Source organism: Chryseobacterium luquanense (assembly GCF_026460945.1).
In the GTDB taxonomy this organism is placed as follows: Bacteria; Bacteroidota; Bacteroidia; order Flavobacteriales; family Weeksellaceae; genus Chryseobacterium; species Chryseobacterium luquanense.
In genome coordinates this window covers 229,439-287,109 of sequence record NZ_JAOVZV010000010.1, presented here as the reverse complement: position 1 = coordinate 287,109, position 57,671 = coordinate 229,439, and the positions used below count along the sequence as shown (strand labels likewise).

Genomic DNA, 57,671 nt, shown 5'->3' with positions numbered 1-57,671 from the left:
TGTAGAATCTACTTATAAATATCATACGGTTCCGAAACTTAACAATCAGGTTTTCTTAATGGCTTTCGTGAAAAACTGGCAGAATTTAAATCTTATTTCTGGCGAAGCGAATATTTATTTTGAAGATAATTACATCGGAAAAACGAATATCACAAGCAATTATGTAAAAGATGAGTTCCCGATTTCTCTTGGTGTTGATGAAAGAATTGTGGTGAAAAGAATCAAGCTTGAAGATAAAACTTCACAGAAAGCACTCAACTCAAATAAATGGGAAACCGAATCTTATCAAATAACCGTGAGAAACAATACGAAAGAAAATATCGAATTGGAAATTCTTGACCAGCTTCCTCTAAGTGAAAACTCAAAAATCACGGTAAAATCTTTAGAAATCGGTAACGGAATTTATGATGAAAAAACCGGAAGCATTCTTTGGAACAGAAATATTTCCAGCGGAAGTTCAGATAAAATCAATTTCTCTTATGAAGTAAAGTATCCTAAAGAGATGCAGATTCAATATTACAGCAGATAGTTTTAGAATCAATCAAAATCTTAATTAATCATTAAAAACATATAATATGTACACATTGAAAATTTTAACAGTAACAGCAAGTGTAATTGCTTTTTTGAGTACAGGTAAAATTTCAGATAATCGTTGCAGCAGCAAGGCCAACGATAGAGAAGTGATGGAAAGTAATATTTCTGCAGAACCGCAAATTTCGGTTTCAAAGGATAATAAAATTCAGGTGGCTTTGCTTTTGGACACGTCTAACAGTATGGATGGCTTAATAGATCAGGCAAAATCCAGACTTTGGAATATTGTCAATACTTTAACCACTTTAAAATACAACGGAAAAGCGCCACAAGTAGAAATTGCTTTGTATGAATACGGAAACGATGGTTTGAGCGATGAAAATTTCATCAGACAAGTTACTCCGCTTACGCAGGATTTGGATTTGGTTTCAGAAAAACTTTTCGCTTTAAAAACCAATGGCGGAAATGAATATTGCGGAGCAGTCATTCGTGACGCCTCAATCAATTTAAAATGGGACGGAAACGAAAAAAGTATGAAGTTAATTTACATTGCAGGAAATGAACCTTTTGACCAGGGAAGAATCAACTACAAAGAAACGGTTCCTCAGGCGAAGAAAAAGAACATTTACACGAATACAATTTTCTGTGGTGGAAGAGATGAAGGTATTCAGTCAAATTGGCAAAACGGAGCCGTTTTAGGAGACGGAAAATTCTTCAATATCGACAGTGACCAAAAAGTAATTTATATTGAAACCCCTTATGATGTTAAAATTTCACAGTACAATTCTCAATTAAACGACACCTACATTTCCTATGGAAGCCGTGGCTCGGAAATGAAAAATAAACAGGCAATTCAAGATGTTAATGCAGAATCGGTCTCTTCTTCCAATGCCGTGGAAAGAGCAGTGAGCAAATCTAAAAAGAATGCTTATAAAAATGATCACTGGGATTTGGTGGATAGAGTTGAGAAAGACAAAAGCTATATTTCATCGGTAAAAGAAGAGGAATTACCGTCAGAATTAAGAGGAAAAAGCAAAGCTGAAATCACAAAAATTGTTGCTCAAAAATCTTCAGACCGGGAAAAAATTCAAAAAGAAATTGAAGTTTTAGCGAAAAAAAGACAAGAATTCATTGATGTTGAAACGAAAAAGCGTGGAAATTCAGAAAGTGATGATTTTGGAAAAGCCATTGAAAAATCGATTGCGGAAATTGCCAAGAGAAACGGGTATAGTTTTTAGTTATAAGTATAAATTTTGAGTTTCAATATTCGAAATTCAAAGTCCTGAAAGGACGATTTAATAAAGGATAAGATGAAATCCTAAGTATGATTATTCCAAGAGTAGAAATACTGTGAATGTTAGTATTGTTTATTTTTGTTTCGGGCTCGGCTTCGCCGAGCCCGAAATTTTTTCAGTCAATTTTTCAAACGGTAAATTTTAAAATATACTCATCTTCCAAATTTAAAATATTCCGAAAGTTGGTGTGTTTCATTTCTCATAAACGCAGAAACCATTTCCATTCCCGTTACTGAAAATGTAATTCCATTTCCGCCAAAACCTAGAACAAAATAGGAATTTTTAAAATTGTCGTGAGTTCCAATGTAAGGAAGTCCATCCTTTGTTTCTCCAAAAGTTCCTGCCCAAGCAAAATCAGTATAAAAATGATAATCAGGTTTTATTCTTTTTAAATGTCGGCGAATATCTTTTTCTTTTTTCGTTAAAAGTAAATCGCGTTTTTCAGGATCAGAAAAATCTTCGTCTCCACCTCCTATCAAAAGTCTTTCATCATCGGTGGAACGCATATAGATGTAAGGTTTATCGGTATTCCAGACTAAAGTTTGTTCGATATTTTTAAACTTATCCGTATCAACTTCAGAAACAATCGCAAATGTGCTCTTCACATTAACAAAATGTTCTTTAATCATCGATGAACTCTCATAACCAACGCAATAAATAATCCTTTTAGCTTTAATACTAAAATTATCTTTGGTTAGAGCCAAATTATGATCTCTGAGATATTTCACAGACTTCATTTCCGTTTTATCGAAAACTTTTAAACCTTTATTCACATTAAATCTCAATAACTCATGGGCAAATTTAAATGCATCAATACTTGCGCCTTGTTTAGATAAAATTCCACCATATGTATTTTGGAAGCCAAATCTTTCTTCAACATCTTCAATTCCCAGCCAGGTTACATTGAATCCTGCTTTTTTTCTGGCTTCATACTCTTTTTCAAGCCAAACTGCATCTTTCTTTTTTGAAGCAAAATATAATGACTGTTTTCTTTTAAAACCCGAACGAGCTTTTATTTCTTTAGTGATTTTTTCCAGATCATCTATGGATTTCGAGCAAGCTTTATAGCTTTCTACCGCACCTTTTTCGCCAATCAATTCAATTAATTTATACAAAGGAGTATCAATCTCATATTGCAACATAGAAGTTGTTGCTGAAGTACTTCCGTTGCAGATTTCTCTTTTATCAATTAGAATAGTTTGGTATCCGTCTTTTATCATTTGATGAGCAATAAGACTTCCGGTAATTCCGCCGCCGATAATAAGAACATCGCATTCTTCATCAGATTTCAGGGAGGGATAGGAAGAGATCAAGCCATTTTTCAAAAGCCAGAAAGGTTCGTTAGATTTCAAGTCCATAGAAAATTATTTTCAAAAGCTCATCAAGAATTGCGCCTTAAACATTGTATTTTCCTATTTATGGTTTAATTATTGATAAATTAATTACACCTAAACCATTTAAAATATAAATTATGATAACGATTATTAATGATGCTCCAGAAAATGTAGCGGCATTCAATGCTACAGGCGACGTAACAAAAGAGGATTTTGAAAATCTAGTTGTTCCTTATGTCAAAAATAAAGTTGAACAATTTGATGAACTGAACTATCTTCTTTATTTGGATACAGATTTGAGTAATTTCACAATGGGAGCCTGGCTTCAAGATGCGCTTTTAGGAATTAAAAATCTATCAAAATGGAATCGTGCCGCGATTGTAACCGATAAAGAAGGTGTACAAAATTTCACAGATATTTTCAGCGTTTTAATGCCCGGAGAATTTAAATCTTTCCCGAAAGAAAACCTTTATAACGCTTTGTACTGGTGTCAAAACGGTAACGAAGTTGAAAGTTAGTTAACAAAAAAGAGAAGCATTACACTTCTCTTTTTTAATTTTATTTATCGCAATTCACAGTTTTTAATTCTAAATCTTTCGCCGAAACTTCATTTGAACGGTAGAGATACATATATCGAATACTGATAATCAAACCAATCAAAGTCATAAATACTCCAACTAACGATGGATAATTATATGACATCCCGCTTTCTAAAGGAATTCCTCCCAAAAATGCTCCCATTGCATTGGCAATATTAAAAGCAGCCTGCATAAATGCTGCAGCCATCATTTCGCTTTTTGGGGCAGCTTTCATCATCATAATATTGATTGGAGCCGCAACAGACATTGACAAAGCACCACAAATGAAAGTTAATCCTAAAGAAACATACTGATATTCTGAAAGGAAAAATACGCCCGATAAAGAAAACATCATTAAAGCCAACAATAAAATACACGTTTTTTCAGGGCTTAATCGATCAGATAAATAACCTCCGACAAGATTTCCAAGAACCATTCCTGCTCCGGCAAGAACCATCACATAAGCCATACTGCTTTCTGCAATCCCCGAAACGACCGTCATTAACGGAGTAATATAACTAAACCATGTGAACAGTCCACCAAAACCAATTGCTGTAATCGCCAAAACCAACCAAGCTTGTTTTCTTTTAAGAAATTTAATTTCTTCTTTAAAATGGGTATCCTGATTCGCCTCCATTGCAGGAAGCCAAAGTTTTAAAAATAACAAAGCAACTAAACCGATAACACCAACAATTGCAAAATACCATCGCCAATGAAATTCATGGCCGATATAAGTTACTAAAGGAACCATCGCTAAATTGGCTACGGTAAGTCCCGTAAACATTAAGGAAATATAAAATGCCTCCTTCCCTTTTGCTGCCATTCTTGTAGCAACCACCGTTCCGACTCCGAAAAATGCTCCATGAGGAAGTCCTGATAAGAAACGGATAATCATCATCGAATTATAATCTGGTGCAATAGCAGATAATGCATTAAACAATGTGAAAATCATCATCAATACAATCAAAACTTTTTTTGGCGGAAACTTTACCGAATATCCAATCAAGATTGGCGCTCCCACAACAACTCCGAAGGCATAAGCCGAAATCAAATGCCCCGCTTCGGGAATACTGATTTGTAAGCTTCTTGCCAAGTCGGGAAGCAATCCCATAATGGTAAATTCCGTTGTTCCAATTCCTAAACCGCCAATGGCAAGCGGAATAATTCTTTTATCAATCTGCATTTTAAATTCTTTAAAATAAACCTTAATTGAAGCAATTATCTATGCTTCTTTTGAAAGCACAAAATTCGATAGAATAAATCATTTAAACTTTAACAGAAATGATATAAATTTGCTCTCTATTAACTTTTTTAGTTTAATTTAAACCAAATATTAATCAAAAGAGAACCTAATGAAAATACAGAAAGAACTTATTCAGTTTGAAGAGGGAAAATCTTTTAAATTATTTTCACCCTCGTTGAAAGATTGCTTCTTTTGGCATTATCATCCCGAAATAGAGCTCGTTTATGTAGAAGCCTGCAAAGGAATCCGTCATGTCGGTAAAAATATTTCAGATTTTAAAGACAGTGAATTGTTATTGATTGGTTCAAATGTTCCGCATCTCAATTTTGATTATAAAATTCAAACAGAGTGCAAGCAACTCGTTTTGCAGATGAGAGAAAATTTCCTTCAGGAACTTATTTTCCCAATTCCTGAATTTGATAATATTAAAAAATTGCTGGAACGTTCTTATCTTGGGTTATCATTTTCAGGAGAAACCAAAGCAATTGTTGTCGAAAAACTTCATCATATTAAAAATGAAAATTCTTTTGTTTCTTTTATGGGTTTAATTGAAATTCTGCAAACCTTAGCCAACTCAAGTGAAGTGAAAGAACTGAACAGTGAAGACACGAGAATAAAGTGGTTTTTGAATGACAAAATCAGGATGGGAACAATTTATGACTATATCCATGAAAATTATGATAAAAACCCGAATGTCAACGTTATTGCTGAAATTGTAAATTTAAGTACTCCAGCTTTTTGCAGATATTTCAAAAAGCAAACCAATATGACGTTCACCGATTTTGTGAATAATTACAGGCTCAATCAAGCAAAATTACTGCTTCTTCAAAATGAATGTGTGACGGAAGTCTGTTTTCAGGTTGGTTTTGAAAGCCTTTCCTATTTCAATAAATTATTTAAAAAATACATTGGCGAAACTCCGTCTGCATTTAAGAAAAAGCATTTGAGTAAAGTTGAATAAGTTTAATTTTTTGTTTGCAGATCTAGCAGCTTACATAGATTGTCTTGATTTTAAAAATATAGCGCAAGTATCTGCGTTATTTGTAAAATCTGCGAGAGTTTTGTAACTCCAATTCACCACAACTACAATAAAAAATCGCTCCAAATTTGAAGCGATTTTTATTTTTAATGAATATGTTTTTCGGCGTGATAAGAACTTCTTACCAAAGGCGAACTTTCTACATGTCTGAAACCTAAGCTTCTCGCAAAATCCCCAAATTCATCAAATTCTTCCGGAGTGATAAATTTCTTTACGGGAAGATGTTTTTTCGTTGGCTGAAGATATTGTCCCATCGTAATAACATCGACATTGGCATTTCTAATGTCTTCAATCGTTTGGAAAACTTCATGCTTTTCTTCACCCAAACCAAGCATTAATCCAGTTTTCGTTCTATTTTGTCCTGCCTCTTTTAAATATCTTAAAACTTCAAGACTTCTTTCATACTTCGCCTGAATTCTCACTTCTCTCGTCAAACGTTTCACGGTTTCCATATTGTGAGAAATCACTTCAGGAGCTACATCCACCATTCTGTCCAAATGTTTTGTTAAACCTTGAAAGTCGGGAATTAAAGTTTCCATCGTTGTTCCCGGAGAAATTCTTCTTACAGCATTTACAGTTTCCCCCCAAAGAATCGATCCCATATCTTTCAAATCATCACGGTCAACTGAAGTTAAAACGGCGTGTTTAATCTTCATTAATTTGATAGAACGCGCTACTTTTTCAGGTTCGTCCCAGTTTACATCCATTGGTTTTCCGGTTTTTACACCGCAAAATCCGCAGCTTCTGGTACAGATATTTCCTAAAATCATGAAAGTTGCCGTTCCTTCACCCCAACATTCTCCCATGTTTGGGCAGCTTCCGCTTTGGCAAATTGTATTTAATTTATATTTATCTACCAAAGTTCTTAATTCTCTGTAATTCTTTCCGGTAGGAAGTTTTACACGAATCCATTTTGGCTTTTGAACGGTAGTATCTTGAACTAAATTCTCCATTTATTTCTCAAATTGAGGTTCAAAGTTAGTGATTTTTTTATCGAAACAATCAAAGACAGACATTGATGAAACATATAATTTCGTAATTTTAAAAACCAAAATATTTTTATGAAGACGACATTTTGCTTTCTCACTCTTATTTTAAGCACATTTTGTTTTGCTCAAAAAGAATTTCAGCCGAAAGGTTCTACAATTAATGAAACCGTTGATGGAGATTTAGATGGCGATAAAATCCCTGAAAAGGTAATTGTTTATAATATTCCTTCCGGATCGGAATTGGGAGATATTCGTGAAATTCAGATTTTAAAGAAAGTTAATAATAAGTGGACGGTTTTAGAAAAATCCAGAAAGGCAATTTTGGGAAGTAAAGATGGCGGAATGATGGGTGATCCTTACATGAGTACCACCATTGAGAAAGGTATTTTAAACATCAGTCATTATGGAGGAAGCAGCTGGAAATGGGGCGGTACAGATAAATACAGATTTCAGAACGGGCATTTTGAATTAATCGGATATTCTTCTGAAAGCGGAAAACCTGAGGAATATTGGACAACCGTAGATTTCAATCTTTCAACAGGAAAACTGGTTTTCGACAAAGAAGTTGTAAATACTAAGGAATATGGAAAATCTAAAAAGGAAACTTTTATTAAAAAAGGAGTAAAAATTAATCTTCAAAATAGAAATCAGGAAAAACAGAGAAAAATTATTCTTCCACAAACCAAAGAAGAGGTGTATTTATAATCAATCCTCTCCAAACTCATTATTTTTCAACAATTCCGCTAAAACTTTTTTGGCGCGCATCACCCGAACTTTTGTGTTGGCGACGGAAATGCCCAATTCTTCAGCAATTTCTTTAATACTTTTTTCTTCAAAAAATCTTAATTTAATAATATCCTGATAATTGGCATCTAAAGATTCAATGGTTTTAATGATTTTCTTTTGTTCTTCATCCGAAATCATCAATTCTTCAGGTGATTTTGCATAATGATTTTTTACTTCATCTAAATTCTCCGTAGGATCTTGATTTTCCCGGCTTTTTCTACGCCAAAAATCAATAATCGTATTTTGAGCAATCGTCAGAATCCAGGTTTTAAACTGAAAATGCGGATCATACATTTCCAATTTGGATAACACTTTCGAAAAGACATTGACGGTAATTTCATCTGCATCATTTTCATCATGAACCTTTTTCATCACAAAAGAAAAAACATCAACCCAAAAAATATTGATGAGTTTGGTTTGTGCTTTCTGGTCTTTTTCCTTTGCCTTCTGGATGAGAGGAAATAATTGCTCGTCTTTCATTATTAACAAATTTATTAAAATTAAAAGATATAGAATTAAAACATTTAAAAATTTAGAGGTTGGGAGATTTCTGCGTAAAAGAAGGACATTTTTTCGCATTCTATATTTACTTATCTTTGCAGCTTAAATTTTAAACTGAAAAAATAATGAATTCCTTTATAGAAGAATTAAAATGGCGTGGTCTTTTTTCTGACATGATGCCCGGAACAGACGAACAACTGAATAAGGAAATGACAACTGCTTATATTGGTTTTGATCCTACCGCAGATTCTTTGCATATCGGAAGTCTTATTCAGATTAAAATTTTGGCTCACTTTCAGCACCACGGTCACAAACCAATTGCTTTGGTGGGTGGTGCAACCGGAATGATTGGCGATCCTTCAGGAAAGTCTGCAGAGAGAAATCTTTTGGATGAAGAAACGCTTCTTCATTATGTAGAATGCCTAAAAAATCAACTTTCAAGATTTTTAAATTTTGAAGGAAATGAAACCAACAATGCAGAACTGGTGAACAATTATGATTGGATGAAGAAAATTTCATTCCTTGATTTTGCTAAAAATGTTGGTAAAAACATCACGGTTAACTATATGATGGCGAAAGATTCTGTAAAGAAAAGACTTTCCGGAGAAGCTGGTGTTGACGGAATGAGTTTTACAGAATTTACGTACCAATTAATTCAGGGATATGATTTCCTTCATCTATACCAAAATAATGGGGTCAAACTTCAGATGGGAGGTTCGGATCAATGGGGAAATATTACTACAGGAACAGAATTAATCCGTAGAAAAGCGCAAGGAGAAGCATTTGCTTTAACAGTTCCTTTGATTACAAAAGCAGACGGTTCAAAATTCGGAAAGTCTGAAAGCGGAGAAAACTATTGGTTAGACAAAAAGAAAACTTCACCTTACAAATTTTACCAATTCTGGCTAAATGCAACTGATTCTGATGCTGAAAGATTTATTAAATTCTATACTTTCTTAGCAAAAGAAGAAATCGAAGCCTTAATTGAAGAGCATAAAACCGCTCCGCACGAAAGAAAATTACAGAAGAAACTGGCTGAAGAAGTCACCGTTTGGGTTCACGGAAGAGAAGAATATGAAAGAGCTTTAAAAGCTTCAGAAATCCTATTCGGAAAGTCGACTGCAGAAGATTTAGTAAGTCTTGATGAAGAAATTTTCCTAGAAATTTTTGATGGAGTTCCGCAAAAAGAAGTGGCTAAAGATGATGTTTTAGGAATTAATATCGTTGATTTACTTTCTGAAAAATCAGGCTTTTTAAAATCCAAAAGTGAGGCTACAAGAGAATTGAAAGGAAATTCAATTTCTGTCAATAAAGAAAAAGCAAATGAATTTTATACAGCCAATGAAAGCGATTTAATTGACGGTAAATTTTTATTACTTCAAAAAGGAAAGAAAAGTTACTTTATAGTAAAAGTAATTTAAACATAAAGAATCCGGCTCAAAAACATGAGCCGGATTTTTTCAATATGATTATTTTTAAAAAGAGTAGCTTGTAGAGGCTGATAAAGCCTGACCGGTTACAGTACTTTCTTTTTTAAGTTCACCATCAACCCAAATTTGAACTTTTAAAGTAGAAGAACTATTTGCTCCGGTTGCATTTACAACGACATTAGAATTATAAACTTGTGTTTCAGTTGTTATTTCAGGGCTCGTCCAAGTTGTTCCGCTTAAACCATTTTCGGTGATAGGATTTCCATCAATTCCATAAACGGCTGTATTAATAGTACTTCCGGATGAGGCTTCAGCTTTGAAAATTACTTTATGAGTATTTTCGGTTTCAGAAACATCATCATCATTCTTACAAGATATTACAAAACCAAAAATAAATGCTGTTATTAGCATTAAAAACGACCCTTTTAATATGTTTTTCAATTTCATTCTTTTCATAATTTCTTTTGTTAAAATATTAACAGCTCAAAACAACAGTTAATTCTCAAAAATAAGAAAAATATTCTACTGAATTTTAGGTGTTTTCGGATATTCTTTTAAATAAAGTAAAATCATTATTGTGATTTGGCTAAAAACTATGAAAAAGTATAATAATGAAGTAGATTCAAAAATGGAATAAATAATATTTATTGTAAATATTTCCATTCCGATGAGCTTGAATTTTATTACGTAAAGATTTGGGAACAAAAAAACCTCTGAGAATTTCAGAGGTTTATATGTAGAATTTTAATATTCGATTATAATTCAAGGAAACTGTAATCAATTGAAGCGCTTTTAGTTCCCGCTCCTGGAGTTGTTTTAACAGTTTTGGCAACTTCTCCGTCAATATATAACGTTAATTCCAATTGAGAATTTGCATTTGGAAGCTCTGCATTTGCATCAAGATTCAGCTGAGATTGGCTAGAATTCACAAAAAATTCGTCGCTTGACCAAACTAAACCTACATGATCAAAAATTGTATTTTGTACAGTCCCAACCTGAGTCACGATAGTTTTAAAAATATGAATCGGTGGTGTTGGAGCAGGTGTTCCAGGAATTATTTTTGCTTCAAATTTCACCAAATGATCTTGAAACTGTTCTTCATCATCATCGTCTTTACAAGAATTAAAAACAGAAGCTACTGAAAATAATATCACTGCTAAAAACGAAAGTCTAAGTAAATTTTTTGATTTGTAAAATTGCTTCATTTCTCCAAATAGATTTTTAATGTTTCAAATATAGGTTTTTTATCAATATAAAAATAACTTTTATGAAAATTTTCCAACAAAGATTTCTAAATAATATCAAATCAATAAAACAGTCACAATACTTATCTGCATTATTATTCAACAAATTATTCTTCTGAATTTTAAATCATTTCAGTTGAAAATTATCAATTTAAAATCGCTCATTATTAATTATATTTGCTTTATGAATTTAGATTACATCGTAAGGGAACCCGAAAATATTACACCCGACACCTCCATCCTTTTTATGCTTCATGGTTATGGCAGCAATGAGCAGGATCTTTTCAGCTTCAGAGAAAGCCTTCCAGCGGATTGGATTATTGTAAGTTTCAGAGCACCAAAAGACACTCAGTTTGAAGGATATTCTTGGTACGATATCGATTTTAATAATCCTGAACAATTTATTGATATTGACCAAGCCAAAGAATCGCTAACTGCAGTTACAGAAAATATTATGGCAATTGTAAACAAATATGGACTTACTAACGGAAAAACACATTTGTGCGGTTTCAGTCAGGGAGGAATTTTGTGTTATGCTTTGGCTTTAAAATATCCGCAATTATTCAATCTGGTTGCTTGTTTGAGCTGTTATCCTGAAGAAAAATTATTGACCGATATCGTAAAAGAAAAAAAGAAATTAGAAAATCTCAGATTTTTTGTTTCTCACGGAACAGATGATGCTATTATTCCTTTTGAATGGGGAAAAAAAGCAGCCGATTTACTTTATGATCTGAGCTGTTATTTTACTTTCAGAGAATATATGAGCGGTCATGGCGTTAACCAAAAAAATTATATTGATTTGATGGAATTCTTTTCTAAATAAGAAATCTTACTCTTTTCAATTCTCAAAATACTAACATTCTTCAGTAAGAATGTTTTTTTTGTTATGTATGATATAATTCACTAATTTCAGTTTATGAAAATTTGGATTTTTATATCGATTTTATTTTTTAGCATTTTAATGAATGCGCAGGATAATTTTGAAATTAAAGATGCCAAAAAAGTCGTTATCCCATTTAAGTTTATCAATAATCTGATTTTCATTCCGTTGAATGTAAATGGTGTTGAACTTACATTTCTTCTCGACACTGGAGTTGCAGAAAACACAATTTTCAGTCTTGAAAACAAAGAAATGGCTATTAATTCAATGGAAAAAATGAAATTTTCAGGATTGGGAGGCAATGCAAGTATCGAGGGTTTTAAATCTGATAAAAATATTGGAAAAATTGGCAATCATTTTGTGAATAATTCCTTATCACTTTATATTATTCTTGATGAAAGCTTCAATATTTCGTCACACGTAGGAATTCCTGTTAACGGTATTATCGGCTATCATTTTTTTAAAGATCATCCGATTATTATTGACTATAACTTAAAGAATATTACTGTTTTTAAAGATTTAGAATTATTCAGAAAAAAGATTAAAAAATTTGATCAGCTTCCTATTTCTGTCGAGAAAAATAAACCTTACATCAATACTGATGTTGAAATGACGAATATAAAGAAAGATTCAAAACTTTTGATTGACCTCGGAAACAGTGATGCAATCTGGCTTTTCCCGGTTTTAATTAAAGACTTTGTTTACAACCGACCGAATATTGAAGATTTTTTAGGAAGGGGTTTTAATGGAGATATTTTCGGAAAACGCAGTCGTATTCACAATTTTTATTTTGGAAAATTTAAATTTAATAAACCTCTAACTGCAATGCCGGATGAATATTCTATTCAGCATTTAAGCTTGGTAAAAGACAGGAAAGGTTCGCTTGGTTCTGAAATTATGAGGAGGTTTACCGTTGCTTTTGATTATCCTAATGAAAAATTATATCTGAAAAAAAACAAATATTACGAAGACCCTTTTCATTTTAACATGAGCGGACTTGATTTTAAACAAGATGGATTGCAATGGGAAAAAGATTATCTGACTTTCAGAACTTTAAACGAAAAATCAGCTTCAGGAAACAACGAGACTTACAACAGTAATCTTCAATACAAATTTGTTTTAAAACCTTTGTTTTCGATTGCCGGAGTAAGAAAAGATTCTCCTGCTGATAAAGCCGGTTTGAAAAAAAATGATGATTTAATCATTATCAACGGAAAAAAAACTTTTGATATGACTTTAAACCAAATCATGGAAATGATGAAATCTGATGAAGGTAAAACAATTAACATGACAGTAAAAAGAAAAGGTGTAGAATTGAAATTTTCCTTTATCTTAGAAGATCCAATCCCTTATCAAGAATAATATGGAAACCAAAGAAACAACTTTAGATAAGATAAGAAACCGCCCGAGATTTAAAATGTACACCCATCTCACGAAAGAATCTTATGCTGAAAATTTAAAAAAATATTTAATCGAACATAAAGACGAGTTCAACGGAAATGTAAACACTGAAGTCGCAACAATTTCGGTAAAAACTTCAGATGATAATTACTGGAAACCATGTTTAGCTTTACGAACTGAGCTTGATGAAGAAATTACGGTTGTAAGAGGAGTTTTCGGTCCGAGTTCAGCAGTTTGGACGTTTTTCATGTTTCTCTATTTCCTTTTCTCAATTTGTTGGATGACTTTTTTCACGATGTATTATGTTGAAAATCAAATCAACAGTCATGAATTTCCTTGGGCTTTGAATGCTTCTTTTCTAATGTTAATTTTTATTGCAGCAACGTATGCAGCAGCAAGATTCGGGCAAAGTAAAGCAAAGGATGAAATGCAAAAACTCCGCAAATTTGCGGAGGAATCTACTTTAAAATTTGAAAAAACTCTTTAATTATCTGAAACTTCAGTTTCCTGAAGAGCGGCATGCGAAGCTTTTGCTGATTTAATAGAATCGGCAACTTTTTCACGATTGGTTTGTTCGAAAATCATTTTCTCAACGTTTGGTTGAATTAGTTTCGTCATTTCTTCTACCGAAATATTGTTTGCATTGGGATCGTTCAGAAGATTTCTCCAAGGCTTTCTTTTCCCCCAACCATAATCTCCGAAAACCATTACCGGTGTTCCTTTTGCTTTGGTTGTTGCTCCACCTGGATTTAAAACCCAAGTATCGGCATAATTATATAACCAGATTGCATCTTTCATCAATAATCTTAAACAAGAATGCGATGCAGGATAACCGGGAAGATCATACTGATGCCATCCAATTCCGTGTGTATTGTGAATATTGAAGTTATAAGGAAGCTTCCATTCACTTTTTACGGTTGAAATTGCTAATTTCTTTTTCCAGTTGGCAAACATTAAACCTCGGTCTGTCTGAGCTGCTTTTTTACCCATACTTGTAGGTCCCCATTTTACCAAAGCTCCGTTTGAATACACTCCATAAGCCTGAATTGGGTATGAAAATACCACAAATTTTTTCACATCGCTCAACACATCAAGCTGTAAAGGAAAAGGCGAATAAGACATCAAAGTTGTGTCAATTTTTGCGGGAACAACCAATGTGTCAGAATTCCATTTGCTTTTGGAATCTAACCGGTTTAATGCTAAAATCGCATAACGTTCTCTCTCGTTGTATTTTTTACTGAAAATCGCATACAGCGAATCTCTCATTTTTTTATCTTTCGGAATTGCAAAAGCATTGTAGAAACCATTTTCCTGCATCATTGGAGGTGCAGATTCTTCCACTGGTTTAACTTTTATAGAATCCGGATCTGCAGCATTTTTTGCAATTTCACCGGCTGTTTGACTTTGTTGAGGTTGCTCGTTTTGTGTGACCTCATCTTTTTTACATGAAGTCAGAATTAAAGCGAAAAATAAAGTGTAAAGAATTGATTTTTTCAAAGTTCGGTTTTTCATAAATAAATGGCTCATCTGAGTTTGATATATAGTTACAAATATCAGACCTAAATTAAAAAAATTCAGGAATATTAATTCTACAAGTCTTGATTAAATCTACAAAAAAATCTTTTATTTTAAAAATTTAAATTAAATCTACTCATTAACTTGCTTGGAACTCATCCAAACCAGATTTCCGTTTTTATATTGATAAAAATCTCTCCACCATCTTGCTCCGCCTCTGCATTCGCTGGAAATTATTTTTTTAGTTTTATCTAATTTTAAATCGCAAAAACATTCACACTTTGATTTTCCGAAATCAGGTTCTTTCAATTCTTTAAATTTTCTATTTTTAGGATCAAAAAGAAAAACTGTAAACGTTCTGTAAACTCCCATTCCTGCATCAGGAATTGAAAACGAAATATCATCAAAACCATCAAAATTATAATCATCAATAATTGCATGTCTCGAGAAATCTGGGCTGTCAACATCGGCTAATTCTACATTGGCAATTTGTTTGTCAGGATAAATAAATTTCAGACGATTATCATAGAAAATGTTGTAATCAATCATCACATCATGAAGTAAAAACTTAGATATTCCATCAAATTTTTCAGATCTATCTTCTTCAAATTTAAAGGTGCGATTGTCCTTTTTACGAATATATTTTATCTCAAACAAATCTCTCAGACCTTCTGTAAGATAATACGTTCCATTGATTTTTCCGTCAATAATTTCATCCCAAACATAAGAAGTAAAATCTGGTTGCCCCTCTTCTCTCCCACTTTTATCGACATGGTATTTTTTTATTATTAAAGGAATAATTCCTTTCTGGTTTTTATACTGTACAAAAGCTCCTTTTCCTTTGGTTCCATAATAAATTTTTAGGCTAAATGGCTTTGCTTTACCCATAGATTTTAAGGTAAATGGTTGAGCATTAATTTTTAAATTAAAAAATAATGTGAGGAGAAATAATATTTTAAACGTTTTCATTTCTGAATAATTTTTTATTGAATTGATAGTAATAGAATCCCCAAATTGAAAACCAAGGTACAACAGAAATCATTGAAATCAATATAATTTCCTTATCAAAAGTCTCTTCTGAAACTGCAAGAAAAAAGGTAACGGAAAAGAGAAAAGGAAATAAAAACCAACACAGTAATCTTAAAATTGAATTTTGAAAAATTTTGTTTAAACTCAACAAAGCGAAAAACGAAATCAAGCTTAAAAAAAGGATCCACATAATAATTAATCCGTAAGCCAAACCGCCCATATCACAATTTCCATATTCATCAGTAGGATTTTTTGCTGACTGCATATATAAATACAGAAATATAATAGAGGTGAAAGTTGAAAACAACCAGGTTTTAAAAATAGACAAGAAAATAAATCTTTTCATATTGTGTAATTTGAATTATTTAAAAATAATGAATTTCTGCAATACAAGCTTTTGATATTTGTTGGTTTTAATTTTAAACGCAAATTTCGCTAAGATTTTTAACGACTATAATTTTTTAAGTTACACAAGGTCGTTTCACTTATAAAAGTTCACAATTTTTTTAATCTGTAAATAATTAATTACAGAAAATTTAAGAATATGATTACATAAAAACAAAAAACCTTCCGTTTCGGGAAGATTTCTTGAGATTTAAAATATAAGTTTAAAATAAGTTTAAATTCTAAGGATTTTGGTCATAACCAGCAATCTGAATCTGAGATAAAGGAACTTGGTATAAATAATCGTTGGCTGTAATTGTAAAGTTGTAATTTAAAGCCGCTGCAGCCTGATTGATAACTGCAACTCCTGTATTCCAACGTACTAAATCATGCCAATAAATACCTTCTCCTGCAAACTCGATTCTTCTTTCTTTACGAAGTGCCGTTGTGAAATCTGCAGCAGAAATTGATGTAGAAACCGCTGGAAGACCTGCTCTCTGACGAATTCTATTCAAATAAGGAACAGCTGTACTTGTACTTCCCTGAGTATTTAAAACTTCTGCATACATCAAAAGAACATCTTCATAACGGATAATCGGGAAATTAATTGGCCAATCATAACGGTTGGTAATTACTTTTCCAGGCTCACGGAATTTGATAAAATAATTTCCATTGTCTACTAATCCGTTTTGAGCAATAAATTGAGTTTTAACGGTCACAGCTTTTCTTAAATCTCCTGGTTCGTAAGCATCAATCAACGATTGAGAAACTCCCAATTCACTTGAAGTAAACAAACTTCCCTGTGCATTATACAAAGGATCTGCAGTTCCAAAATTCGGTGAAACATAACTCGGCAAATAAGAACCTTGTGACAAACCTCCGCTTATATGCTGGATTTCGAAGATGTGGTATTTATTATCATTGACACTTTTAAACAAATCTGCATAATTCGGCGACCAGGTAACAAACTGACCCTCTGCCTGAATTACTGCAAACAAATGATCTTTTGCTTTCGCAACATACGAGCTGTTGTTTAAAGGATAACCTGATCCTGTAAGATAAATCCTCCCTAACATGGCATGAGCTGCAGATTTTGTCACTCTTCCTTTGTTAGCTGCATCATATGTATTTTTCAATCCTTCTACAGAGGCTTCAAGTTCTGAGGTAACGAAGTTATAAAGTGTTGCTAAATCTGTTCTTGGTATTGCAGCAGCTTCTGTAGGACTCACCGGTTTTTCGATTAAAGGAACTTTCCCAAAAGCACGCATCAATTCAAAATAAGCATAAGCTCTTAAGAAACGGGTTTCAGAACGATATTGCTCTTTAGTCGATTCACTTGTAAAAGGAACGTTATCGATTCTTGATAAAATATTATTGGCATATGTTACCATTTGATAGGCATCTTCCCAAAGAATTTCCATTTCTTCAGTTGAAGAATTATCCTGAAAACGGTTGATTGCGTAATAATCTCTGTTTCCGTTTTGTGAAAGTGCGGTATAATTATTAGAACGAACTTCCGATGCCAGTAAATAGAAATTAACATCAAAACCACCTCTTGAAGAAGCATTAATCATCGCTGAATATACTCCCGAAACCGCCTGCTGAATCTGTAATTCTGTGGTATAAAAAGAAGTTTGCGTGATATTGTTTTCAGGTTCAAGCATCAAATCTTCTCGGCTACAACTTATTGTTCCCAATGTTAATGCTCCAAAAATTAATGCTTTGCCTAAATTTCTCATATTAAATTGTAATCTGTTTCTATTTATAATAGTTGTCTTCATTGTAAAAATTTTAGAAATTAAAGTTTAAGCCCATCATATACACTTTTGCATTAGGATATGCTCCGTAATCGGTACCGTCTGACTGTACAGATTCAGGGTTGTAACCACCGTAATAATTATCTTTTCTCCAAACATTTTCTAAACTCACATAGAGTCTAAGGTTGGAAATTTTTAATTTGCTTACCAATTCCTGAGGGAAATTATATCCTAAAGTCACATTTTTAAGCTGAATATAAGTAGCATCATATAACCATCTTGTATCTAAAAGACCTCCTGTAGTACCATCTAATCTTGGAGTTTTTCCGTCTCCCGGATCTGCGTCAGAACGCCAACGGTTTGCCCAATTTCCCATTACGTTAGTAGTAGTTCCCATTCCCGGTCGATCGATTGCACGACCTAACAATGCATAGCTATAACCTCCTTTCTGACCTTGAAAAAACACAGAAAGATCAAATCCTTTATATGAAAAAGTGTTGGTGAATCCCCAATAATAATCCGGAGTCGGACTTCCGATGATATGACGGTCATTGTCGTCAATTTTACCATCTCCGTTAGAATCTCTATACTTCACGTCTCCTGCAATTGCACCTGTTGTTTTTGCAACACCTGCATTGTTGATATCTGCTGTTGAAAGTACACCTATCGCTTCATACAGATAAAAAGAGTTCAGCTCCTCACCTACCTGTATAATATTCGTTAAATTGCTGAAACCTGTATAAATAGGCTTGTTGTTATTCCCTAACTTCAATACCTTATTGTTATTGAATGCAATGTTGGCTGAGGTATTCCATTTGAATTGCCCTGTTAAGTTTTTTGTGCTTAATTCCAATTCTAAACCTTTATTCTCAACAGAACCAACATTCCTCCATGCTGTTGTATAACCCGTTGCTGAAGCGATAGGTTCCTGAAGAAGAAGATCGTTTGTTTTTTTGATATAATAATCTGCTGAGAAATCGATTCTGTTGAATAATCCCAATTCAAGACCGAAATCTGATGATTGTGTTTTCTCCCATGTCAATTCAGTACTTTCAATACTGTTCGGTACCAAACCATTCGATAAAGCACCTCCGAAAGAATAGTTCCCTCCTGCCAAAGTTCCAAAATGTCTGTATTCACCAATCGCATTATTTCCATTTTCCCCCCAGCTGTATCTCAGCTTTAGATTACTCAGCCACGATCTATCCTTTAAGAAGTTTTCTTTATCTACTTTCCAAGCTGCACCAAATGCGGCGAAATCTCCATAAAGATGATTCCAACTAAATCTGGAAGAACCGTCTCTACGAATACTCGCAAATACCATATATTTTTTTTGGTAATCATAGTTTACACGCCCAAATAGCGAAGTCAACATCCATTCTGAAGCGGTATATTCTGAATTTAACACAGAAGCCGATTGCGTAAAGTTGAAAGTTTTCAAGTCATCATTCGCAAAACCTTTGTTACGGTTATACTGCGCTGTTGTTCTGTAATTTTCCGCACTGTATCCTGCAAGAGCAGTAATAGTATGAGAGCCGAAAGTCTTTTTATAGTTTAATAAAGCTTCTCCTAAATATCTGTTGTAATTTACCGTTCTTCGGCTTGCAATACTTACTTGCCCCGGAATATTAGTAACTAAGTTGAAAGTCGGCGTATATCCGTTATTTATGTTAAAATTATTGGTTGCCGCTCCCGAAATTTTAAAATTTAAATCCGGTAAAATGTCATAAGACATATACATACTGGATAACATTCTAAACTCGTTGGTGTTATTGGTAGTATTCTCTAAAGTACCAATCGGACTCACTGTAGAACCAGCCCATCTGTATCTTATATTGTTCCAGAAATTGGTATAAAGCCCTGCTCCTAATTCTGCAACAGGAACCATAGAAAGCATTTTGTGTGCTTCATTGTCTTTTCCGTCAACTGCAGCACCGTAGCTTTGTGAGTAACTTGGTCTTAATGCAATTCCTGCTTTCCATTTACTGGAAATATTAACATCAACTACTGCACTTAAATTAAATCTATTAAAACCGGTATTCAATGCCATACCTTCCTGATCAAAATATGCCGCAGAAATCGCATATTTCACATTACTGCTTCCTCCTCTTACTGATAATTGGTAGTTTTGAATCGCAGCCGGACGATAAAATGCGTCCTGCCAATCAATGTATGCTACCTGATTGGTTCCCCATCTTGGGTCAAGCATCGTATTGATGTTTGCCAGATTATAATCGGTCGTATTTGGTAAATTATAATAATTTGCTCTTACTGCGTAACTATCAGAAGCAGAATTACCGGGAGCTAAAGCCACCCATCTTTTATTAATGGCTTCAGTAGCATAATCAATCCATTCTGAGCTGCTCATAATATCCAGCTTTTTCTCAATGGTTTGTACACCATAATATTGAGAAAATGTGAATGAAGGTTTTCCTGTATTCCCTTTTTTTGTGGTAACAATCACAATACCGTTCGAACCTCTGGATCCATACATCGCTGTAGATGCAGCATCTTTTAGCACTTCAATCGATTGCACATCATCAGGAGAAATATTTGCCATGTCATCGGCAACTATTCCATCGATGACATAAAGAGGAGAATTACTAGCAGAAATAGAAGCAGTACCACGAACTCTGATTTCTAAAGGTTCTCCCGGTTTTCCTGTTGTAGAACGTGTTTTAACCCCGGCAATCTGTCCCGTTAAAGCTTGATCTACTCTCGCAATAGGACGATCTTTGAAGCTTTCCGCACTTACTCTACCTACAGAACCAGTAACTTCACCTTTTTTTTGAGTACCATAGGCAATAATGACTACTTCCTCAATCTCTTTGGTTTTATTTTTAGATTGTACCGTATCTTTTACTGTACCCGTGTTTTGTTTTTCCTGTGCAAAGATAAAACTTGTGGTACTTAGCAAAATACCCAGAGTCACTATTGATTTCTTCATTCTCTGATTGGTGATTATTAATTATTTGACATTTACTTTATATATACTTTCTCTTAAAATCAAAACATAAGAAAAGTTAAATCTGAAAGACATGATATTTCTCATATTTCTATTTCATAAAAGTATACTTATCGGAAATTTCTGCTATCCTGTGGTTACCTGCCAATGTTTCGTTATGAATAATTATTTATTAATTTAATCATAACATCTATGAATTTGAAGTAAATTTTGTAAAAATGCATCCTCATATTTAAAATTTTTATCGAAATTTTTCGTAATTGATTAAAAGCATAAAATGATCAGGTTGATATTTGTATATTTGAAAAACTATTAACTTGAATGAAAGCTGATTATGAAAATTTTTAAGTACTTCCTTGTTCTTATCTTTATTGTCAGTTATCCCTTAAACAAAGGACAAAAAAAGAATTATCCAAAAATCGATACTGCACTTTCCCGTATTTATTTCCAATCGATAAACACATTTGATTTTATTAATGGGATTAGAGAAAGTACAAAACTGATTAACGAGTCTAAAAAACTTAATTATAAAAAAGGAATTGCAAAAGGAAGTTTAAATATTGGCAATTTTCTGGTTAATTTAAACCGATACAAAGAAGCGCTTATTTATCTCGAAATTGCCGAAAAAAATAATCTTGAAACTGAAGATTATCTTACAAGATCTGAGATTTACACAGAATATGGCAAAATTTACGGAATGCTGAATCTTCATCAAAGAGCAATTGATTCCTTTGATAAAGCAATTAATGAAAATAAAAAAGTAAAAGATTCTCGTCTTAAAATACTAAATCTACAAATTGCATATGCCTGTAAAGCTGAAAGTTCTAAACTTATTTCACAATATGATTCCACATATATCTATTTCAAAAAAGCTTATGCACTCGATCCTGACCCTATAACAGGAGCTAATATCGCTGACTATTTTATAAAATATAAAAAAGAGCACATAGATTCTGCAGAATATTACCTTAAAGCTGCCGAAATAAATTATCAACAAAAAGAATACGATTCTTTTCAAAAACTTGCTTATTTATTGGTCTACGGAGAATACTATTTTCAGAAAGCAGACTATAATAAATCTTTAGAAAAATATTTGGAAACCGAAAAGATGTCTGCTCAATTAAAAAGACCAGATGTACGAGTGGAGGCTTATGCATTTATTTCCAAGATTTACTCAAAATTACAAAATCCACAAAAATCTGCTGTGTATTTGAAAATGCAGGCAGATCTTTCAGACAGCTTAAAAATAATAAACAATGTTGCATTAGATTTATCGGTTGAGAAGCTTATTAAAGAAAAGGAAAGCGAAAAGCTGAAAGAAGCAGAGACGCTCAGGAAGAAAAATCGTTACATCCTCGTAACTGTGATTTTCATAACCGTGCTTATTATCACATCAGGATATCTTTTTTATGTAAGAAAAAAACGGGAAAAAGAAATTTTAATCAATGATCAGAAAGGTCTAATTCAAAAAAAAGAAGCAGAGAATAAAAATCTTGAATTTAAAGTAAACTATGCTTTTGAAGAAATAATGCATCTGGCGAAAAGAAACAGCCCTCATTTTTTGGTACGATTCAAACAAGTATATCCCGAATTTTGTCAAAAAATCATTGCATTACAGCCGGATCTTTTGAATTCTGAATTGACATTTTGTGCTTATTTGAAACTTAATTTCTCCACAAAAGAAATAGCTGCATATACTTTCGTAACCGAAAAAGCTGTGCAAACAAGAAAAAGCAGAATCCGAAAAAAGTTTGACATTTCTTCTGATGAAGATCTTTATATGTGGTTTCAGAATAAAGATTTATAAATTTAATTTATAATAATAAATTATTGGTTTTGAAAGGATTATTATTTATACTTTTCGCTTCATTTGTTTTCAATTGTACATATTCTCAACAAAAAAGCTCAGAGAACGTAAACCGTTTGCTTAGACTTTCTGAGCTGAGCAGGTACCAAAACGGAATAAAATCTTTGGAATATGCTAAGAAAGCATACAATATGTCTAAAGAATTAAAAAATGATGAACTTATCGCAAAAAGTAAAATCAGCATTGCGTATCAATTGTTTATACTTGAAGATTATAAAAAAAGTTTATACCAAATCTCTGATCTTGAGAAGACTATATCTGTTGATAATGAAATTCTTAAAAGTAAAATTGTAGAAATCAAATATGTTAATTATAATGTATTGGGTCTGGAAGATCTAGCAATAAAATCGCTTGATGAATATATAAACATTTTGAAAAAAGTCCCTTCTGATTCCGCAAAGCAGGAACTCGTAAAAGGATATTTTTATTATGCTTACAGACTTCAGGATAATGATTTAAAAAAAGCTAACAATTACATTGATAAAGCTTTGCAAATCGGCAAAACCCTGAAACTTAATGAGACATTAAATACTTATATGATAAAGGCTTCTATTTGTATGGGGCTCAATCAGATGGATTCTGCTCAGATTTATATCTCGAAAGCATTTGAAGAAACCAAACTTAAAGAACATATTACTTATAAGTACGCTGCATACGAGCTTCAGGGAGATTATTATTTTAAGATAAAAGACTATGATAAAGCCGTTATTGCCTTTCAAAAGACTTTAGCAGAAATCGATTCGATGAAAATTGATGACTTTTTTTGCCTAACAAATACTACAGCCAAACTTGCAGATATTTATACGATATTGGGCGATAAAGCTAAGGAAAAAGAGTTTAGAGAAAAATATCAGAAATACAACGACCATTTAAAGGAAAGAAAAAACGAAGGTCTGAAGCAGACCATCGACAATATTCTGAATGAACAGGAAGAGAAAAATGAAAATTTAAATACCAAAAACAAATGGATTGTTTTTCTGATGTTATTTTCAGTTACATTGGCATTATACTTTTATTTTAAAATTAAAAAAACAAAACGAAGAAAGAGAAACATTTTACAGCAAAATCAGGTTTTAATTACTGAAAAATCAGAATTGGAAAAAGAAAAGGATCTTCTGAATAAAAAAGCTAATGAAAACAAACTTGCAGAACTGATTGAGCTTGCCAAAAAAAACAGTCCCGAATTCACTATTCTTTTTGAAGAAATCTACCCAAATTTTATAAAAAATATAAAAGTCATTAATCCCAAAATAAGTAATTCCGAACTACACTTTTTGGGCTTGGCTTTTCTGAATTTCACTACAAAAGAAATTGCAGATTTTACTTTTGTTACTGTTTCGGCAGTACAGTTGAGAAAATATCGAATTCGGAAAAAATATACGATCCCTTCTGATGAAGATTTTAATGTTTGGATGCGTAATTTGAATACACATTAAAGATTTTTGATATCTATTATTATTGATAAGAGATCTTGTTTCTATACTTCACCATAAATCCATATCCCATTAATCTATATAATTCTGTTATTATTTAACAGGTTATTTTACTATTAAAATCAAATTCCCAAAACATTTATATAAATTTTAAGCACTTAAAATCAACCACTTAAACCCTATGTAGTATCTATGTAGGGTCACTTTTTTTTGCATATAGTTTATTTATTGATTCATTTGTAGCAGAAAATTCAGAATATAATATCAGACTCTTTAAGGTCATATTCTGTTGATTCTAAAAAACATACATAATGAAAAAAAAAGTACTCATCAATTTCCTTCAGATTGCTGTTGTTTTCGGTGGACTTTACTTCTATTTAAAGAACAAACAAAAGAAGTCCACTGACAACGGTCAACAAAAAAAAAATGAAAAACCAAAAACCCGTTATTTTATCAATGACGATCTTGATGAAGTTTTTCAGCTAGCAAAAATTAATGATCCCTTCTTTCTCGCAAAATTCAAAAAAATCTATCCAGAATTTTGCAACAAGGTTATTTCTCTTTGTCCGGATATTCTAAATTCTGAGCTTATTTTTTGTGCTTACATCAAACTCAATTTTTCAACAAAAGAAATTGCCAAATATACATTTGTCACCCAAAAAGCTGTTCAGGTAAGGAAAAGCAGGCTGCGAAAAAAGTTTAATATTCCTTCAGAAGAAGACCTATATATCTGGTTCAAAAAATTGTAATACAAACAAAGCCAGAAAACCAATAATCACCTGAAAAATAACGAATTAAGCAAATGTAGCATCCATGTAGGGTCTGTTATTTTTTCTGCCAGTTCTTTTATTTATTCATTTGCCAAAGATTTCCGAAGAGACAATACCTATCACATTTTTAAATTTTCCTTTTAGAAATTATTTAAACTGATAAACATTTCAATTTTATTTTTCATCACATTTCATCTACTCAAGTAGATATTCAAACCAAAAACATGAGCAAAACTCCAGTAACAACAATCTTTCAAACTGCCCCACTCTTTTGTCGGGTGAAGATTCTGTTCGTTTTGCTTTTTCTGCAAGCTTTTTATACAATTTATGGTCAGATGAGCTTACAGGGAAGCGTTGTTATCATTGATGAAGAATTGCATAATAAGAGAATAGATTACCTGTCTGTCACCTCAGGAACATACATTTATAATATTACTGAAAACAGGAACAAAAAAGAAAGCAAGACCATTTTAGCTATTGCTAAAAAACCAAAAAAAAACCAATCCTCTAAGAAAACAACAGTCAAAAAAAGAGAACATCCTAAAGCTAGCCAACTAAGATATTATACAGGTAGCAGCTCTGAAGTTTTTTTTAATGTTCAAATTTCAAAAGGTTTTGTTTGTACTGGAAACAATTATCATATAAAAAAGGATGCTACTTTAACAAAACTAGAACTTTCTGAAGTTTTTCACTTTTCGAAAGACTTCAAATTAGCACTCGCATATCATTTAAAAACACATTATGATTATTCTAAAAAGCATAAAATAAGACCTCCTCCCTCATCATTCATTTAATATCAATATAGCCTTATCATAAGGCAAATTAAAATACACAATAGAAAATTAATTTTCTAAAACACATTAAAATTGAAAACGATGAAACGTAAAAATATTATATTTTTAAAAGTACTGCCCATACTTTTATTGATCCTTACAACATGGATAAATACTGCAAAAGCACAGGGTGTAGATGCTGTATTCTTCTTAGATAACTCCAGCTCTATTGATGATACAGAATGGACAGACATGTCTAATTCTACAAAAAACCTTATCGATCAAGTATTAAACTGTAATCCGGCTAATAGAGTATCGGTAGTACACTATTCGCATATTGCTGACGGCTTTCCAAACCAAAGGGAATCACGACTTTATATTGAATCTGCTTTCACTCCAGATGCAGTATCAGCAAAGAATTTTATCAGAAGAGGTGGGGTAGCTGCTTCTCCAATGGGAGGTAATACCAATACACATCAGGCGGCGGGAGTTTTAAAAGATATTTTGAGCAATATTATTAACCCTAAAGTATTAAGTCCTACAAAAACGTTAACTCAGAATTCTACAAATAAGTTAGTGGTGTTTTTATTTACTGATGGACTGTCATCAGATCAAATAAGAAAAACTATTTGGGAGGGCACTGGAGGTAATTTTGATAATTATAATGTTTTAAAAACATCTAAAAATGCTACTTTCGTAGTTTTGCAGGCCCCTCCAAATACTGTGGCCGCAGACTATACAGCAGCTTTAAAAACATCAGCAGCGATTGCATCTGTAGGAGGATCTTATACAGGAGCATTGGATGCAAACCTAGGTGATCCACAAGGTAGTGGAGTTAAACCTAGAAAAATAATAGGCAGTCCAACTTTCGATATTTCTACGCTTGATATCAGTACAATTGCTCAAGGTATTTGTCAATCTTGTGCACCAGTAGTAGAAATTTCAGCAGTAACACCACCTGCACAAGGTGTCTGTCTTAATGGAACGGCTCAACCTTTGGTTTCAACTGCTACAGGAACAGGTACACTTACATATCAATGGTATAGCAATACAGTAAATAGCACAACTGGAGGTACACTTATTGCCGGAGCAACATCAGCTTCTTACAACCCGCCAACATCAGCAGCAGGAACAAGATATTATTATGTAGTCGTATCCGATTCTTACTGTGAAGGTAAAACTACGTCACCAATTGTTTCAGTAACTGTTAGCAGCTTATCTGCTACTCTGGTTCCTAATATTAATAATACAACCGCTTATTCCAATTCAACAGGACTTTATACCATACAATGCGGAAGTGCGACTGCAAATTTATCTACATTAACTGCATCGAATACACCTATAGGTAGTATAATTACATGGCATACAGACCCAATTGCTACTGCGGCAAACAGAGTGACCCCTGTTACTGCAGTGTCGGGAACCACAAAATTATACGCTGCATTCTACAATTCAACAGGTCCCTGTTATTCTTCAACTAAGATGGTGACCATTGTAGCACCCATCTGTGCAGTAGATGATGATTATACTTCTACACCAATTATTGCAGGTGTTGGAGGCACACTCCCTTCTATTTTTGGTAATGATACGTATAGCGGAACAATAATTTCGACAATGCCTGCCAATTCGGTAGACTTCTTTTATGAAATGTGGACTACTGCAAATGCTACCGTAGACGGAAACGGGAATTTAATCATTCCCGCAACTACACCTCCAGGAACTTACACATATTACTATAAAATCTGTGACAAAGATCCTGATGTTGTATCGCAAACGAGTTGTGCTATTGCTGAAGTGAAATTTACGGTAGTAGCTGCATTTGGATGTAATAACAATATGTACCTTTCTCAGTCTGTACCGGGAAGTACAACGCTTTACACAATAGGAACTTCTACCAATCCTTTTACATATCCAACTGTGGGAACAGAAGCAGTTTCTTACAATGCTATGGGGCTGAATCCTCTTGATGGTAGAATTTACGCTATTCAGGCTGGAACAACCAATTTATTGTCAATCAATACTGACGGCTCAACTACCAATCTAGGCTCGGTTACCGGCTTAGCGGCAGGAACATACTTTGGCGGTGAAATAGACGATGCAGGTAATTATTATGTTATAGCTAATTTAACAGGTGGGGTCAGTACCATGTACAGAATCAATCTGACGACAAAAGTAGCTACAGCAATCTCATTAAAATATGCAAATAATTCAGTTGCTACACTATACCTTCCTGATATGTCATACAGTATCACTACAGGACTTTTATATGGTGTCCACGGACCTACAGGCCAACTTGTTTCAATCAGTTCAACAGGCATTGTTACAAGAATTGGGACAGCACCTGGAGTAAGTCAAAACTTCGGAGCGATGTATACATCTAGCACGGGCGAGGTTTTTGGGGTAAGAAATGACGGAGGTTTCTATCAGTTCAATCTTACAACAGGCGAAAGAGTACTTATCTCAGGAGCTTCTCCAAGCAGCGGAAACGATGGGGCACATTGTGTTACAATGCCTATTACCTTTACTGCAGATCTTCAGATAACCAAAACAGACAATACAGTAACGTACACTCCAGGTAGCACCACCACATATACTGTAACTGTTACCAATAGCGGGCCTTATGGTGTATTAAATGCTGTTGTTTCAGATCCTGTTCCTGCAGGCATTCCGGCAGCAAATGTAAGTTACACTGCAATTGCTTCATCGGGTTCTACAACTACAGTTTCGGGAACTCAGACAGGAGCAATCAATGACTTTGTAGGTTTGCCAGTTAACGGCTCTGTTACCTATACCATTGTTGTAAATATTCCGATGACCTTCAGTGGTAATCTCGTAAATACAGCTACAGTAAATGCACCTTCAAATATAACGGATACCAACACAGCGAATAACACAGCGACAGACACAGATACGTTTGGAGTATGTTACAAGCCAGCTATTACAACAGGAATAACTCTTGATACCCAACACGGTATTTCTGCTCTCGGAAGAGCAGGCACAGATAATGGCAACTGGCCAATGGTAAGAAAAGGGGCATGGACTGCACTGGAAGCAAAGACGAAAGGTTTTGTAATCAATAGACTTTCTACATCACAGATTGCAAATATCCCTGTTGCAAACCTTATAGAAGGTATGATGGTTTATAATACAAATCTTAACTGCTTACAGATAAATACCACAGGCACAGCTGCCGGATGGACTTGTCTTACTAACCAAGTCTGCCCGTCAAACTAAAACTTTTAATTAATTTATTATGAAAAATATATTCACAATAACATTGGCTCTGGTTTCCTCATTGGCTTTTTCTCAAATTGCTATCGGAAAATCAAGTGTAAGCAACACATCGGTTTCATTGGAATTTGGTAATGCTAATAAAGGAATCATTTTACCTTGGGTAACTTCGCAGGGAGCCGTAACAGGAGCTGTAAACGGAACCATTATTTATGACACTGCAGATAAAAAAGTAAAATACCTAAAAGGAGGAAGTTGGTTTGATCTCAGTATAAATAATACCGGAGTAGTAGATACTACTATTCAGGACACTCTTCAGGAAAGTACTTCTGCCAAAGCTGCAATAGGTAGCGATGGTGCTGCTGATAATACCCCGGGAATATTGGTTCTTACAGATACAGACAAAGCGATGGTGCTTCCCAAAGTGGCAAGCCCGCATCTGAATATTATTAATCCCGCAGCCGGAATGATGGTATATGATACTTTTAACCATTTGGTTGCAGTGTATAATGGAACAGTTTGGTCTTTTTGGAGATAATAACTTGTGATTTGTGTTTTTACAGAATGCGGAAACAATTCTGCTTCCGCTTCTGTATTTCAAAATCAGCATTTACAAAAACATTTATACTTTATTCATATTAACAGTTGGTGCATAGCAGGCGGAAAGTAATTTCCGCTTCTGTTACCAGCGATTAAAAAACAAAAATTAATTATGCCGATCAAATACAATTTAATTGAAAGAGCGGAACCCGGCGTAAGCGGAGGCGGAACAAAAAAATGGTATGCCGTAGCCGTCAATGATGGAGAGCTGAGCGTAGATGATCTTTCTAAACAAATTGAAAAATTCTCAGCCTTATCTGAAGCAGATATCAGAGGTGTAATCATTGCCCTTGAAAACGTGATTACAGATAGCATTGCCAACGGAAAAATCATCAGAATGGATAAACTGGGAAGCTTTTACCCCAGCCTGAGCAGCAGTGGTGCCGCCACTAAAGATGAGTTTAACACAAGCTTCATCAAAGGTGCTCATGTAAACTACCGCCCCGGAAAACGCATCGACGATACATTAAAAACAGTAACATTTAAAAAAGCAGATTAACAACAAAAATGATGCGCATGACTCCCTCAACTCTTGCGCATCATTTACCAAACTCTTGCGCATCTTTTCCCAAACTCCTGCGCAAGAGTTTACAAAAACGTCCTCAAATCTTTTTATTATAAAAAGATAGATTCTAGAAACAACAAATGAAAATTAACGCCCGAAAGGGCAAATGATGAAAATGATCTTTACAGAAAGCGGGGTTTACACAAGCCCCCGCATCTGTAAATTTAAAATTCCCTCTTAATGGTTTACCCTCAGAAAAACATTATCACCCAATCACCTTTATTACAGAAAAATATTTTATCAGACATAGTTTCTGAGAAATAATTTATCATAAATAATTTTAATACAATATGTGATGAACTTCAAACAAATTCATATAGGAAGCTTAATACAACAAAGAGTTAAAGAATGTGAGCTAGACTTTCCCCGTATTTGTAATTTTTTTAAGTGTAATGAAAATGATATTCGCAAGATGTATAATAGTGAACACTTGGATACTAAAATACTTTTAAGCTGGAGTAAACTACTAGAGTATGATTTTTTCAGGATTTACAGTCAACATTTAATATTATTCTCAGCTCAACAAAAAGATACAAAACATAAAGCCGGTACATTACAAACAACTCTACCGTCATTCAGAAAAAATGTTTACACCAAAGAAATTATTGATTTTATTTTAAACGCTCTCAACTCAGGTAAAATGACAACGACAGAAATAATCGAGACTTATAAAATACCAAAAACTACCCTTTATAAATGGATTAGTAAATACAATACTCCAACTCAACAAAAATAGATTTTGAAACCATGAAACCTAATTATAAGAAAATATTCGAAGATATTATTTTGGAGAAATGCCCGGAAAGACAATCAGAATTAAGTTATTATTTAAGTAAAGACAGCTTTTCAATTCTGGAGGTTATTGATCTAAATAAAAAGATTTTTGGATCGGCTGATAAAGAAACACTAGATTTCAATCAACGACATAAATCTTACGATAGCGAAACTATTTTAAAAATATTAGCTTATCAGGAAAATCACAAGTTGAGTAATCTTCAGCTTGCCAATCATTTTAAATTAAGCAGGAATACAGTGAGTAAATGGAGAAGATTGAACATAAAGTAATTATATTATTTTTCTCACAAGTTAAGAGTTAACAATCCCTTTCTGCATTTAAAAGTTCTTAGCTATTCTACAAATGAAAACAGAATCTTCAATGAAGATTCTGTTTTTCTATTAATAATGTGAATGATGGTGTCTACCTTAATTCCTATTCATTCAAAGTGTTTTCTAAAATTGTAGAGAACAGGGTTCATTTCCCTAGATAATTTGAACCCTGATATTCTACAAGAAAACTGAATGATGAAAATTTATTTATATAATGATTTGGTGTCTTGTTTAACTGTGTCAAATATATAATCACAAAATTTCATCAGCAAGTTTTTGTGGGAACCATTTATAAATAATGACGTAAAAATTTGCAAAATGCATCGGAATAACTAAACCTCAAAAACTTAATTATCAAAGCATTACAACCAATAAAACAAATCATCATTAATAAAAAAAATTAATTCAGTAAAATAGATTTATATCCTAAAAAAAGCTAATTATAGAACAAAAATCATCATATTGTGTCTTAGAAATTGACAATTGTAGAAGAAAATAAAGGCTAATTTTAAAAAAACATAGTTAATATTTTTATTAAATAATATTTATGATCAACCGTAAATACTGCTTTTCATTAATTTCATTTCATTATTTAAATCGATATCCTACACTCAATCCAAGTTTTATAACTTGATTATGATCTGTTTTATCTGCATTAAACATCAATTTTCCATACGCAATATTGGCTTCGAAAACAATTCCTTTCTTCGTCATCAATTTCCAACCGAGACCGGCGCCTAATGCAAGATCATAAATATCTTTACCTTCTGTGAAAGTCAACTTATCCGTTGCATCATATATTTTTTTTCCATCTATGGAAGTGAGCATTCCAAATCCTTCGACAAAAATTCCGGAAGCATATTTTTTTCCAAAGTAATATCTGTAATAGGGGGAAATATAGTAATTCATATCATCATTTTTAGAAAGCTCATATACCATAAATGCAGAAATCCCCAATGATGAATTTTTGTTTAAAAACCTTTCATAACCTACTTCAAAGGCACCCAATAAAGGAGTAATCAGATTCAGTTTAATTTCATTATTTACCTCAGAGGTTTCAGCATTCGTTTCATTGGTTTGAGCATTAAAAAAAGAAAATGACAATAGAGTCATTAAAAAAAGGCTTATTTTATTCATTTTAAAGTGATTAAATTTCGGCAAACATATCGAAATTTTGATTTTTAATCTTCTTAAAGCCTGTTAAATAAAACATAAATTTAATTTATGTTGGAAAAAGGTAGAGTAAGCTAAAGTTTGAATTATACAACAATTTGTACAGAATATGAAACGATCTTATTCTGCTTTCCATTGATCTAAAAAATGAAAATTTTAGATGAAAGAGAAATAAAACTATATATAAAAAAAATCCTGTCTCGTAATGAAACAGGATTGCGATCCGGACGGGACTCGAACCCGCGACCTCCGCCGTGACAGGGCGGCATTCTAACCAGCTGACCTACCGGATCAATTTTCTTTTAAAGTTAAAATTGTAAAATCTTTTTGCGATCCGGACGGGACTCGAACCCGCGACCTCCGCCGTGACAGGGCGGCATTCTAACCAGCTGAACTACCGGATCAATTTTCTTTTAAAGTTAAAATTGTAAAAACTTTTTGCGATCCGGACGGGACTCGAACCCGCGACCTCCGCCGTGACAGGGCGGCAGTCTAACCAGCTGACCTACCGGATCAATTTTCTTTTAAAGTTAAAATTGTTAAAACTTTTTGCGATCCGGACGGGACTCGTCCCCGCGACCTCCGCCGTGACAGGGCGGCATTCTAACCAGCTGAACTACCGGATCTTTTCCCACAATTTCCAGAAGTATTACCCTCTTTTATTGTGGTTGCAAATATATAGCTTTTTTCATTACCTGCAAACTTTATGTAGGAAATTTATTCAAATTAAATATAAATTACAGATTATCAATTGTATTTATTTAAATAAACATCTTAAGTTTTGATTAACAATTATGAGTTTAGTCTAAAACTCAAAACTTACACATTACATTAAAATATTATTGACAGGCTGCAATGCAGGTGGAAGATCGGTTTCACCAATCATTTCCCGAAGATCAATCTCAATATTTCTGGTAATTTGGGTAATCGGAACATCATTCGGATTCCCTTCAAAAGGATTTTCTGTACTTTCACCAATTTGCTCCAAAACAAGGAAAACCCAGCCCAATAAAACACTAAATGGAATAGCAAGCCAAATAATATTCTCCCCAAACTTCTCAACCATCTTTGAAAATTCTCCTAAAAAGCCTAAAGGCAACAAGAAGCACAACATATTGGTAAAATACAAATTGATACTCGTAAACTGTCTCGGATAAGGGAAATTCTTGATTCTTTCGCATTTCCCTTGTTGGTCGTACAAATCTTTCAGTTGATTTTCTAGAGCTACGTAATTATAATCTGAAATCAAACCCTCCTCATTAAATTTTCTCAAATGTTCAGATTGAGTCGCCAAAATCTGTGTCGCTCGGTTTTTAGTTGATAAAATATAATTAAACTCCTTTTCAGACAGAAAATGTTTAAGCTCATCAGAGATGCTACTCTCCCACTCTGGAACTTTGTAATACTGCAAATATTCTCTATAATAGCTTCTGGTTTTAACGTTTTCCCAGCTTTTTATTTCTCTCAATTGAAATCTCATTGCAGTTAACCATGCAAAATGACGGTAAATAATTTCTTTGTGAAGCTTAGATTCTTCAGTTTTGTCATTTGTTCTTACAAAATCTTTCACCATTATTCCAAAAGCACGACTGCTGTTGATAATGGCTCCATAAATTTGTCTGGCTTCCCAAGTTCGATTATAAGTTTGTGTATTTTTAAATCCAGAAATGAAAGCAGTTGCTGTACCCAATAAAGCGACTGGAACCCACGGAATAGCAAGCCAAGTCCATCCTAAAAAACAGAAAAGAAGTGTAGGAATTATACTTAAAATCAACATTTTGTAGATTTTAGTGCGTGTCCAAGGAATGAAATGTTTTAATTTATAATGAGAATTTGTATTCATAGTTTAGCTGAAATTAATGTCCTGCTCCGGTAATTTTCAATTCATTTAAATCTAATTGCAATTCAGCTTTACGAATTTCTTCGTCTGAAAAAAGTTTTTCTTTTCTCATTCTGAACAATTCTTTCCGTTGAATCGAATAAATATCCAATAATACGTGATGGTATTTTTCAATTTCCTGATGCTCTGTTTCATCACATTCTAAGGATTCAAGACGTTTATTAGCCAAATTAATATCAGATTCCAAATTAGATTTATAGAAAGTAATTAACTCATTATCATTTATATCAGATGAATATTTGTCATTAACTAACTGTAGTGCCGTATTATCTAAAATTAATTGAATTCCTGTCTGTTGCTCTTCTTCAGGAACCAAATTATCAATTTCTTTAAGTTTAATTAATTTAATGATAAAAGGTAAAGTCAATCCCTGAAAAACCAACGTAATGAAAATCACAACAAAAGTTATAAAAATAATGAGGTTACGCTCCGGAAAAACAGTTCCTTTATCATCTAAATAAAGTGGGATAGAAAGTGCCGTCGCCAAAGAAACAACTCCTCTCATTCCTGCCCAACTGATTACCAAAGGCCCCTTCCAACCCGGAGAGGGGTCTTGTCGGGCTTTTGAGCTAAACCATCTCGGAATATGTGCTGAAGGGAAAACCCATAAAAATCTCAGTAAAATAACAATTAAGCTCACAATTGCTCCATATTTTATGCCCTGCCAAACAGAATATTTTCCTAAAGCTGCAACAATTTCAGGAAGTTCTAATCCGATTAATACGAAAACAAGAGCATTCATCACGAAAATCATCGTCGTCCATACTCCAAGCATATTTAATCTTGTACTTCCCGTTTGGAAAATCTCATGAGAGCGCCAAGAAATAAACAATCCGCCTGTAACGACTGCCATTACTCCCGAAAAATGAAACTGTTCTGCTGCAAGAAATAAAATATAGGGAGTCATTACCGTTAAAGCCGCATCAATTGCCGGAGTTGTCGGTAAAAATCGATGAATAAAATACATAATATGTGCTCCTACAAGACCAACTACGATTCCCATTCCTGCAACTAGGAAAAACTGTCCGGTAGCTTCCTGCATTGAGAAAGTACCTGTGATTACGGCTAATAAAGCAAATTTAAATACGATTAATGAAGATGCATCGTTAACCAAACTCTCTCCTTCCAAAATAGTCATTAATCTTTTCGGAACACCCATTCCCTTCAGGACAGTCGCTGCTGCCACTGCATCTGGCGGAGAAACGATTCCACCTAAAAGAAATCCTAAAGCAATGGTAAATCCTGGAATAAATGATGAAGTAAAATAGGCCACAATTGTCGACGTGAAAAATACCAAACCAAATGCTAATAAAGCGATTGGGCGTTTCCATTTCCAAAAATCTGTCCATGAAGTATACCAAGCTGCTTCATATAACAATGGTGGTAAAAATATTAGAAATATTATTTCAGGATCTAAGCTCATGTGAGGAACACCAGGAACAAAACTGATTCCCAAACCTGCAATCACGAGAAAAATGGGATAAGCGATTTTGATTCGCTGAGCCAACATAACCAATAAAAAAATGGAAAATAAAAGCCCTAAAATAAGGAGTAAAGAATGATGCATGTATTTTTTTTCTATTTGTGAAAACTTCGAACGAATATATTATTTAAAATATTAATTTTCAAATATGTTCTTATTTTTTTACCCATAATTTTTATTAATTAAAATTAAATAATGTGGTATCCTTTTAAAAACTCACAGACAGGGATGTAGCTGTTGTAAAATAATTTGCTTTCAAGTCTTCATTTGTATTTGAGATGAATAGCATCTTTATTATTAAGATTTCTGCATTCGTCAAAACAAATAGTAAAACTTTTCGAATCATCAATCATATCATTGAATTACAGTGTAACTCTGAAGAATGGTTCGAAATTTCGTTTTTCTCTTTTCGTTGCACCAGTATCTTTAAGCGAACAGCGAGGCAATGTATCCTTAGTAGCTCAAGTATTGGGGATTTGCAAAGAATTAGTCATTTGGAGAAAGCTTCACAAAGAAGATAAGCTTACGAAGGAAAAGCAAATTTCCTCCGATCCTATATGGGAAGAGTTACTTGGACTTCGAAAAGAACTTGAAGAAACAAAGCTAGAACGTGACATCTTAAAAAAGGAAGTAGGCATCTTCTCCACTAGAGACGGGTATTCGGATCTCATTTTGATGAGAAAAGATAGTTCAGACCTGTAACTTCGTTGGTTCGAAGCATATTTTAATTGATTTGATGCTAAGAAGACTTGTGCTGCAGTTTATTATCCTTGGAGATTGAGTGGCCAACACCACATTGCGAATTTTACAAAAGATGAATTCCGCTCCAATCTGGCCGATAAAAATTTGTAAAGCAGTTCTGACCGGTATAATGGGTAGTTGGGGAGATTTTAAACAGAATGTAACAGTACAAGTATTATCATCGAGGAGATAGCGAGCCTATACCAAGTTATTTGGAGTACTATGTTGCCATTTTCCCAGTGTTCTGGCAAATGATTGACATTACCACTGTTTGACAAGTCTATTTTCCCTGCCTTGAAACATATAACCGGAGAAGATTTACTTACGGAAGATTTTCCTGCCAGCATCACAAAAGATCAAGTTGCTTTTTGGGGATTTAAAACAATCTTTTTCGGAATGTTTAACAATATAAATTGTTAATATTTGTTATTAAAACATCAAGAAATTTGAATTCAATCCAAGCTAACCAATTGGTTATTTGCCACTTAAAGGAATTATAAAAAAGCAGTTCGAGAACTGTCTCAAAAAACTCAAAATTTTATTTTGTACTTATCGAAACCGCCTGTAAGCTAATATAGCTTTGTTTATCAAATAGTTACAAACGAAAAAAGTCGCCAATTGGCGACTTTTTTATTCAGGCGATCCGGACGGGACTCGAACCCGCGACCTCCGCCGTGACAGGGCGGCATTCTAACCAGCTGAACTACCGGATCTTTTACAATTCAAGAATTATCTTCTGTTATTGTGGTTGCAAAAATACAACTTTTTACTAATTTTGCAAATCTTTCGAGACAAAAAATGCTTCCCAAAACGGAAAGCATTCATTATCAAAGTGATTTTTTTATAAGTGTGCGCTTAATTTCTCAGCGATTACCTCTTTTGGAGTTACACCAACCAATTTATCTACTACTTCACCATTCTTGAAAATAAGAACTGTAGGGATATTTCTGATTCCATATTGCATAGAAATCTCCTGATTGTTATCTACATCTACTTTTCCTACTACAGCTTTTCCTTCAAAATCTGTTGCAACTTCTTCGATGATTGGTCCTAAAGTTCTACAAGGTCCGCACCATACTGCCCAAAAGTCTACCAATACTGGTTTGTCTGATTTTAAAACCGTTTCCTGAAACGAGCTATCTGTAATTTCTAAAGCCATTTTTTTATCTTTTAATTATTAATATTCTTATTGTTTTCCTAATTCAAAATTACCACTTTAAAATGAAAAGCCTATCTATGCTCAACATTTGTATTTTCTATAACGAAGTCTTTAGAGATTTCTTTTAAAGCATCCACAAAAGCATCAATCTCATTTTTAGTCGTTTTGTGACTGAATGATACTCTTAAAGGTGTCCCGTTATCCATTTCATCTTCAGATAAAACCATCATCATTACCATAGATGGTTTTGAAGCTCCTGATGAACATGCACTTCCTTGCGAAACTGCAATTCCTTTCATATCCAACTGCAATCCGATTAAAGGGTTTTTGTATGGAAGCAAAAGACTTACAACCGTATATAAACTGTTATCAGCTTCGGAACTTCTCCCGTTAAATTTAACTTCTGGAATTTCTGCAGCCACTCTATCAATCGTATATTGTTTAATGTCCTGCATATGGTGAGTATAAGCTTCCATATTATTTAATGAAAGCTCTAAAGCTTTACCTAAACCTGCAATACCAGCAACATTTTCAGTTCCGGCTCTCAAACTTCTTTCTTGAGGACCTCCTGTAATAATTCCTTTCAATCCGCTTGATTTTCTAATAAATGCAAAACCAATTCCTTTCGGACCGTGAAATTTATGAGCACTGCAAGAAGCAAAATCTACAGGAATATCTGAAAAATCAAGATTCATGTGCGCCATTGTCTGAACGGTATCAGAATGGAAAAGTGCATTGTTTTCTTTACAAATCTGTGCAATTTTTTTAATGTCAACTATATTTCCAATCTCGTTATTAGCATGCATTAAGCTTACTAAAGTTTTTTTATCGGAACCTTTAAGTAATTCTTCTAATTTATTTAAATCAATATCTCCTTTTTCGTTGGGACGAATGTAAGCAACTTCAACACCTTTTCTGTTTTTCATATCCAAAATACTCTCAGAAACACATTTGTGCTCCATCGGTGAACTAATGATTCTTTCAACGCCAAGATGCTCAACGCTGGATTTAATAATCATGTTGTTGGATTCTGTACCGCAAGATGTGAAAATAATCTCAGCCGGAGTTACATGTAGATAATCTGCAACCTGCCTTCTTACATTTTCTATCAAAATCTTAGCTTCTTGTCCGAAACTGTGAGTTGAAGAAGGGTTTCCGAAATTCATTTTCATTGTATCGACCATTGCGTCAATTACTTCTTCTAAAAGCGGTGTTGTAGCAGCGTTATCTAAATATATTTTATTCATTTTTTATTTTGTCGGATTTAATTGTACTGAAGTGAATTTGTAACTGGAAGGAACTGAAAAAACAAACCAAGGATTTGAAAGTACCTGAATCTCCATTCCGCCCGACTCATACATCGGAACTTCTACATACAATACATTATCTTTTACAGAAATGCTTTTAATTTCCTTTACTTTATGATCTCCTGAATTGAATCTTCCTAAATTGTATAAAATGACTTTCTTATCATTCGGAAAAGCAGGAATATCCATCACAGGCTCCATACCGGATGAAGCAAAATTTTCTGTGATTTCCTTTTTTAACTGTTCTTGATCTTTTATTATTTTAAAACCTGCTTTCTCGGTTCCGCCATTTGACTCAGACGCGAGAATTTCACTTTTATTCTGCATATCATTAGATTTTTGTGCAGTTGTGCTTGTGCAACTCATGATAATTGCAAAACACAAAATCAGCAGTTTATTCATATTATTTTTATTAATCCCTCAAAATTAATGAAAAAATTGGTAATGACCTTCATTTGCCCATTTCAGCATCGGCTTATCACCCGAAGTATCACCGAATGCTATGATTTTATCGTACTTATCGTCTGAAATTTCTTTTTTAATACGCTCTAATTTCTCTTTTCCGTTGCAGTTTTTACCAATAAAGTTGCCTGTAAAAACCCCATTTTTGAACTCAGCTTTAGTAGAAACCAAATTCATTTGTAATTTTTCGGCAAAAGGTTTGGTCCAAATATCAAGAGAAGCTGTCACCATTAAACTCTGTGTATTTTCTCTGTCGATGTTTTTTATAAAATCTAAAGCGTTTTCTCTAACAATTTTAGGATAATTTTCTTCAAAAAACTGTTTAGATTTTTCTTCAATTTTAGACTGTAACTGACCTTTTAAAACAGATCCAATAAAGCTTTTTTTGACTTTTTCAGTTTCTGCTAATTTTAATTTTAAAAGAATAAAAAGAGGAATATGTTTCAAAAACTGCACCCGAAATTTTGAAGGATTGTAAAATTTAAGATACAAAAACATTGTGTCTTTGTAAGTGATAGTTCCATCAAAATCAAAACAATACAATTTTTTCATTCTAATTTTTAATTTTTATTTTAACGCAAAGTTCGCAAAGTTATTTTTAAAACTATTATGCTTTTAAGTTCGCAAAGGCGTTTCACTCAGCAATGAACACAACAGTTTTTAAAGCTTTAATTTTTTAAATATAAACTCAGGAATATTTCTAATAACTAACATAATAACGCCCCAAATCGGTAAAACGTATGCAACATTCTTTTGTTTTTTAAATGCTTTATAAATACATTCTGCAGCCTGTTTTGGAGTTGCTGTCAGTTTCGGATTTAATGGTAAACCTTCTGTCATTTTTGTAGCCATAAAACCTGGTTTTACGGTTAAAACATGAACTTTCTTATCAAATAAATAATTTCGTAGCCCGCTTAAATAGGCGGTAAAAGCTGCTTTTGCACTTCCGTAAATAAAATTACTCTGTCTTCCACGATCTCCTGCAACCGATGAAAGCCCGATAATTGTTCCTGATCTTTTGCCTTCAAATTTCTGAGCAAAATAATTGATAACAGGAACTAGTTTTGCGTAATTGATATCAATAATTCGTTCTGTATTTTTATTATCATACAAACCTTCTTCAGTACCGTCTCCCAAATAACCTGTTGCACAAAACAACAGATTTGAATTGATGTAATCGAAATTAAAATAATTAATTTCTTTTGTCAAATCAAGTTCTATAATTTCAGATTGCTGAAGAAATTTTACGTCAATATGCTGTGCAAAACGTTCTGTTGCCTCTCTGTTTGATGTAAAAAGATAAATTCTTTCATATTGTTCGCCTTCCTGTAAAGCTTTTTCCACAAAAGCCTGCGCAACTTCAGATGTACTTCCGAGAACTATCATTTACTTATTATTTAAGATTCTTTTGTGCTGTAATGACACAAATTTTGAACTTTCTACATTTTTCAGGTAATCCGTCAACGAAGATTTGCTCATACTGTCTTTCGTAAGATAAACTCTTCCTCCAAAATCCTGCACAATTTGATCTAATTGTGAAACTAACTTTTTCAATTTTGAATTTACTTTAAAATCGAGCGCCAAAGTATAACCTTCAACAGGAAAAGAGTTGTAAGCTTCCGGATTATCTTTACCGAAAAGTTTTAAAACTGCGAGGAAAGAACCGTTTCCACTGTTTGCGATGGTTTCAAGGATTTTTTTCATTCCTTCTTTGCCATTTTCTTTCGGAATCACCATTTGATATTGTATAAAACCTGATTTTCCATAGATTCTATTCCATTCATTAATGGCATCAAGCGGATAAAAATAAGTTTCGTAATCGATGATATTCTTAAGCTCTTTTTTAGCTTGTTTTTTATAATATAAAAAATTAAAAATCTTTACAGTCAATGCATTTAAAACAAATCCAGGAAAATAAAAAGGAACTGTCGGGGAAAATTTCTTTTTTAATCGTAAAGGATTTTTAGAAAATTTCTGTGGAAGCTCGTGTGAAAAAGCGTGTTCACCTCGCATCAGAATACTTCGTCCGATATTTTTTCCTTTTTGAAGACAATCAATCCATGCAACAGTATAAGTCCAGCTTTCACTTTCTTCAAACAGTCGGAATATTTCGTCTAAATTTTCAGCTTTAATACTTTCCTGACGAATATATGCGGTTTCAATATTTTTTAGCTTAAATCTTGCCGAAAGAATAATTCCTGTTAAACCCATTCCGCCAATTGTTGCGAAGAACTTTTCGGAATTTTCTTCTCTTGAGCACGTTATAATTTCACCATTTTCTGTCATTAATTTAAAATCAATAACGTATTCTGAAAAACAACCTTCAGAATGATGGTTTTTTCCATGAACATCGGATGCAATTGCACCACCGACGGAAATAAATTTAGTTCCCGGTGTGACGTATAAAAAATATCCCTGCTGAACTGAAATTTCTAAAACTTCCGACAAAAGAACTCCGGATTCGCATTCAATAATTCCGTTTAATCGGTCGAAACTGATGAATTTATTTAATTTTTTAGTCGAAAAAATACTTTCACCTAAAGAAGCATCACCATAACATCTTCCGTTTCCTCTTGCAATAACTTCATTATGGTTCTGTACAAATTCTTTGATTTTCCTGTAGCTGTCTTCCGACTTCATTTCTTTTTCCACAATAGGAAAATTGCCCCAGTTTGTAACTTTTTGCGTGAAATTTGGCTTCATTATTTACAGTAAATTAAATTGATGAATACTTTCTTTAAAGTAAATTAAAATTAAAAACGAAACTACCCACAAAACCAACGTAATCTGAATATAACGATCTCTGTATAAAATCTTTGTTGGAGATTCCGTTCTGTTGTACACCAATGTCTGTTGCAAATACCTTAAAAATGCAAATACTACAAAAACTACTGTGTAAAATATACTTGAGTGCGATTTAAGCTGAACTTCCGGAGAAAGTGTAAACATCAAGTAACAAAGAATTGCCAATGTGATGGAAATTGAAAGTGCAATATCTGCAAACTGTACATTGTAACCGTCTAAAGATTTTCTTGTTTTACCAGAAATTTGTGCATTGATTAATTCTCCTCTACGTTTTCCTATGGCTAAAACCAATGCTAAAACGAAAGTAAGCAAAGTTGCCCATTGCGAAATAAAAATCCCTGTAATATAACCTCCGGCTTGAACCCGAAGAACGAAACCTATTGCAATAATGAAAATATCAATAATGGGAACATGCTTTAATTTAAATGTATAAGCCAAATTCATTAGAAAATAAATCACAATGATTGAGACAAATTTCCAAATTGGAGTATTTAAATAAAACTGAGCAAACAGAGTTAGCAATATATTGACAATTACCAATCCGATTAAAACTCCAATCGCAGTAGATTTTGAAATAGCGCCGCTTGCTAATGGGCGTCGTCTTTTTTCAGGATGTTTTCTATCAGCTTCAATGTCATTATAATCGTTTAGAATATAAACAACGCCCGCTGCCAAAGAAAATATAACAAATGCGAAAATACTTTTAGTAAGTAAATCTAAATTTTTAATATTACCGGAGAAAAAGAGAGGAACGAAAACAAAAAGATTCTTAACCCATTGTTCTACACGAAGCAGTTTTAAATATTTCTTCATTTATGTGGTTTCGATTGCAAAAATAGTGATTTTCAAACAATAAAATCAGATATAAAAATACAAAAAAACCGCTAAAAGCGGTTTTTTGAAATAATATTTATATGTTAAATGATTATTGACCCTGTTGAGCATCATTAATCATTTTTTCGTTTGCTGTAATTGCAAACTCTACTCTTCTGTTTTTAGCTCTACCCGCATCGGTATCATTTGTCGCAACCGGCATAGATTCTCCTTCTCCTAAAGCGAACAATCTGCTTGAAGCAATTCCTTTAGAAACTAAGTAAGATTTTACAGAATTTGCTCTTCTTTCAGATAATTTTTGATTATAATCATCTGCACCTTTGCTATCTGTATGACCATAAACGTTGATATTTGTATCTGGATTATCAACCAGTACTTTAGTTAATTTATCAAGATTAGTTTTTGCTAATGCAGTAAGATCTGACGAATCAAATGCGAAAGTAACAATACTTTCATTCATTGTGATTTTAATACCATCACCTACTCTTTCAACTTCTGCTCCCGGTAAAGTTTCTTTGATATCTTTTGCCTGTTTATCCATTTTATTACCGATTACGTTACCTGCAACACCACCGATAATTCCACCTAAAACAGCTCCTAATGCAGCATTCTTACCTTTCCCCACATTGTTTCCTAACACACCACCAATTACAGCCCCTGAAGCAACTCCTACCGCAGTACCTCTCTGTTGGTGATTTGAATTTTGCACTGCTTCACAACTTGTTAATAATAAAGCTGATGATAAAAAGAATGCGCTAATATATGTTTTATTAAATTTCATCTTAAAATATTTATAGTTAATTATCTAGTGTAATCCATTCCTGTTCTTTCGAAGTTGTAAACCACTTTTATAGAATTTCCATCAAATGGTACATTTTGTTCTAAAGAAAACTGATCAGTATCGGAATTAATTACGTTTAAAGTATATCCTGCTGTATTTTGTTTAGCTTTTGTACCATCTGCAATTTTTTTGAAAGTAAAAGTATCACCTTTTATATCAACTTTAATTGCCTGAATTAATTTAGGACAAGAACCACCTCCGTTTAATGTATAAGATCCTGAGTAATTATTAGGAATAAATCTCCAGTGACTTCCGACGAAACATTGTGCATCTGCGCCTTCGTCAAAAGGTTTGATTTTGTATTGCTTATCATAATTGATGCTTACGATTTGCCAGTCACCTTTCATTTTTAGAAATTCTGACCTTACAGCTTGTGCGTCTTTTGCTTTATTAACTGTGGAACAAGACACTGCAAAAAGTGAGGTTCCCACTATACCTGCAAGTAGTAGCTTTTTCATATTGTAGTTTTATTATTTTAACATTAAAGATACCACAAAAAACCGTGCCAAATTTTATTTATTTCAAAAAAATAAAGCCTGAAAAACTCAGGCTTTAAGGTTTATACTGATAATCTATCTGATTACTATTTCTTTACAGATCTCTTTGCCGGTCTTGATTTTTTTACAGTTTTTGTTTTTTTTGTATTTGATTTTCCGTCATAGAAATTTGCATACGCATATTCTGCAGCTTTTTTCACATCAATTACACCTCCTGCCTGAGATTTTTCACCAAACTCATTTGAAGAACTCAAATTACTTGTTTTCACTAGAGATTCAATAATCTGAGCAGGTTTTAAATTCGGCATATAAGCTAATAAAACTGCTGCTGCTCCCGCTGCAACTGGTGATGCCATAGAAGTTCCCTGAAGATATTCATATTTACCTTTTGTAACAGTAGAATAAATTTGATCTCCAGGAGCAAAAACATTTACCATTTTCTTATTGTAATTTGAGAAATCAGCTCTTAATGCATCATTTTTGTTGGTACTTGCTCCAACAACCATAACGTTATTTACAAATGGAGCTTCGTCTGTAATATTTTTAAAATTTGTTGGATAAGCTAAATGCTCTGCAACATCTTCATTTTCATTTCCGGCAGCTTTCACCAAAAGAACTCCTTTATCTTCAGCATATTTAAATGCATCCCAAACTACATTTTTCCCTGGAGAGACAGGTTTTCCAAAGCTCATATTTAAAACTTTCGCTCCGTTATCTACTGCGTATCTTATTGCATTTGCAACATCTTTATCTCTCTCATCACCGTTTGGAACCGTTCTTACCGTCATGATTTTTGCCACTTTTGAAGCAACACCATATTGTATTTCGCTACCTTGAGGTGATCCTGCAATAATTCCCGAAACGTGAGTTCCGTGAGTTGCATCCGGACCTTCATAATGATTATTTCCATAGATTTTTTCTGAATAATCATCATAGTGATCACCTACAATTTCCGCTCTCGGATCATAATTAATATCATATTGCTTTGCCATTGGACCGAAATGATCTAAAGCTTCTTTCATTTCTTCTTTAAGCTTTGATTCTACTTCAGTCGCTGGTTTTCCTGCATATTCAGGATTATTCAAAATAATTGATAAAATTTCAAGTGCAGCAGCTTCTTGCTGAGTAGAAGGCTTTTTATTTTTTACTGTTTCAGCTGTTAACGGTTTTCCTCCCAAAATCTTTACCATCTCAGGAATCGATTCGTTAATCATTGAATAACGTTGGAAACTTTGTCTTGCATCAACACTTTTCTTTGTAAAAAGTTCCTTCGACTTCATATACATCTCAAATTCCTCCTTCATTTTTGCCTGATTTGCTTTGTTTTGAGTAGAATTAGAACCTTCGAAAACAGGTTTGTATTTAGCGACAACTCGAGTTACTTCCATATTGTCGATGTCGATATCGCCATTTTTACCACCAATAAAATTCCAGCCGTGAACGTCGTCGACATAACCGTTTCCGTCATCGTCTTTACCGTTATTCGGAACTTCATTAGGATTTGACCACATATTTTTAACTAATCCGGGATGATCAACCTGAACACCACTGTCTAAAACACCTACAACTACAGTTTTAGGTTTTAAACCTTTTGATTCTAAAAATTTATAAGCATTTTCTGTATTTACACCATACACTTTTGAAGTCGCAAAATCTTTATGATACCAAGTCATTAAATCTTTATCTTCTTTCGACTCAGTTTTTGGCGTCTCTTGAGCTGAAGAATAAGTAAAACCTGCTAAAAAAACTGCTGCTAACAATACCTTTTTCATATGTCCATTTTATTTATAAATGCTTTTTTATCAACCTGTTTCGTAAACTATTTTCTCACGATGAGTTAATATTATTTACATTTAATATTTTTAATATAAGTAAGAGATTCCGGACCTTTGTTACAAATAAGATCAATAATCGATAAATCTTCCAAGAAACCAAACTTGTCTGAGAAGGTTTGATAATATTCTTCCAACTCGTATTCTAAAGGCTTTTTTGGTGAAAATTTATCTCTGAAATTTACTTCTTCCGGATTTTTAAAATATTCTTTATTCAAAGAGTATGCCTTTTCTGTTTTTAAAATATTTTGAACGACTTCTATACTTTTCAAATTGAAATCCAGCAGAAATTTTTCTTTCTTTTCAAAAATTTTCTCCAATTTGTCTTCATAGTATTCAAAATATGGCGAACCTTGATATACTGTTTTAATAGATTTCCAGTGAATTTTTTGCCAGTCTTCACGATAAGACATTTCGGTATTTTTAAATTCTCGGTTTCCATTATGAACAATCGGAATAATTAATGAAAGTTTACCATTGGCTCCATAGATATTTGTGCGATTTCTAAAGGTTTGCTTCGGGAAGCTTTCAAACTGTTCGAAAATCACTTCGTTTTCAGTATTCAAAAACTCTGAAAACCATGAAATGGGTGGTAAATAAAATACCGGTAATAATATATTTTGCATAGCCCTTTATAGAAAAATGAAGTACTTTTTCAAATACTTCATTTTATTTATTTTTTTATTATTGATTAAATCTCGTCTTCTTTTTTCTTCTTTCCGAATAATTTTACAAAATATTCCCAGCCAAAGAAAAGAATTAAAATCATTGCTGCAACCCACCAATAAGAAGTTTTGTTGGCTTCTCCTGTGTTTGTAGCTTTAAACATTCTTTCCCAACGAACTTTCATACCAAAAAACCAACCTTTATTGGCTTGATAACTCGAACTATTATCTCTAAATGCACCCTCTAAACTCATCCAAGTGAACATTGGTCTTCCAACAATATTTTCTTCCGGAACGAAACCAAAGAATCTTGCATCCAAAGAAGCATCTCTGTTGTCTCCTACCATCATATAATAATCCTGCTGAATTGTATATTGATTTGTTTCTTTTCCGTTGACGAAAATTTTTCCGTTTTTATTTTCTAATTTATTATTTTCATATTTAGAAATAATCCACTGATATTCTGGTAAAGTTTTCTCATTAAGAGCAACAACATCTCCTTTTTTAGGAATTTTAAGCGGACCATATTGATCTTGATTCCATCCACTATTAATGGGGAAAATAGATTGTGTTGTATCAATTTTAGTTCTTGCTTCGTCTCTGTAAGAAACCGCAGATTCTCCTTTAGGCTGAATATCTTCCTTCATATCAATCACCTGAGGAAGTTTTTTGATTTCTGCAGCCGTTTTATCAGTTAGACCTTGGAAAGCATAAACAAATCCGTTCCCATTTGGAATCTCCTGAACCGGTAAAAATCCAAAAGTATTGTATAAACTTGGAATATCAAGCTGGCTTCCTGTATTAACAATATATCTGTGCTGAACTTCCTGATCTCCTAAAACGGTTTCCGGTTTTCCGTTTACGAAAAGTCTTCCGTTTCTCATTTCAAAAGTATCACCTGCCACAGCAACCAATCTCTTTACATAAGGATCTTTTCTGTCAATTGCAGTGTGTACAGAATCTTGTGGATAATTGAAAACAACAATTTCATTTTTTTGAGGTTTGCTGAATTGGAAAATTCTTTCGTAAGGTAATTTTATTCCGTCAACATAAGATTTAGGATCGTCTTTAGGATTTCCAGGTTTTCCTGTATCCATAATAGTTCCCTGTAAGAAAGGAATTGCAACAGGACGCATTGGTAATCTGTAACCGTAGCTCCATTTGTTTACAAAAAGGAAATCTCCAACCAATAAAGTTCTTTCCATTGATCCGGTAGGAATTCCGAAAGGCTGCGTTACAAAAACGTGAATGATTGTAGCGAAAACTACCGCAAAAGTAATCGATCCCATAAAGGTATCTTTCTTTTTGGCGTTTTTTTCGTCGTCTGTTAAATATAAATCGTTTTCGTCTTCAATCTCAGTATCTTTAGAATAATTGATTGTTGCCATGTAAATGAAAGGCAAAATCACAGTCAGTAACTGATCTTTGAAAAGATTTTTTCCGAATTTTTTCACCAAATACAAATGAAAAACACTCATCATAATAGGACCTACAATCGGTAGATATGATAAAAGCGCCCACCATTTCGGGTGTTTTGTTTCTTTAAGTATAATGAAATAATTGTAGAAAGGTATAAATGCAAATAACGGACTATACCCCAATTTCTTAAACAGCTTCCAAGTGGAAATCCCCATCAATACTGATAAAATGAGAACATAAACTGTGTACGTTAAAAAATAATTCATAAATTTTTGTGCCTAATCTGTAATTATGATTAATGAGCAATGTGTAATAAGTAATAGATTCTTACACAAGTTCTCTATTATTAGTTTGCAATGTAAGGATTTTGTTACAAATTTAGAGTCCTAAAACGTCTTTCATTGTAAAGTTCCCTTTTTTATCTTTAATCCATTCTGCAGCAACTACAGCCCCCAAAGCAAAGCCGTTTCTGTTATATGCAGTATGTTTTATTTCAATTTCGTCGACTTCACTTCTGTAATAAACAGAATGTGTTCCCGGAACTTCATCTTCACGAATGGCAAAAATACCCAACTGTTTTTCCTGAGTTTCTTCTAATTTCCATGCATCGAATTTATCGTTGTTTTTAATAATTCCTTCCGCGAGAGAAATTGCGGTTCCACTTGGCGCATCAAGTTTATGAATGTGATGAATCTCTTCTAACTGGCAAGAATATTCGTTCACATTTTTCATTAAATTGGCTAGTTTTTCGTTTAAGGCAAAAAATAAATTCACGCCTAAACTAAAGTTTGAGCCATATAAAAATGCAGTTTCATTCTGAACTGCAATATTTTCAATTTCGGGTTTTCTTTCAAGCCAGCCTGTTGTTCCGCTGATTACAGGAATTTTATTTTCTAGACATGCTTTAATATTATCAAAAGCTACTTCAGGAAGAGAAAATTCGATCACAACATCTGGATTATTAAGATTTTCAGCAGTCGGAGTTTCTTTTAAACGGGCAACCACTTCATGACCTTTTTTTAAGGCAATTTCATCAATAATCTTCCCCATTCTCCCATATCCAACTAATGCTATTTTCATATGTAGATTTTATTTTTTTTTATTTGTCACATGGAATCCTTTAATTTTCATCGATTTTTACGTCTACAAATCAAGGAGGATTCCATATATAAATAGTTATTTCTCTTAATTATAATTTTAAAATTTTAAACTTAAAGCCAACCCAGTTTTTGGCGGACTTACATTATAATCGTCATAAATTACAGCAGGAGCAAACGTTAAATCCGGATCTTTACGACCTTCGTATAAATGTGCATCTACAACCGCATCTACAATTCCTAAAATGTAAATTAAACCTGTAATCGCAATTGCATAATCACGCTGTCTTTTCATCCTGTCTTGTGCATTTCCCAAAGCTGTTGCATCTAAAGTTGGATTTCGTTTTAGAAAATCATTGGGCGCGCCGTTCAATTTTGCAATGTAATATTCACGGTATTTTTCATACTGGTTTTGATTCCAGACAGCAATACCTGCTCCGGTTCCTACTGCTCCCAAAACAATTGGCACTTTCCAATATTTCTTGTTGTAAACCTGCCCTAAACCCGGTAAAACAGCAGAATACAAACCTGCTTTTGTAGGATTGAGTTTTTTAACCCTTAATTTTGCAGGAGCATTTGCTTTTTCAATTTCCTTTATCACTTCTGCTGAAGCTTGTGGTTTTGCAGCAGGAATACTGTCTGTAGCGTAATGCTCAAGTCTTACAGTATCTCTCGGGTTAGTTTGTGAAAAAGCCAATCCCGATAATAAAAGGAAAAAAGTGAAAAGTAAGTTTTTCATTTATTTAATATGAGATAAAATATATTCCAGCTCATCTTCATTTTTAAAATCTAAAACAATTTTCCCTTTTTTGCCGGTCCCTGTTGTTTTGATTTCAACTTTTACATCAAGAATATCTGCAATAGTTTTCTGTGCTCTTTTATAATTATTTGAAAGCTCAGCTTTTGCTCTTTTTGCAGCAGGAGATTTTGGATTTTTCAAAGCAGTTGCAGCTTGTTCAGACTGACGAACATTTAGTTTTTCTTTGATAATTAAATCAAATAAAATTTGCTGATGTTCTTCATTTTCAAGACTGATGATTGCTCTACCATGTCCTGCAGAAATTTCTCCGCTTCTGATTGCATTCTGAATATCCGGGCTCAACCTCAACAATCTGATGGAATTGGTAATCGTACTTCTGTCTTTCCCGATTCTTTGGCTCAAATTTTCCTGAGTAAGACCGATTTCTTCCAAAAGTCTGTGATATGTTAATGCAATCTCGATGGCATCAAGATCTTCACGCTGAATATTTTCCACAAGAGCCATTTCAAGAAGCTCCTGATCATTTACCAAACGAATATATGCAGGAATTGAAGACAAACCCGCAATTTTACTTGCTCTGAAACGTCTTTCCCCGGAAATAATTTCAAATTTTTCGCCGTCTTTTCTTAATGTAATAGGTTGAATTACACCCAAATTCGTAATCGACTGCGCTAATTCGTTTAATGCTTTTTCGTCAAAATAAGTTCTTGGCTGTGTAGGATTCGGGTAAATATCTTCCATGGAAACCTCCATGATATTTCCAACGAATTTATCTGCTCCTTCATCAGTTGCTGTGTTGACTGTAGCTTTGGATTCTGCACTTAGAATTGCTCCCAAACCACGTCCCATTGCTCTTTTTCTGTCCTTCATTTCTGTGTAAATGATTATTGATTAATGATAATTGATTAATTATTAAATACAAAAATCATTTTAATTTTTAACTAAATTTTCGTTCTTCAATAAAACCTCTTCTGCAAGCTGAATGTACTGAATAGCTCCTTTACTTTCCGCATCATAATTTAAGATACTTTCACCGAAACTTGGCGCTTCACTTAATCTTACGTTTCTGCTGATAATTGTTTCGAAAACCATTTCCGGGAAGTGAGAATTTACTTCTTCCACGACCTGATTTGAAAGTCTTAAACGGCTGTCATACATGGTTAACAACAAACCTTCGATATCTAAATCTTTATTGTGAATTTTCTGAACGTTTTTCACTGTGTTTAAAAGTTTACCAAGACCTTCTAATGCAAAATACTCACACTGAATTGGGATAATTACAGAATCTGCAGCAGTTAAAGCATTAATTGTAATTAAACCTAAGCTCGGTGCACAATCGATAATAATGTAGTCGTAATCATCTCTTACTTCTTTCAATGCTTCTTTCAGCATATATTCACGTCTTTCTTTGTCTACCAATTCAATTTCGGCAGCAACCAAATCGATGTGAGAAGGTACAATATCTAAATTCGGAGTTGTTGTTTTTTGAATACAATTTCTTGTGGCAACGCTATGTTCCAAAAGATTATAAGTAGAATACTGCACTTCTTCCACGCCCAAACCAGATGTTGCATTTGCCTGTGGGTCTGCATCAATGATTAGGATTTTCTTTTCTAAAACTCCTAATGCTGCAGCTAAATTTACGGCAGTAGTAGTCTTTCCTACCCCACCTTTCTGATTAGCGATACCTATAATTTTTGCCATTGCTCAAACTTTAAGCTTCAAAAATACACTTTTTTCTCTGCTGTTGGAGAATGACTAAAACGAAAATTGAGTTAAAATATTGTTAACAAGCATTTTAGACATAAAAAAAATTATCCACAAAAATAAATCTTTGTGGATAACTATTGAGATTTGTGTTTAAGATATTTAATTGTCAAATTTCATTGAAATTGGAAACTTGAAATAACTTCTTACAGACTCTCCTTTTTTATTTTTACCAGGAACCCATTTTCCTTTTACTGCTTTAATGGTTCTTACAGCTTCAGCATTAAATGAAGCATCTTTTCCGTTGGTTCTGATATCTGAAATTGTTCCGTCTTTTTCTACAATAAAAGTAACTGTTGTACTTACAGTACCTTGATCATCAAAAGCAGAAACATCAAATTTATTCATTACTTTATTTCTAAAAGCATCAATACCACCTTCAAATTTTGCACCTACACTTAATTCAGTTCCTTCAACAATAACGTTTGGGTCTACTGGAAGTACATGAACAATTTTGGGAGGAACCACTGTTCCAGGCCCTGAAATAACAGTTGTAGGAACATTAATACTTGGAGCAGGTGGTGATACAAAATCATTCTTTACTCCTGCAATTGCATCATCAGGAATATCTTTTACAATATTACTTTCGTCTGCATTTTTTGTTGGTGTTACAACTTGTGAATCAAACTGTTTTACACTTGGAGGCGGTGGTGTAACTTTCTCTGGAAGTGTGATTTTTTCAGGTGGTTTTACAGCCGGCTCATCAATAATAATTGGAGGAGGTAGCTCATAAATCTCTTTAGGCTCCTCTACTGTTTTAAATGCAGAAACTATAGTTGGAATAATAGAAACCGCAGCTAATAAACCGACACCTATAAAAAATGCTTTGGTTAAAATTCTGTCAGATTCTGCTCTTAATACATAAGCACCATAAGCTTTGTTACGGTTTTCGAAAAGGATTTCGTTCAGTCGAAATTCCTGATTTTGTTCTAGGTGTTTCATCACTACAAAAATTAAAATTGTTAATATATTATAGATTATCAGTTTTCAATATGTTTTGAAATAATCTTTGAAACAATATCAAAATATTTGCCAAATTTTTAGCAAAACATAAAACTTATAGTAAAAACTATGTTAAAGTGTAAAATTAACTATTCAGCGAATAAAACTTTAAGGAAACATGGAAGTTGTATTATTGATATTTTAGATTTAATCATTTAATGGAAAAAAGAAATTGCAACTTTAGATGATAATTCGGAACTCTAAAGAAAAAATCATTAACATTAATTTAAAAATTATATATTTGAATTTAATAATAAACAAAAACATCAATTAATGAAAAAACAAGGTGTATCAAATGCGTTTGTAGCAGCTTCATGGGTTGCGTTGGGCGCAGGAATGGTAGGATTTATAGTAGGTCTTGCAAGAGCTGAAATGCAGCTCAATGAGAAGGGATATTATTTTACCATTCTACTTTACGGACTTTTCGCTGTAGTTTCTTTACAAAAAGCTGTACGTGACCGATTAGAAAATATTAAAGTTACCGATATTTACTACGGAATCTGCTGGTTTGCGACATTATCATCAATCGTTTTACTAGCAATCGGATTATGGAATGCAACAATTCTACCGAGTGAAAAAGGTTTTTATGGCTTTGCTTTTTTACTAGCTTTATTTGGCGCAATCGCAGTTCAGAAGAATACCCGAGACAATATGACTCAGGAATAGAATAACTTAAGCTCACCAAATTTGGTGAGTTTTTTATTTTTACATATCTTTATTTCACAAAATATTGATATGATAAAACAGATTTTACTTTTTATTTCAGTTATTTTTTTTCAAATAACAAATGCTCAAAATGAGTTCGTTACTGTTTGGCAACCTGGAATTATATCAACACCTGCTGTAAGTGTAAATGCGCCATTTCAAGCCACCTCAAATCAAATTTGGTTTCCCGGTACAGGACAGAATTACAATATTCAATGGGAAGAAATTGGCTTCCCTCAACATTTTGGCGTTATGGAAAATGTAACCTCAACGGGTCAGGTTTTAATTGATTTTGGTACTCCTTCAAGAGAAGATGGAGCTAACACATCTTACCGCGTGAAAGTTTCAAACGGAAACGGTGTTTTTCAGCAGGTAAAATTTGCAACGCACCAGCCTTTTGGATCCAGTGATGTTATTCTACCTCAATTACAGATGAATGGTAGCGCCGACAAACTTATTACGATTGAACAATGGGGAAACATTGAATGGATTTCTATGAATTCAGCATTCGCAAATTGTCAGAGAGTAGATATAACCGCTTCAGATTCACCTGATTTAAGCCATGTTACCGATGTCTCTTTGATGTTTTATAGAGCAAATGCTTTCTCAGGCGGTAATTTCATGCAGAACTGGGATACATCTACAATTCAAAATTTCAGTTTTATGTTTGCCCTACAACATCTTCCGGCACAAATTTATGCTCCAGATTTAAATAATTTTAATCCGCCCAACCTGAGCAATTGGGATGTTTCTGCTGCCACCAATATTAGCTACATGTTTTCAGGGAGAGGAATTTTCAATCAAAACATCAACTCATGGAATGTGGCTAATGTTAAAAATTCAGCATGGATGTTTACGGCATGTTCCAACTATAATCAGCCTCTTAACAGCTGGAATACTTCAAATTTTGAAAATATAAACAATATGTTTTCGGCAACCGCATCATTTAATCAGCCACTTGATAATTGGGATACCTCTAAGGTCATCAATATGAATGGTACCTTTTCCAGCGCTCAAGCTTTTAATCAGCCTTTGGAGATGTGGGACGTAAGCATGGTTAAAAAAATGGGCTCAATGTTTGGCAATGCTTTGTCTTTCAATCAATCACTTGGGTACTGGGATCTTTCTTCTCTAGAATCTGCAAACGGAATTTTTGGAGGTTCAGGTATTAATTGTGAAAATTACAGTAAAACACTTACAGGATGGGCAGAAAACCCCAATACACCGGATAATGTAAGTCTTACTAATCTACAGCCAATGCAATATGCAGCCAATGTTGCTTCCAAAAGAAATATTCTAATCAGTAAAGGCTGGACATTTTTCGGAGACGTCTTAGGAAGTTGCGTTTTAAAAATTAATGAAACAGCTTTTTCAAACCATATAAACATTTATCCTAATCCGGCATCAGATTTTATTTATTTAAAGAATGCTAAAGATGTAAAAAGCTATATTATAACAGATTTCAGCGGAAGAATTGTTTTGAAAGATTACTTGGCTAAAGATTTTATTAATATCCAAAGTCTTAGTCCTGGAAATTATATTTTACAGCTTATAACGAGTAAAAATATTGAGAAATTTAAGTTTATTAAACAATAATCTTTAAAAATTAAAAATATGCTGAAGAAAATATCTGTATCTATACTTTTGATTTTTTTATGCCAATTTTTCAAAGCTCAGGAAGAATTCATAACAGTATGGAAACCCTCAATCACCCAAACCTCTCCTTTAGTGAGCGGAGCACCATCATCCGACACACAGATATGGCTTCCTTTAAGAGGAAATAATTTTACCATTTATTGGGAAGAAATTGGCTATCCTCAACATCATTCTACATTAACAAATGTAACTTCAGCCTATCAAATTTTACTTGATTTTAATGAACCGCAAAACCCCAATGGAGCTACTTACAGATTAAAAATAACCAATGGCAACGGAAATTTTCACAGCATCAGATTCGCAGACTCAATTTTATTTCCAAACGGAACAGGTCTTATAGGCGACAGTGATAAACTGCTCACTATTGAACAATGGGGTACAACACCTTGGTCTACAATGACACAGGCTTTCTCAATGTGCAGAAATATGGATATTACGGCAACGGATATTCCCAATTTATCAAATATTACCTCTTTTCAAAACACATTTGTAATGTGTAATAATTTAGTAGGAAATTCCACTATGGTTAATTGGGATATTTCTAACGTAACAAATCTTATCTTAACTTTTTCAGGGTGTTTTCTTTTTAATCAGCCTATTGGAAGCTGGAATACCAGCAACGTCACCTCAATGTCAAATACATTTTCACAGACAACATCATTTAATCAACCACTTTCAAACTGGAATACCTCGAAAGTTGAAAATACTGCCGCAATGTTTCTTAACGCTACTTCTTTTAATCAACCAATTGAAAATTGGGATATGTCTAAAAACAAAAACATGGAGTTTATGTTTTACGGAACCAATTTCAATCAACCGCTAGCAAACTGGAACACTTCGCAGGTTACAAATATGGCCTATATGTTCAAAAACACTTCTTTATTCAATCAAAATATAGAAAATTGGAATACTAATAATCTGGTAAACGCCGAGTTTATGTTTGAAAATGCTACAAGTTTCAACCAAAATCTTGGAAACTGGAATTTACCATTACTTTCCACCGCAATGTTTATGCTTAATAATACAGGATTAGATTGCTTGAATTACAGTAGAACAATAAGAGGATGGTCATTAAACAGTACGACTCCGAACAATATTTATTTAGGAAATGTAAGTCCTTCAACTTATGCTTCAGACATAATACCTGATCGAAATAATCTCTTAGCGAAAGGGTGGATTTTTCAGGGAGACACTCTAGGATCATGTAGTGTTTTGAGCACATCTGAAACTAACGCAAAAAACCAACTCACAATTTACCCAAATCCGGTGACAGATTTTATTTACATTAAAAACCTTAATGTTTCAAACAAAACCTATAAAATCATTGATACAAGCGGAAGAATTTTTGATCAAAATACCCTGAAAGAAAATATTGACGTGAGAAATATCATTCCCGGAAACTACATTTTCCAAATCATTACAAATGATAAAATCCAATCTTATAAATTCATCAAAAAATAAAGTATAATGCAGAAAATTTTCTTCGCATGGATATTCATTCTAATTTTTCAGTATGGGAAAGCTCAAAATGAATTTATCACAACATGGAAACCGAGCAACGATTCTGCTCAGAATATATTGGGAGCAGTACCTTCTACCTCTACACAGATTTGGTTTCCGGGAATTGGTAATAATTTTAGTGTGTTTTGGGAAGAAGTAGGATACCCTTTACACAATGGCACATTATCGAATATTACCTCAACTGCAAATTTTTTAATTGATTTTGGAACTCCACAAAATCCTGTTGCATCAAATGCTACTTATAAAGTAAAAATAAGCAATGGAAGTGGCAACTTTAGCACAGTAAAATTCCCTCATACCATTATAATATTTCCTTTTGACACTCCCCCATTTGTCAGCGAAAATAGTGGTGATACAAAAAAAATAATCGATATATCGCAATGGGGAAATATCAAATGGAATACTATGGGATATGCTTTTTATCAATGTTCATTTTTAAATGTTTCTGCAACAGATTTACCAGATCTATCTAACGTAAACACAACAGAAGCCATGTTCTTTTTGACAGGATTAGTCGGCAATACCAGTTTTTCATCATGGAATACGTCTACAATTACCAATATGGCATATATGTTTGGTCATACACCTTTTAACCAACCAATAGGAAACTGGGATGTTTCTAATGTAACAGATATTAAATGGATGTTCCACGGATGCAATCAATTTAATCAACCCCTAAACAATTGGAATACCTCAAATATCATACGAATGGATCACGCTTTTCATTTTTGCAGTGCATTCAACCAGGATTTGTCAAATTGGAAAACTTCAAAAGTTACCAATTTAGATTTTCTTTTT

Annotated in this window: 54 protein-coding genes and 5 tRNA genes (2 of these 59 running past the window's edge); 23 read left to right on the top strand and 36 right to left on the bottom strand. The window is 33.4% G+C overall.

Going from position 1 to position 57,671, the window contains the following annotated elements; genetic code table 11:
* Together OEA66_RS11585 and OEA66_RS11580 are read left to right on the top strand one after the other, a co-directional pair.
* On the top strand, positions 1 to 529 hold the 3' end of the coding sequence (locus OEA66_RS11585) for a DUF4139 domain-containing protein (RefSeq protein ID WP_267281513.1). Its footprint begins 1,067 nt before the window's first position; 529 of the gene's 1,596 nt are visible here — the last part of the coding sequence; its start codon lies off the left edge, out of view; its stop codon occupies positions 527 to 529.
* A 46-nt stretch (positions 530 to 575) separates the two neighbouring features.
* Positions 576 to 1,769, top strand: a complete 1,194-nt coding sequence (locus tag OEA66_RS11580) for a vWA domain-containing protein (RefSeq protein ID WP_267281512.1) — start codon at positions 576 to 578, stop codon at positions 1,767 to 1,769.
* Between the two features lie 209 nt (positions 1,770 to 1,978).
* On the opposite strand, the gene OEA66_RS11575 is transcribed toward OEA66_RS11580, so the two are convergent.
* The gene (locus OEA66_RS11575) at positions 1,979 to 3,184 is read right to left on the bottom strand and encodes an NAD(P)/FAD-dependent oxidoreductase (protein WP_267281511.1); all 1,206 of its coding nucleotides are present in this window, start codon (positions 3,182 to 3,184) and stop codon (positions 1,979 to 1,981) included.
* Positions 3,185 to 3,297: 113 nt separating this feature from the next.
* Here OEA66_RS11575 and OEA66_RS11570 point away from each other — a divergent pair, with 113 nt between their 5' ends.
* Positions 3,298 to 3,678, top strand: coding sequence for a SpoIIAA family protein (locus tag OEA66_RS11570; RefSeq protein ID WP_267281510.1), 381 nt, complete (start codon positions 3,298 to 3,300; stop codon positions 3,676 to 3,678).
* A 40-nt stretch (positions 3,679 to 3,718) separates the two neighbouring features.
* Here the strand turns inward: OEA66_RS11570 and OEA66_RS11565 are convergent, their stop codons facing one another.
* Positions 3,719 to 4,921 carry an MFS transporter gene (locus OEA66_RS11565; RefSeq protein WP_267281509.1) on the bottom strand — a complete coding sequence of 401 codons (1,203 nt, stop codon included), beginning with the start codon at positions 4,919 to 4,921 and terminating at the stop codon, positions 3,719 to 3,721.
* Positions 4,922 to 5,090: 169 nt separating this feature from the next.
* Between OEA66_RS11565 and OEA66_RS11560 the strand changes: the two genes are divergently transcribed.
* Positions 5,091 to 5,942: an AraC family transcriptional regulator gene (locus OEA66_RS11560; RefSeq protein WP_267281508.1), complete on the top strand. Its 852-nt coding sequence runs from the start codon at positions 5,091 to 5,093 to the stop codon at positions 5,940 to 5,942.
* Between the two features lie 164 nt (positions 5,943 to 6,106).
* Here OEA66_RS11560 and lipA read toward each other — a convergent pair whose 3' ends face one another.
* Positions 6,107 to 6,973: a lipoyl synthase gene (gene lipA / locus OEA66_RS11555; RefSeq protein ID WP_055983032.1), complete on the bottom strand. Its 867-nt coding sequence runs from the start codon at positions 6,971 to 6,973 to the stop codon at positions 6,107 to 6,109.
* 108 nt (positions 6,974 to 7,081) lie between these two features.
* On the opposite strand from lipA, the gene OEA66_RS11550 reads away from it, so the two are divergent.
* Positions 7,082 to 7,714 carry a hypothetical protein gene (locus OEA66_RS11550; RefSeq protein ID WP_267281507.1) on the top strand — a complete coding sequence of 211 codons (633 nt, stop codon included), beginning with the start codon at positions 7,082 to 7,084 and terminating at the stop codon, positions 7,712 to 7,714.
* Here OEA66_RS11550 and OEA66_RS11545 read toward each other — a convergent pair whose 3' ends face one another.
* Positions 7,715 to 8,275, bottom strand: a complete 561-nt coding sequence (locus OEA66_RS11545; protein ID WP_267281506.1) for an RNA polymerase sigma factor — start codon at positions 8,273 to 8,275, stop codon at positions 7,715 to 7,717.
* A gap of 146 nt (positions 8,276 to 8,421) precedes the next feature.
* Here OEA66_RS11545 and tyrS point away from each other — a divergent pair, with 146 nt between their 5' ends.
* Entirely contained in the window at positions 8,422 to 9,717 is a 1,296-nt protein-coding gene (gene tyrS / locus OEA66_RS11540; RefSeq protein WP_267281505.1) for a tyrosine--tRNA ligase, read from the top strand.
* Between the two features lie 54 nt (positions 9,718 to 9,771).
* Here the strand turns inward: tyrS and OEA66_RS11535 are convergent, their stop codons facing one another.
* Together OEA66_RS11535 and OEA66_RS11530 are read right to left on the bottom strand one after the other, a co-directional pair.
* A complete protein-coding gene (locus OEA66_RS11535; RefSeq protein ID WP_267281552.1) occupies positions 9,772 to 10,173 on the bottom strand; it encodes a hypothetical protein in 402 nt (133 codons plus the stop codon).
* Between the two features lie 308 nt (positions 10,174 to 10,481).
* On the bottom strand, positions 10,482 to 10,931 hold the full coding sequence (locus OEA66_RS11530; RefSeq protein WP_267266617.1) for a hypothetical protein: 450 nt from the start codon (positions 10,929 to 10,931) through the stop codon (positions 10,482 to 10,484).
* Positions 10,932 to 11,154: 223 nt separating this feature from the next.
* On the opposite strand from OEA66_RS11530, the gene OEA66_RS11525 reads away from it, so the two are divergent.
* The 3 genes from OEA66_RS11525 (at position 11,155) to OEA66_RS11515 (ending at position 13,738) form a co-directional block, all read left to right on the top strand.
* Positions 11,155 to 11,793, top strand: coding sequence for an alpha/beta hydrolase (locus OEA66_RS11525; RefSeq protein WP_267281504.1), 639 nt, complete (start codon positions 11,155 to 11,157; stop codon positions 11,791 to 11,793).
* A 93-nt stretch (positions 11,794 to 11,886) separates the two neighbouring features.
* Positions 11,887 to 13,212, top strand: a complete 1,326-nt coding sequence (locus tag OEA66_RS11520) for a PDZ domain-containing protein (RefSeq protein ID WP_267281503.1) — start codon at positions 11,887 to 11,889, stop codon at positions 13,210 to 13,212.
* Between the two features lies 1 nt (position 13,213).
* The gene (locus tag OEA66_RS11515; protein WP_267266620.1) at positions 13,214 to 13,738 is read left to right on the top strand and encodes a hypothetical protein; all 525 of its coding nucleotides are present in this window, start codon (positions 13,214 to 13,216) and stop codon (positions 13,736 to 13,738) included.
* Here OEA66_RS11515 and OEA66_RS11510 read toward each other — a convergent pair.
* The 5 genes from OEA66_RS11510 to OEA66_RS11490 form a co-directional block, all read right to left on the bottom strand.
* Positions 13,735 to 14,778 carry a L,D-transpeptidase gene (locus OEA66_RS11510; protein WP_267281502.1) on the bottom strand — a complete coding sequence of 348 codons (1,044 nt, stop codon included), beginning with the start codon at positions 14,776 to 14,778 and terminating at the stop codon, positions 13,735 to 13,737. The genes OEA66_RS11515 and OEA66_RS11510 overlap by 4 nt on opposite strands.
* A gap of 120 nt (positions 14,779 to 14,898) precedes the next feature.
* Positions 14,899 to 15,735, bottom strand: a complete 837-nt coding sequence (locus OEA66_RS11505; protein ID WP_267281501.1) for an XAC2610-related protein — start codon at positions 15,733 to 15,735, stop codon at positions 14,899 to 14,901.
* Entirely contained in the window at positions 15,722 to 16,141 is a 420-nt protein-coding gene (locus OEA66_RS11500; RefSeq protein ID WP_267281500.1) for a hypothetical protein, read from the bottom strand. Before OEA66_RS11500 ends, OEA66_RS11505 begins: the two co-directional genes overlap by 14 nt.
* A gap of 280 nt (positions 16,142 to 16,421) precedes the next feature.
* Complete coding sequence (locus tag OEA66_RS11495) at positions 16,422 to 17,960, bottom strand: RagB/SusD family nutrient uptake outer membrane protein (protein ID WP_267281499.1); 1,539 nt, start codon at positions 17,958 to 17,960, stop codon at positions 16,422 to 16,424.
* 10 nt (positions 17,961 to 17,970) lie between these two features.
* Positions 17,971 to 20,883, bottom strand: coding sequence for a SusC/RagA family TonB-linked outer membrane protein (locus OEA66_RS11490; protein WP_267281498.1), 2,913 nt, complete (start codon positions 20,881 to 20,883; stop codon positions 17,971 to 17,973).
* A gap of 352 nt (positions 20,884 to 21,235) precedes the next feature.
* On the opposite strand from OEA66_RS11490, the gene OEA66_RS11485 reads away from it, so the two are divergent.
* The 9 genes from OEA66_RS11485 (at position 21,236) to OEA66_RS11445 (ending at position 31,205) form a co-directional block, all read left to right on the top strand.
* Entirely contained in the window at positions 21,236 to 22,708 is a 1,473-nt protein-coding gene (locus tag OEA66_RS11485; protein ID WP_267281497.1) for a tetratricopeptide repeat protein, read from the top strand.
* Between the two features lie 29 nt (positions 22,709 to 22,737).
* Complete coding sequence (locus OEA66_RS11480; RefSeq protein WP_267281496.1) at positions 22,738 to 24,204, top strand: tetratricopeptide repeat protein; 1,467 nt, start codon at positions 22,738 to 22,740, stop codon at positions 24,202 to 24,204.
* Positions 24,205 to 24,512: 308 nt separating this feature from the next.
* A complete protein-coding gene (locus OEA66_RS11475; RefSeq protein WP_267281495.1) occupies positions 24,513 to 24,950 on the top strand; it encodes a LuxR C-terminal-related transcriptional regulator in 438 nt (145 codons plus the stop codon).
* Positions 24,951 to 25,195: 245 nt separating this feature from the next.
* On the top strand, positions 25,196 to 25,765 hold the full coding sequence (locus OEA66_RS11470; protein WP_267281494.1) for a hypothetical protein: 570 nt from the start codon (positions 25,196 to 25,198) through the stop codon (positions 25,763 to 25,765).
* 81 nt (positions 25,766 to 25,846) lie between these two features.
* Positions 25,847 to 28,978, top strand: a complete 3,132-nt coding sequence (locus OEA66_RS11465) for a DUF6923 family protein (RefSeq protein ID WP_267281493.1) — start codon at positions 25,847 to 25,849, stop codon at positions 28,976 to 28,978.
* A gap of 19 nt (positions 28,979 to 28,997) precedes the next feature.
* Positions 28,998 to 29,513, top strand: coding sequence for a phage tail-like protein (locus OEA66_RS11460; protein ID WP_267281492.1), 516 nt, complete (start codon positions 28,998 to 29,000; stop codon positions 29,511 to 29,513).
* 174 nt (positions 29,514 to 29,687) lie between these two features.
* Positions 29,688 to 30,074 carry an HU family DNA-binding protein gene (locus tag OEA66_RS11455; protein WP_267281491.1) on the top strand — a complete coding sequence of 129 codons (387 nt, stop codon included), beginning with the start codon at positions 29,688 to 29,690 and terminating at the stop codon, positions 30,072 to 30,074.
* Between the two features lie 361 nt (positions 30,075 to 30,435).
* Positions 30,436 to 30,876 carry a transposase gene (locus OEA66_RS11450; RefSeq protein ID WP_267281490.1) on the top strand — a complete coding sequence of 147 codons (441 nt, stop codon included), beginning with the start codon at positions 30,436 to 30,438 and terminating at the stop codon, positions 30,874 to 30,876.
* An 11-nt stretch (positions 30,877 to 30,887) separates the two neighbouring features.
* Entirely contained in the window at positions 30,888 to 31,205 is a 318-nt protein-coding gene (locus tag OEA66_RS11445; RefSeq protein ID WP_267281489.1) for a helix-turn-helix domain-containing protein, read from the top strand.
* Between the two features lie 630 nt (positions 31,206 to 31,835).
* On the opposite strand, the gene OEA66_RS11440 is transcribed toward OEA66_RS11445, so the two are convergent.
* The 7 genes from OEA66_RS11440 to OEA66_RS11410 all read right to left on the bottom strand — a co-directional run bounded on the left by OEA66_RS11440 (position 31,836) and on the right by OEA66_RS11410 (position 35,887).
* Entirely contained in the window at positions 31,836 to 32,384 is a 549-nt protein-coding gene (locus OEA66_RS11440; RefSeq protein WP_267281488.1) for a DUF3575 domain-containing protein, read from the bottom strand.
* A gap of 255 nt (positions 32,385 to 32,639) precedes the next feature.
* Positions 32,640 to 32,713 (bottom strand) — tRNA-Asp (locus OEA66_RS11435).
* Positions 32,714 to 32,750: 37 nt separating this feature from the next.
* Positions 32,751 to 32,824: transfer RNA gene (locus tag OEA66_RS11430), tRNA-Asp, on the bottom strand.
* A 37-nt stretch (positions 32,825 to 32,861) separates the two neighbouring features.
* Positions 32,862 to 32,935 (bottom strand) — tRNA-Asp (locus OEA66_RS11425).
* Positions 32,936 to 32,972: 37 nt separating this feature from the next.
* Positions 32,973 to 33,046 (bottom strand) — tRNA-Asp (locus OEA66_RS11420).
* Positions 33,047 to 33,246: 200 nt separating this feature from the next.
* The gene (locus OEA66_RS11415) at positions 33,247 to 34,263 is read right to left on the bottom strand and encodes a bestrophin family protein (RefSeq protein WP_267281487.1); all 1,017 of its coding nucleotides are present in this window, start codon (positions 34,261 to 34,263) and stop codon (positions 33,247 to 33,249) included.
* Positions 34,264 to 34,276: 13 nt separating this feature from the next.
* Entirely contained in the window at positions 34,277 to 35,887 is a 1,611-nt protein-coding gene (locus tag OEA66_RS11410) for a Na+/H+ antiporter (protein WP_267281486.1), read from the bottom strand.
* 273 nt (positions 35,888 to 36,160) lie between these two features.
* Between OEA66_RS11410 and OEA66_RS11405 the strand changes: the two genes are divergently transcribed.
* Positions 36,161 to 36,505: a hypothetical protein gene (locus tag OEA66_RS11405; RefSeq protein WP_267281485.1), complete on the top strand. Its 345-nt coding sequence runs from the start codon at positions 36,161 to 36,163 to the stop codon at positions 36,503 to 36,505.
* 678 nt (positions 36,506 to 37,183) lie between these two features.
* Here the strand turns inward: OEA66_RS11405 and OEA66_RS11400 are convergent.
* The 18 genes from OEA66_RS11400 to OEA66_RS11315 all read right to left on the bottom strand — a co-directional run bounded on the left by OEA66_RS11400 (position 37,184) and on the right by OEA66_RS11315 (position 52,931).
* Positions 37,184 to 37,257, bottom strand: a tRNA-Asp gene (locus OEA66_RS11400).
* Positions 37,258 to 37,385: 128 nt separating this feature from the next.
* A complete protein-coding gene (gene trxA / locus OEA66_RS11395) occupies positions 37,386 to 37,703 on the bottom strand; it encodes a thioredoxin (RefSeq protein ID WP_034682284.1) in 318 nt (105 codons plus the stop codon).
* Between the two features lie 71 nt (positions 37,704 to 37,774).
* Positions 37,775 to 38,950, bottom strand: coding sequence for a cysteine desulfurase family protein (locus OEA66_RS11390; protein WP_267281484.1), 1,176 nt, complete (start codon positions 38,948 to 38,950; stop codon positions 37,775 to 37,777).
* Positions 38,951 to 38,953: 3 nt separating this feature from the next.
* Positions 38,954 to 39,337 carry a hypothetical protein gene (locus tag OEA66_RS11385; RefSeq protein ID WP_267281483.1) on the bottom strand — a complete coding sequence of 128 codons (384 nt, stop codon included), beginning with the start codon at positions 39,335 to 39,337 and terminating at the stop codon, positions 38,954 to 38,956.
* A gap of 99 nt (positions 39,338 to 39,436) precedes the next feature.
* Entirely contained in the window at positions 39,437 to 40,024 is a 588-nt protein-coding gene (locus OEA66_RS11380) for an HAD family hydrolase (protein WP_267281482.1), read from the bottom strand.
* Between the two features lie 108 nt (positions 40,025 to 40,132).
* A complete protein-coding gene (locus OEA66_RS11375) occupies positions 40,133 to 40,858 on the bottom strand; it encodes an SDR family NAD(P)-dependent oxidoreductase (RefSeq protein WP_267281481.1) in 726 nt (241 codons plus the stop codon).
* On the bottom strand, positions 40,859 to 42,175 hold the full coding sequence (locus OEA66_RS11370) for an FAD-binding oxidoreductase (protein ID WP_267281480.1): 1,317 nt from the start codon (positions 42,173 to 42,175) through the stop codon (positions 40,859 to 40,861). It lies immediately after the preceding gene.
* A gap of 3 nt (positions 42,176 to 42,178) precedes the next feature.
* On the bottom strand, positions 42,179 to 43,090 hold the full coding sequence (locus OEA66_RS11365; protein ID WP_267281479.1) for a decaprenyl-phosphate phosphoribosyltransferase: 912 nt from the start codon (positions 43,088 to 43,090) through the stop codon (positions 42,179 to 42,181).
* Positions 43,091 to 43,202: 112 nt separating this feature from the next.
* Positions 43,203 to 43,892, bottom strand: a complete 690-nt coding sequence (locus tag OEA66_RS11360; protein WP_267281478.1) for a YiaD family glycine zipper/OmpA-like lipoprotein — start codon at positions 43,890 to 43,892, stop codon at positions 43,203 to 43,205.
* 20 nt (positions 43,893 to 43,912) lie between these two features.
* Entirely contained in the window at positions 43,913 to 44,410 is a 498-nt protein-coding gene (locus tag OEA66_RS11355; RefSeq protein WP_267281477.1) for a lipocalin family protein, read from the bottom strand.
* Between the two features lie 125 nt (positions 44,411 to 44,535).
* Positions 44,536 to 46,221: a S8 family serine peptidase gene (locus tag OEA66_RS11350; RefSeq protein ID WP_267281476.1), complete on the bottom strand. Its 1,686-nt coding sequence runs from the start codon at positions 46,219 to 46,221 to the stop codon at positions 44,536 to 44,538.
* A gap of 71 nt (positions 46,222 to 46,292) precedes the next feature.
* Positions 46,293 to 46,907 carry a WbqC family protein gene (locus OEA66_RS11345; protein WP_267281475.1) on the bottom strand — a complete coding sequence of 205 codons (615 nt, stop codon included), beginning with the start codon at positions 46,905 to 46,907 and terminating at the stop codon, positions 46,293 to 46,295.
* Positions 46,908 to 46,972: 65 nt separating this feature from the next.
* On the bottom strand, positions 46,973 to 48,631 hold the full coding sequence (gene lepB / locus OEA66_RS11340) for a signal peptidase I (RefSeq protein WP_267281474.1): 1,659 nt from the start codon (positions 48,629 to 48,631) through the stop codon (positions 46,973 to 46,975).
* A 112-nt stretch (positions 48,632 to 48,743) separates the two neighbouring features.
* On the bottom strand, positions 48,744 to 49,445 hold the full coding sequence (gene dapB, locus OEA66_RS11335) for a 4-hydroxy-tetrahydrodipicolinate reductase (RefSeq protein WP_267281473.1): 702 nt from the start codon (positions 49,443 to 49,445) through the stop codon (positions 48,744 to 48,746).
* A 117-nt stretch (positions 49,446 to 49,562) separates the two neighbouring features.
* Positions 49,563 to 50,201: a DUF5683 domain-containing protein gene (locus OEA66_RS11330; RefSeq protein WP_267281472.1), complete on the bottom strand. Its 639-nt coding sequence runs from the start codon at positions 50,199 to 50,201 to the stop codon at positions 49,563 to 49,565.
* Entirely contained in the window at positions 50,202 to 51,092 is an 891-nt protein-coding gene (locus OEA66_RS11325; RefSeq protein ID WP_267281471.1) for a ParB/RepB/Spo0J family partition protein, read from the bottom strand.
* A 60-nt stretch (positions 51,093 to 51,152) separates the two neighbouring features.
* Positions 51,153 to 51,926, bottom strand: coding sequence for a ParA family protein (locus OEA66_RS11320; protein ID WP_267266659.1), 774 nt, complete (start codon positions 51,924 to 51,926; stop codon positions 51,153 to 51,155).
* Between the two features lie 165 nt (positions 51,927 to 52,091).
* Positions 52,092 to 52,931, bottom strand: a complete 840-nt coding sequence (locus tag OEA66_RS11315) for an energy transducer TonB (RefSeq protein WP_267281470.1) — start codon at positions 52,929 to 52,931, stop codon at positions 52,092 to 52,094.
* A gap of 333 nt (positions 52,932 to 53,264) precedes the next feature.
* On the opposite strand from OEA66_RS11315, the gene yiaA reads away from it, so the two are divergent.
* The 4 genes from yiaA to OEA66_RS11295 all read left to right on the top strand — a co-directional run.
* A complete protein-coding gene (gene yiaA / locus OEA66_RS11310; protein WP_267266661.1) occupies positions 53,265 to 53,657 on the top strand; it encodes an inner membrane protein YiaA in 393 nt (130 codons plus the stop codon).
* A 69-nt stretch (positions 53,658 to 53,726) separates the two neighbouring features.
* A complete protein-coding gene (locus OEA66_RS11305) occupies positions 53,727 to 55,292 on the top strand; it encodes a BspA family leucine-rich repeat surface protein (protein WP_267281469.1) in 1,566 nt (521 codons plus the stop codon).
* 18 nt (positions 55,293 to 55,310) lie between these two features.
* Positions 55,311 to 56,813, top strand: a complete 1,503-nt coding sequence (locus OEA66_RS11300) for a BspA family leucine-rich repeat surface protein (RefSeq protein ID WP_267281468.1) — start codon at positions 55,311 to 55,313, stop codon at positions 56,811 to 56,813.
* A gap of 6 nt (positions 56,814 to 56,819) precedes the next feature.
* Positions 56,820 to 57,671: the 5' portion of a BspA family leucine-rich repeat surface protein gene (locus OEA66_RS11295; protein ID WP_267281467.1), read on the top strand. The gene runs 531 nt beyond the window's last position; 852 of the gene's 1,383 nt are visible here — the first part of the coding sequence; the start codon lies at positions 56,820 to 56,822; its stop codon lies beyond the right edge, outside the window.

Coding starts and splice junctions, on each gene's coding strand:
- OEA66_RS11385 (WP_267281483.1), bottom strand. CDS start 39,337: ATGCAGAATAAAAGTGAAATTCTCGCGTCTGAGTCAAATGGCGGAACC.
- OEA66_RS11390 (WP_267281484.1), bottom strand. CDS start 38,950: ATGAATAAAATATATTTAGATAACGCTGCTACAACACCGCTTTTAGAA.
- OEA66_RS11345 (WP_267281475.1), bottom strand. CDS start 46,907: ATGCAAAATATATTATTACCGGTATTTTATTTACCACCCATTTCATGG.
- OEA66_RS11300 (WP_267281468.1), top strand. CDS start 55,311: ATGCTGAAGAAAATATCTGTATCTATACTTTTGATTTTTTTATGCCAA.
- OEA66_RS11460 (WP_267281492.1), top strand. CDS start 28,998: ATGAAAAATATATTCACAATAACATTGGCTCTGGTTTCCTCATTGGCT.
- OEA66_RS11365 (WP_267281479.1), bottom strand. CDS start 43,090: ATGAAGAAATATTTAAAACTGCTTCGTGTAGAACAATGGGTTAAGAAT.
- OEA66_RS11375 (WP_267281481.1), bottom strand. CDS start 40,858: ATGATAGTTCTCGGAAGTACATCTGAAGTTGCGCAGGCTTTTGTGGAA.
- OEA66_RS11410 (WP_267281486.1), bottom strand. CDS start 35,887: ATGCATCATTCTTTACTCCTTATTTTAGGGCTTTTATTTTCCATTTTT.
- OEA66_RS11440 (WP_267281488.1), bottom strand. CDS start 32,384: ATGAATAAAATAAGCCTTTTTTTAATGACTCTATTGTCATTTTCTTTT.
- OEA66_RS11495 (WP_267281499.1), bottom strand. CDS start 17,960: ATGAAGACAACTATTATAAATAGAAACAGATTACAATTTAATATGAGA.
- OEA66_RS11485 (WP_267281497.1), top strand. CDS start 21,236: ATGAAAATTTTTAAGTACTTCCTTGTTCTTATCTTTATTGTCAGTTAT.
- OEA66_RS11515 (WP_267266620.1), top strand. CDS start 13,214: ATGGAAACCAAAGAAACAACTTTAGATAAGATAAGAAACCGCCCGAGA.
- OEA66_RS11360 (WP_267281478.1), bottom strand. CDS start 43,892: ATGAAATTTAATAAAACATATATTAGCGCATTCTTTTTATCATCAGCT.
- OEA66_RS11520 (WP_267281503.1), top strand. CDS start 11,887: ATGAAAATTTGGATTTTTATATCGATTTTATTTTTTAGCATTTTAATG.
- OEA66_RS11475 (WP_267281495.1), top strand. CDS start 24,513: ATGAAAAAAAAAGTACTCATCAATTTCCTTCAGATTGCTGTTGTTTTC.
- OEA66_RS11320 (WP_267266659.1), bottom strand. CDS start 51,926: ATGGCAAAAATTATAGGTATCGCTAATCAGAAAGGTGGGGTAGGAAAG.
- OEA66_RS11355 (WP_267281477.1), bottom strand. CDS start 44,410: ATGAAAAAGCTACTACTTGCAGGTATAGTGGGAACCTCACTTTTTGCA.
- OEA66_RS11450 (WP_267281490.1), top strand. CDS start 30,436: ATGAACTTCAAACAAATTCATATAGGAAGCTTAATACAACAAAGAGTT.
- tyrS (WP_267281505.1), top strand. CDS start 8,422: ATGAATTCCTTTATAGAAGAATTAAAATGGCGTGGTCTTTTTTCTGAC.
- OEA66_RS11560 (WP_267281508.1), top strand. CDS start 5,091: ATGAAAATACAGAAAGAACTTATTCAGTTTGAAGAGGGAAAATCTTTT.
- OEA66_RS11445 (WP_267281489.1), top strand. CDS start 30,888: ATGAAACCTAATTATAAGAAAATATTCGAAGATATTATTTTGGAGAAA.
- OEA66_RS11465 (WP_267281493.1), top strand. CDS start 25,847: ATGAAACGTAAAAATATTATATTTTTAAAAGTACTGCCCATACTTTTA.
- OEA66_RS11535 (WP_267281552.1), bottom strand. CDS start 10,173: ATGAAATTGAAAAACATATTAAAAGGGTCGTTTTTAATGCTAATAACA.
- OEA66_RS11530 (WP_267266617.1), bottom strand. CDS start 10,931: ATGAAGCAATTTTACAAATCAAAAAATTTACTTAGACTTTCGTTTTTA.
- OEA66_RS11305 (WP_267281469.1), top strand. CDS start 53,727: ATGATAAAACAGATTTTACTTTTTATTTCAGTTATTTTTTTTCAAATA.
- trxA (WP_034682284.1), bottom strand. CDS start 37,703: ATGGCTTTAGAAATTACAGATAGCTCGTTTCAGGAAACGGTTTTAAAA.
- lepB (WP_267281474.1), bottom strand. CDS start 48,631: ATGAATTATTTTTTAACGTACACAGTTTATGTTCTCATTTTATCAGTA.
- OEA66_RS11330 (WP_267281472.1), bottom strand. CDS start 50,201: ATGAAAAACTTACTTTTCACTTTTTTCCTTTTATTATCGGGATTGGCT.
- yiaA (WP_267266661.1), top strand. CDS start 53,265: ATGAAAAAACAAGGTGTATCAAATGCGTTTGTAGCAGCTTCATGGGTT.
- OEA66_RS11575 (WP_267281511.1), bottom strand. CDS start 3,184: ATGGACTTGAAATCTAACGAACCTTTCTGGCTTTTGAAAAATGGCTTG.
- OEA66_RS11455 (WP_267281491.1), top strand. CDS start 29,688: ATGCCGATCAAATACAATTTAATTGAAAGAGCGGAACCCGGCGTAAGC.
- OEA66_RS11325 (WP_267281471.1), bottom strand. CDS start 51,092: ATGAAGGACAGAAAAAGAGCAATGGGACGTGGTTTGGGAGCAATTCTA.
- OEA66_RS11510 (WP_267281502.1), bottom strand. CDS start 14,778: ATGAGCCATTTATTTATGAAAAACCGAACTTTGAAAAAATCAATTCTT.
- OEA66_RS11545 (WP_267281506.1), bottom strand. CDS start 8,275: ATGAAAGACGAGCAATTATTTCCTCTCATCCAGAAGGCAAAGGAAAAA.
- OEA66_RS11315 (WP_267281470.1), bottom strand. CDS start 52,931: ATGAAACACCTAGAACAAAATCAGGAATTTCGACTGAACGAAATCCTT.
- OEA66_RS11525 (WP_267281504.1), top strand. CDS start 11,155: ATGAATTTAGATTACATCGTAAGGGAACCCGAAAATATTACACCCGAC.
- OEA66_RS11350 (WP_267281476.1), bottom strand. CDS start 46,221: ATGAAAAAGGTATTGTTAGCAGCAGTTTTTTTAGCAGGTTTTACTTAT.
- OEA66_RS11380 (WP_267281482.1), bottom strand. CDS start 40,024: ATGAAAAAATTGTATTGTTTTGATTTTGATGGAACTATCACTTACAAA.
- OEA66_RS11490 (WP_267281498.1), bottom strand. CDS start 20,883: ATGAAGAAATCAATAGTGACTCTGGGTATTTTGCTAAGTACCACAAGT.
- OEA66_RS11570 (WP_267281510.1), top strand. CDS start 3,298: ATGATAACGATTATTAATGATGCTCCAGAAAATGTAGCGGCATTCAAT.
- OEA66_RS11580 (WP_267281512.1), top strand. CDS start 576: ATGTACACATTGAAAATTTTAACAGTAACAGCAAGTGTAATTGCTTTT.
- OEA66_RS11500 (WP_267281500.1), bottom strand. CDS start 16,141: ATGAAAAGATTTATTTTCTTGTCTATTTTTAAAACCTGGTTGTTTTCA.
- dapB (WP_267281473.1), bottom strand. CDS start 49,445: ATGAAAATAGCATTAGTTGGATATGGGAGAATGGGGAAGATTATTGAT.
- OEA66_RS11415 (WP_267281487.1), bottom strand. CDS start 34,263: ATGAATACAAATTCTCATTATAAATTAAAACATTTCATTCCTTGGACA.
- OEA66_RS11565 (WP_267281509.1), bottom strand. CDS start 4,921: ATGCAGATTGATAAAAGAATTATTCCGCTTGCCATTGGCGGTTTAGGA.
- OEA66_RS11550 (WP_267281507.1), top strand. CDS start 7,082: ATGAAGACGACATTTTGCTTTCTCACTCTTATTTTAAGCACATTTTGT.
- OEA66_RS11470 (WP_267281494.1), top strand. CDS start 25,196: ATGAGCAAAACTCCAGTAACAACAATCTTTCAAACTGCCCCACTCTTT.
- OEA66_RS11370 (WP_267281480.1), bottom strand. CDS start 42,175: ATGAAGCCAAATTTCACGCAAAAAGTTACAAACTGGGGCAATTTTCCT.
- OEA66_RS11505 (WP_267281501.1), bottom strand. CDS start 15,735: ATGAAAACGTTTAAAATATTATTTCTCCTCACATTATTTTTTAATTTA.
- lipA (WP_055983032.1), bottom strand. CDS start 6,973: ATGGAGAATTTAGTTCAAGATACTACCGTTCAAAAGCCAAAATGGATT.